General features: G+C 42.6%; 47 protein-coding genes (1 of these 47 running past the window's edge). 26 read left to right on the top strand and 21 right to left on the bottom strand.

The annotated features are described in order from the left end of the window. Positions 1–1,489 carry the 5' portion of an outer membrane beta-barrel family protein gene (locus L990_RS08465; protein WP_047447650.1) on the bottom strand. It extends 971 nt beyond the left edge of the window, so the window shows 1,489 of its 2,460 coding nt (coding positions 1–1,489); its start codon is at positions 1,487–1,489; its stop codon lies beyond the left edge, outside the window. Between the two features lie 302 nt (positions 1,490–1,791). Between L990_RS08465 and L990_RS08460 the strand changes: the two genes are divergently transcribed. Then, positions 1,792–2,778, top strand: coding sequence for an aldo/keto reductase (locus L990_RS08460; RefSeq protein WP_047447648.1), 987 nt, complete (start codon positions 1,792–1,794; stop codon positions 2,776–2,778). Positions 2,779–2,880: 102 nt separating this feature from the next. Here L990_RS08460 and L990_RS08455 read toward each other — a convergent pair whose 3' ends face one another. After that, a complete protein-coding gene (locus tag L990_RS08455) occupies positions 2,881–5,793 on the bottom strand; it encodes a GH92 family glycosyl hydrolase (RefSeq protein ID WP_047447646.1) in 2,913 nt (970 codons plus the stop codon). 1,101 nt (positions 5,794–6,894) lie between these two features. Between L990_RS08455 and L990_RS08445 the strand changes: the two genes are divergently transcribed. The 4 genes from L990_RS08445 (at position 6,895) to L990_RS08430 (ending at position 10,007) form a co-directional block, all read left to right on the top strand. Next, positions 6,895–7,308: a hypothetical protein gene (locus L990_RS08445; protein ID WP_047447642.1), complete on the top strand. Its 414-nt coding sequence runs from the start codon at positions 6,895–6,897 to the stop codon at positions 7,306–7,308. Positions 7,309–7,656: 348 nt separating this feature from the next. Further along, positions 7,657–8,391: a subclass B1 metallo-beta-lactamase gene (bla, locus tag L990_RS08440; protein WP_047447699.1), complete on the top strand. Its 735-nt coding sequence runs from the start codon at positions 7,657–7,659 to the stop codon at positions 8,389–8,391. Between the two features lie 398 nt (positions 8,392–8,789). Next, a complete protein-coding gene (locus L990_RS08435; RefSeq protein WP_047447641.1) occupies positions 8,790–9,263 on the top strand; it encodes a DUF4348 domain-containing protein in 474 nt (157 codons plus the stop codon). 78 nt (positions 9,264–9,341) lie between these two features. Then, the gene (locus tag L990_RS08430; RefSeq protein WP_047447639.1) at positions 9,342–10,007 is read left to right on the top strand and encodes a hypothetical protein; all 666 of its coding nucleotides are present in this window, start codon (positions 9,342–9,344) and stop codon (positions 10,005–10,007) included. Between the two features lie 177 nt (positions 10,008–10,184). Here the strand turns inward: L990_RS08430 and L990_RS19200 are convergent, their stop codons facing one another. Continuing rightward, positions 10,185–10,817, bottom strand: coding sequence for a GIN domain-containing protein (locus L990_RS19200; protein ID WP_052180856.1), 633 nt, complete (start codon positions 10,815–10,817; stop codon positions 10,185–10,187). A 175-nt stretch (positions 10,818–10,992) separates the two neighbouring features. Further along, the gene (locus L990_RS08420) at positions 10,993–11,901 is read right to left on the bottom strand and encodes a DUF6263 family protein (RefSeq protein ID WP_156121456.1); all 909 of its coding nucleotides are present in this window, start codon (positions 11,899–11,901) and stop codon (positions 10,993–10,995) included. Between the two features lie 249 nt (positions 11,902–12,150). Between L990_RS08420 and L990_RS19955 the strand changes: the two genes are divergently transcribed. Beyond that, positions 12,151–12,399 carry a hypothetical protein gene (locus L990_RS19955; RefSeq protein WP_156121454.1) on the top strand — a complete coding sequence of 83 codons (249 nt, stop codon included), beginning with the start codon at positions 12,151–12,153 and terminating at the stop codon, positions 12,397–12,399. Between the two features lie 40 nt (positions 12,400–12,439). On the opposite strand, the gene kdsA is transcribed toward L990_RS19955, so the two are convergent. Then, positions 12,440–13,258 (bottom strand): 3-deoxy-8-phosphooctulonate synthase, encoded by an 819-nt coding sequence (gene kdsA, locus L990_RS08415; RefSeq protein WP_047447635.1) that lies wholly within the window; start codon positions 13,256–13,258, stop codon positions 12,440–12,442. A 10-nt stretch (positions 13,259–13,268) separates the two neighbouring features. Further along, positions 13,269–14,543, bottom strand: a complete 1,275-nt coding sequence (locus tag L990_RS08410; protein ID WP_047447633.1) for a replication-associated recombination protein A — start codon at positions 14,541–14,543, stop codon at positions 13,269–13,271. Between the two features lie 140 nt (positions 14,544–14,683). Between L990_RS08410 and L990_RS08405 the strand changes: the two genes are divergently transcribed. The 8 genes from L990_RS08405 (at position 14,684) to L990_RS08365 (ending at position 25,826) form a co-directional block, all read left to right on the top strand. Beyond that, positions 14,684–15,712 carry a DUF6588 family protein gene (locus L990_RS08405; protein ID WP_047447631.1) on the top strand — a complete coding sequence of 343 codons (1,029 nt, stop codon included), beginning with the start codon at positions 14,684–14,686 and terminating at the stop codon, positions 15,710–15,712. A gap of 716 nt (positions 15,713–16,428) precedes the next feature. Then, on the top strand, positions 16,429–17,688 hold the full coding sequence (locus tag L990_RS08395) for a TolC family protein (protein ID WP_047447627.1): 1,260 nt from the start codon (positions 16,429–16,431) through the stop codon (positions 17,686–17,688). Between the two features lie 19 nt (positions 17,689–17,707). Continuing rightward, a complete protein-coding gene (locus tag L990_RS08390) occupies positions 17,708–18,814 on the top strand; it encodes an efflux RND transporter periplasmic adaptor subunit (protein ID WP_047447625.1) in 1,107 nt (368 codons plus the stop codon). Between the two features lie 46 nt (positions 18,815–18,860). Further along, the gene (locus L990_RS08385; protein ID WP_047447623.1) at positions 18,861–21,980 is read left to right on the top strand and encodes an efflux RND transporter permease subunit; all 3,120 of its coding nucleotides are present in this window, start codon (positions 18,861–18,863) and stop codon (positions 21,978–21,980) included. Between the two features lie 474 nt (positions 21,981–22,454). Next, complete coding sequence (locus L990_RS08380) at positions 22,455–22,994, top strand: hypothetical protein (protein ID WP_052180855.1); 540 nt, start codon at positions 22,455–22,457, stop codon at positions 22,992–22,994. A 9-nt stretch (positions 22,995–23,003) separates the two neighbouring features. Beyond that, positions 23,004–23,954: a DUF4407 domain-containing protein gene (locus L990_RS08375; RefSeq protein ID WP_047447621.1), complete on the top strand. Its 951-nt coding sequence runs from the start codon at positions 23,004–23,006 to the stop codon at positions 23,952–23,954. Between the two features lie 497 nt (positions 23,955–24,451). After that, a complete protein-coding gene (locus L990_RS08370; protein WP_047447619.1) occupies positions 24,452–24,814 on the top strand; it encodes a hypothetical protein in 363 nt (120 codons plus the stop codon). A 259-nt stretch (positions 24,815–25,073) separates the two neighbouring features. Further along, positions 25,074–25,826 (top strand): DUF3667 domain-containing protein, encoded by a 753-nt coding sequence (locus L990_RS08365; RefSeq protein ID WP_047447617.1) that lies wholly within the window; start codon positions 25,074–25,076, stop codon positions 25,824–25,826. 37 nt (positions 25,827–25,863) lie between these two features. Here the strand turns inward: L990_RS08365 and L990_RS08360 are convergent, their stop codons facing one another. From L990_RS08360 to L990_RS08350, 3 genes are all read right to left on the bottom strand, one after another. Beyond that, complete coding sequence (locus L990_RS08360) at positions 25,864–26,406, bottom strand: GNAT family N-acetyltransferase (RefSeq protein ID WP_047447615.1); 543 nt, start codon at positions 26,404–26,406, stop codon at positions 25,864–25,866. Positions 26,407–26,437: 31 nt separating this feature from the next. Continuing rightward, on the bottom strand, positions 26,438–26,839 hold the full coding sequence (locus L990_RS08355; protein ID WP_047447613.1) for a VOC family protein: 402 nt from the start codon (positions 26,837–26,839) through the stop codon (positions 26,438–26,440). A gap of 118 nt (positions 26,840–26,957) precedes the next feature. Beyond that, complete coding sequence (locus L990_RS08350) at positions 26,958–27,644, bottom strand: response regulator transcription factor (protein ID WP_047447610.1); 687 nt, start codon at positions 27,642–27,644, stop codon at positions 26,958–26,960. 343 nt (positions 27,645–27,987) lie between these two features. Between L990_RS08350 and rocD the strand changes: the two genes are divergently transcribed. Together rocD and L990_RS08340 are read left to right on the top strand one after the other, a co-directional pair. After that, positions 27,988–29,223, top strand: coding sequence for an ornithine--oxo-acid transaminase (gene rocD / locus L990_RS08345; protein WP_047447607.1), 1,236 nt, complete (start codon positions 27,988–27,990; stop codon positions 29,221–29,223). A 207-nt stretch (positions 29,224–29,430) separates the two neighbouring features. Continuing rightward, a complete protein-coding gene (locus L990_RS08340; protein WP_047447605.1) occupies positions 29,431–31,470 on the top strand; it encodes a M13 family metallopeptidase in 2,040 nt (679 codons plus the stop codon). Between the two features lie 64 nt (positions 31,471–31,534). Here L990_RS08340 and L990_RS08335 read toward each other — a convergent pair whose 3' ends face one another. From L990_RS08335 to L990_RS08315, 5 genes are all read right to left on the bottom strand, one after another. After that, positions 31,535–32,656, bottom strand: a complete 1,122-nt coding sequence (locus L990_RS08335; protein WP_047447603.1) for a transglutaminase domain-containing protein — start codon at positions 32,654–32,656, stop codon at positions 31,535–31,537. A 144-nt stretch (positions 32,657–32,800) separates the two neighbouring features. Next, positions 32,801–34,312 (bottom strand): hypothetical protein, encoded by a 1,512-nt coding sequence (locus L990_RS08330; RefSeq protein WP_081981653.1) that lies wholly within the window; start codon positions 34,310–34,312, stop codon positions 32,801–32,803. Positions 34,313–34,356: 44 nt separating this feature from the next. After that, a complete protein-coding gene (locus L990_RS08325) occupies positions 34,357–37,185 on the bottom strand; it encodes a TonB-dependent receptor (protein ID WP_047447601.1) in 2,829 nt (942 codons plus the stop codon). A 525-nt stretch (positions 37,186–37,710) separates the two neighbouring features. Then, positions 37,711–38,124, bottom strand: a complete 414-nt coding sequence (locus L990_RS08320) for an RrF2 family transcriptional regulator (protein ID WP_047447599.1) — start codon at positions 38,122–38,124, stop codon at positions 37,711–37,713. A 1-nt stretch (position 38,125) separates the two neighbouring features. Next, positions 38,126–38,824: a Crp/Fnr family transcriptional regulator gene (locus L990_RS08315; RefSeq protein ID WP_047447596.1), complete on the bottom strand. Its 699-nt coding sequence runs from the start codon at positions 38,822–38,824 to the stop codon at positions 38,126–38,128. Between the two features lie 221 nt (positions 38,825–39,045). Here L990_RS08315 and L990_RS19950 point away from each other — a divergent pair, with 221 nt between their 5' ends. The 6 genes from L990_RS19950 (at position 39,046) to L990_RS08285 (ending at position 44,883) form a co-directional block, all read left to right on the top strand. Beyond that, positions 39,046–39,990: a PstS family phosphate ABC transporter substrate-binding protein gene (locus L990_RS19950; RefSeq protein WP_047447594.1), complete on the top strand. Its 945-nt coding sequence runs from the start codon at positions 39,046–39,048 to the stop codon at positions 39,988–39,990. A 3-nt stretch (positions 39,991–39,993) separates the two neighbouring features. Further along, the gene (pstC, locus tag L990_RS19945) at positions 39,994–40,887 is read left to right on the top strand and encodes a phosphate ABC transporter permease subunit PstC (protein ID WP_047447592.1); all 894 of its coding nucleotides are present in this window, start codon (positions 39,994–39,996) and stop codon (positions 40,885–40,887) included. 22 nt (positions 40,888–40,909) lie between these two features. Beyond that, positions 40,910–41,749 carry a PstA family ABC transporter permease gene (locus L990_RS08300; protein WP_047447590.1) on the top strand — a complete coding sequence of 280 codons (840 nt, stop codon included), beginning with the start codon at positions 40,910–40,912 and terminating at the stop codon, positions 41,747–41,749. Beyond that, a complete protein-coding gene (locus L990_RS08295) occupies positions 41,749–42,585 on the top strand; it encodes a phosphate ABC transporter ATP-binding protein (protein WP_081981652.1) in 837 nt (278 codons plus the stop codon). The genes L990_RS08300 and L990_RS08295 overlap by 1 nt, the downstream gene beginning before the upstream one ends. A gap of 538 nt (positions 42,586–43,123) precedes the next feature. Next, positions 43,124–43,846 carry a GIN domain-containing protein gene (locus tag L990_RS08290; RefSeq protein WP_047447589.1) on the top strand — a complete coding sequence of 241 codons (723 nt, stop codon included), beginning with the start codon at positions 43,124–43,126 and terminating at the stop codon, positions 43,844–43,846. A gap of 140 nt (positions 43,847–43,986) precedes the next feature. After that, entirely contained in the window at positions 43,987–44,883 is an 897-nt protein-coding gene (locus L990_RS08285; protein ID WP_047447586.1) for a CorA family divalent cation transporter, read from the top strand. Positions 44,884–44,990: 107 nt separating this feature from the next. On the opposite strand, the gene L990_RS08280 is transcribed toward L990_RS08285, so the two are convergent. Then, positions 44,991–45,731 (bottom strand): class I SAM-dependent methyltransferase, encoded by a 741-nt coding sequence (locus L990_RS08280; protein WP_047447584.1) that lies wholly within the window; start codon positions 45,729–45,731, stop codon positions 44,991–44,993. 220 nt (positions 45,732–45,951) lie between these two features. Here L990_RS08280 and argS point away from each other — a divergent pair, with 220 nt between their 5' ends. The 3 genes from argS (at position 45,952) to folD (ending at position 50,072) form a co-directional block, all read left to right on the top strand. Further along, the gene (argS, locus tag L990_RS08275; RefSeq protein WP_047447582.1) at positions 45,952–47,742 is read left to right on the top strand and encodes an arginine--tRNA ligase; all 1,791 of its coding nucleotides are present in this window, start codon (positions 45,952–45,954) and stop codon (positions 47,740–47,742) included. An 89-nt stretch (positions 47,743–47,831) separates the two neighbouring features. Beyond that, positions 47,832–49,169, top strand: a complete 1,338-nt coding sequence (gene ffh / locus L990_RS08270) for a signal recognition particle protein (protein ID WP_047447580.1) — start codon at positions 47,832–47,834, stop codon at positions 49,167–49,169. A gap of 21 nt (positions 49,170–49,190) precedes the next feature. Next, entirely contained in the window at positions 49,191–50,072 is an 882-nt protein-coding gene (gene folD, locus L990_RS08265) for a bifunctional methylenetetrahydrofolate dehydrogenase/methenyltetrahydrofolate cyclohydrolase FolD (protein WP_047447578.1), read from the top strand. 37 nt (positions 50,073–50,109) lie between these two features. Here folD and L990_RS08260 read toward each other — a convergent pair whose 3' ends face one another. From L990_RS08260 to ligA, 5 genes are all read right to left on the bottom strand, one after another. After that, positions 50,110–50,847, bottom strand: coding sequence for a hypothetical protein (locus L990_RS08260; RefSeq protein ID WP_047447576.1), 738 nt, complete (start codon positions 50,845–50,847; stop codon positions 50,110–50,112). A 61-nt stretch (positions 50,848–50,908) separates the two neighbouring features. Further along, positions 50,909–51,505 carry a plasmid pRiA4b ORF-3 family protein gene (locus L990_RS08255; RefSeq protein WP_052180854.1) on the bottom strand — a complete coding sequence of 199 codons (597 nt, stop codon included), beginning with the start codon at positions 51,503–51,505 and terminating at the stop codon, positions 50,909–50,911. A 275-nt stretch (positions 51,506–51,780) separates the two neighbouring features. Continuing rightward, positions 51,781–52,656, bottom strand: coding sequence for a 4-hydroxy-tetrahydrodipicolinate synthase (dapA, locus tag L990_RS08250; protein ID WP_052180853.1), 876 nt, complete (start codon positions 52,654–52,656; stop codon positions 51,781–51,783). Positions 52,657–52,673: 17 nt separating this feature from the next. Continuing rightward, positions 52,674–53,213 (bottom strand): DUF6913 domain-containing protein, encoded by a 540-nt coding sequence (locus L990_RS08245; RefSeq protein ID WP_047447573.1) that lies wholly within the window; start codon positions 53,211–53,213, stop codon positions 52,674–52,676. A 3-nt stretch (positions 53,214–53,216) separates the two neighbouring features. Beyond that, positions 53,217–55,214: an NAD-dependent DNA ligase LigA gene (gene ligA / locus L990_RS08240; RefSeq protein WP_047447571.1), complete on the bottom strand. Its 1,998-nt coding sequence runs from the start codon at positions 55,212–55,214 to the stop codon at positions 53,217–53,219. A gap of 116 nt (positions 55,215–55,330) precedes the next feature. Here ligA and L990_RS08235 point away from each other — a divergent pair, with 116 nt between their 5' ends. Next, entirely contained in the window at positions 55,331–57,526 is a 2,196-nt protein-coding gene (locus tag L990_RS08235; protein ID WP_047447569.1) for a RelA/SpoT family protein, read from the top strand. On the opposite strand, the gene L990_RS20370 is transcribed toward L990_RS08235, so the two are convergent. Next, on the bottom strand, positions 57,492–57,671 hold a 180-nt coding region (locus tag L990_RS20370), incomplete at its 5' end, for a hypothetical protein (protein ID WP_231562265.1). The two genes, L990_RS08235 and L990_RS20370, sit on opposite strands and share 35 nt — an antisense overlap.

Genomic DNA, 57,671 nt, shown 5'->3' with positions numbered 1-57,671 from the left:
ATCCTGCCAAAATACTTTCTTCGTACTTGAAGTGGTTAGAACGGCCTAGATCATTTATGTAGTCAGTCATAGGAAAGACCATCTTCTCTGACTTCAGATTGTTATCGCTATTTACCAAGCTTCCCTTTACTCCTGTTTCAAGGGTTACAATTTTAGAAAAAGGATGTACATAATCAGCCCTGAACGATTTTATATAAATGTCAGAAGGTTTTGTGTCTTTTATATATACTGGATGAGAAATTTCAGCTCCAGCGCCATTATAGTAGTAGGTATCGCCATTTTGGTATCCCCTATTTCTATACTGCACGTAATCTGCATCAACATTTAATGACCTTCCGCTGGTATCAATGGTAAACTTATAGTTTAGGTTATAGGAAAAGTTTTTATTATGCTCGCCATCCTCATTTTTGCTGATTAGCCTCTTTCCCAAATCGCCATTTCTGAGGATCAGGTTGGTTAATGTTGTTTGGTCACCATCCTCCTCCGAAAAGTTAGAACGAGCCATTACGCCAATTGTATGTCTTTTGTTGATATCATAGTCTGCACCTACCCTAAAGTTAAGGCTACCCCAATCGCCAAGCGATTTTACTTTTTGATATATCTGAGCAGTATCTCCATTTATCCTCTTATCAACCATATTTTTGCTTTTGTAAAAGCCTTTATTGCCGCTAATCGAAGCAAAAGTGTTCAGCTTTCCTTGGCGCATATTTAAGTTGATTCCTGCATTTCCTCCAACTTTTCGGGTTATAAGAATCCCTGCATTGGTAGAGCCATTTATACCAATCTTATTATTCTTTTTTAGTTTAATATTGATGATTCCCACGTTACCAGCTGCTTCATAACGAGCAGGAGGAGTTGTTATAAGCTCAACTTTTTCTATTTCTGTTCCATTTAGTGTTTTCAGGTAGTTCGCTAAGTCTTGGCCCGAAAGATAGGTCGACTTATCGTTTATGGTAACCAGTACGCCCTCCTTACCCTTAAGCGATATCTTGTCATCCTTGTCAATATTTACCCCAGGAGCCTTACGTAGCACCTCATAGGCATTCTCGGCAGCTGCTGTAACGGTATTTTCAATATTCATAACCGTTCTGTCTGCCTTCATCTCAATCTCCGGCCTTTTTCCTACAACGGTAACCTCCTTGATAATGGTATTCTCTAGTATAATATCGTCTACCTTAACCGATGTTTGCCTGCATATGATAGGTTTGGAATGCTTACGTACATATCCTACCATGTATGCGCTTACAACATACTTTCCTTCGGCTATCTCTTCGAATTTAAAGTTACCTTGATCATCTGTTAGCACGCTTTTCTTTACGGTACTATCTGGAAGCACCCCCAATGTTACGGCCACATACGGTATTGGCTGATTACTTAGCTTATCAATAACCTTTCCCGAAATAACTCCCCTATTAGCTGCACTTACACGTCCTACAGCAATGAATAGAACTAATGTTAGTAAAAATTTAAATAAATACGATGATTTCATAATTGCCTGTTTGCTTTTGTTTGCACGTATGACGCACCCCCTTCTTAAAAGTTACAGAACAATACAACCAAAAAGGCCATACCAGTATGCTATTCGTGCTTTTCATATATAAAAGGGGCTTTTATTCAGCACAATTTCACTAAGTATAAAAGAAAAGTTAAATCACAGAAAAGGTCTAACAGAATGCTTTCAGAAGGCACGAGTATCGCTTAATCGGATTAGAAATTATCTTAAACTATCAGCGCTTCCGAAATTTTTTCGCTACTTATGCATCTAAAGAGGTAACTAAATATTACAATCACATGAGCTATTTACCAAATCCAGATCGCTACAAAGCCATGCGCTACCGACGTACGGGCAACAGCGGGCTGGTTCTTCCAGAACTTTCGCTGGGTCTATGGCATAACTTTGGCGAACCCGACAACTTTGGTGTATGTCGTAATATGGTTCAATACGCTTTTGACGCGGGGATTACCCATTTTGATCTTGCCAACAACTACGGACCTCCTGCTGGAGCTGCGGAGGAGACTTTTGGCCGGATTCTAAGGAAAGATTTTCAGAACTTACGTCACGAGATGGTCATTTCCACCAAGGCTGGACACGAAATGTGGCCTGGCCCCTACGGCGATGGCAGCTCACGAAAATATCTTATCGAGAGCTGTAACGAAAGCTTGCAGCGTATGGGACTCGAGTATGTCGATATCTTCTATAGCCACCGATACGATCCCAACACGCCGTTGGAGGAGACCGCTTCGGCACTCGAAACCATCTATCGGCAGGGAAAGGCGCTCTATATTGGCATCTCGAAGTATCCTGCAGAAGCGGCTGAGGTTATCCTGCGCTACCTGAGCGAGGCACGGGTACCAGTTATTGTTCATCAGCTGAAATACTCGCTGCTTTTACGCCAACCCGAACAGGAAATTTTAGGCTACAACAAGGAGCACGGCATGGGAACCATCACCTTCTCGCCGCTGGCTCAAGGTTTGCTAACCGATAAGTATATTGATGGAATACCACAGGACTCGCGCGCGGCAAAATCGCATGGCTACCTAAAGACAGAGGAGGTTTCCCCTGCCATGGAGAAGGTGCGTGCGCTACGTGAGATTGCCCTTAAGCGAGGACAAACCATTGCTCAAATGGCCATCAGCTGGCAGCTGCACGACGACAGGGTTACCTCCGTACTAATAGGGGCTAGCAGGGTGGAGCAAATTGCTGAGAACCTGAAGTCGCTTGAAAATATAACCTTCTCGAAGGAGGAGATTGAAGAGATAGACCGTATAACGCTATAAAAGCAGTAAGATCGTTTAGCAAAAGGCAAGCTCCTTTTGAAGCATACAAAAAACCCACCCAGAGCCGAATGCTTGGGTGGGTTTTACTTATTTTAGAACTGGCTACTCTATTACAATTTCGTCAATAAAGATGTAGGCAGGCGAGCCCGCGCCAATATGCCACTGAGGTAGCATACCGTAGCTATGCGCAACCACCTTTACGTAGCGCGCTTTTACGTTTACCGAAGCGGCAAAGTCCTTAAGCGCTGTTTCCTGGTTTTCAGGAATAGTATTAACGACCTTAGCCACCTGCGTAAAGTTCACATTGTCGTTGCTCACGTAAAACTCTACATCGCGTGGCATAAAGATCCAAGAGCGGGTGTCCTGTAGCAGACCTGCTGCAAGCTTGCTAATCTGCTGCTCCGAAAGAAGGTCTACAACAGCGACAAAATCTTGTCCCTGATAGCCCTGCCATCCACCTAAACGAAAATCGCTTTCTCCGCGTACTCCATCAACCAACCCTGATGGACCTCCTGCGGTATACTGATCGCTATACTTGGCAGCAATGGTTATTTTACGATCGTTTCTAACCTTATAGAAGTTGCCTTCTACAACAAAGCTAGTATCCTTACCCGGTACAACCGCCACCAGCTTAACCTGCGTATTGCGGGCTAAGGTAATTGGGTGTCCGTATAGCATTCCATTTGTACGAGGATCGCTACCATTTAGCGTATAGTATATCTTTGCGTCCTTCTCGGTGCTATGCAGGGTAATGGTTGTGCTATCAACAAAGGTTTTGGCCTTTGCCTTTATGTTCGGGATAATTGTTCTGCTGTAGCTCTCAATAGCCGTTACTGGCTCATTGCCTTTGCCTACGCCCCACTGCCTATTTGGCGTTGCGCTCATGGTAAAGCTAAGGTTTCCGCCCTTCATGATATCGGAATGGTCGATATAGCTCTTGGTATACGCCTTGCCGTTTAAGGTGGCACTGGCTATGTAGAAGTTCTTCGAGTCAACCTGGGGTGCTGTAATGGTAAACTTTTTCCCATCCTCCAAGTTGATGGTAGCCTTCGAGAACCAAGGAGTCCCAATAATGTAATCGGTAGTACCTGGCGTCACGGGATAGAATCCTAGCGCGCTCATGACAATCCATGCGCTCATTTGTCCGCAATCTTCGTTACCAATCAGGCCATCAGGCTTGGTAGTATACATCTCGTCCATAATCTGACGCACGCGCTGCTGCGTCTTCCAAGGTTCGCCCACAAAGTTGTAGAGGTACGCCATGTGGTGGCTTGGCTCATTGCCATGCGCATACTGCCCAATAAGTCCGGTAATGTCAGATTGATGTCTTCCGCTAAGATCTTGCTCGGTTGAGAAAAGCTCATCCAGCTTCTTCGAAAACTTAGCAGCACCACCATGCATCCTTACCAATCCAGCAATATCCTGTGGGACGTAGAAGCTGTACTGCCAGCTATTAGCCTCCGTAAAATTAAAATCTACCTCGGTAGGATTGAAAGGTGTCTTAAAGCCACCATTCAAGCGAGGGCGCATAAACCCAGTTTCAGGATCAAAAAGGTTTTGGTAGAACTGTGCGCGGGCAATATACTCGTTGTAAACGGCGGTGTTACCCATTTTTTTTGCCATCTGGGCAATACACCAATCGTCGTAGGCATACTCTAAGGTCTTTGATACGCCCTCCCACTCCTTATCTCCAGGAAGACAGCCCAGCTGACGATACCAGCTTAGCCCATAGTGATCCTGCATGGCGCTATTACGCATCGCCTCCAGAGCAAGCTTCTCGTCAAAGCCCTTAATCCCTTTAATAAAGGCATCAGCAATAACGGGAACAGAGTGGTAACCAATCATGCAGAACGTTTCGTTGCCGGCAAGCTCCCAAACGGGAAGCAAACCGCCATTCTTATAGTGCGAAAGGAAAGTATTAATAAAATCTTTAGTTCGGCGAGTTTCGATTATGGTCATCAGCGGGTGGTATGCTCTGTAGGTATCCCACAACGAGAAAATGGTGTAGGGCGTAAACCCTTCCGCCTTATGAATCTTATGATCGGTACCCAAGTATCTTCCATCTACATCCATAAACAGGTTTGGAACCGACATGCAGTGGTAAAGCGCAGAGTAGAATATGGTTTGCTGATCCTTTGTTCCTCCAGAAACCTCTATTTTGCTCAGCTCGCGATTCCAGCTGGCAAAGGTTTGCTTGCGCACCGAATCAAAGCTAAGCCCCTTCATTTCGGCATCGAGGTTGGCCTTTGCGCCATCCATGTCAACAGCCGATATGCCCACCTTGGCCACCACCTGTTCGCCTTTTTTGGTTTGGAAGCCGAAGTTGCACTTTAGGTACTTGCCAGCCTTGCCTGTAGCCTTCGACTTTGGATCGAAGGTAGCCGCATCAAAGGGCTTTGAGAAACGAATTACGAAGTAGATAACCTGGTTATTAGCCCAAGCCTTCGATCTACGAAAGCCACGAACCTCCGTATTGCTAACCACCTCAATCCACGAGTCGGTAACCTCGTCGCGATGCTCCAAATCGAGAAGGATATTGGCATTTTTGGTCGCCGGGAAGGTATAGCGATGAACCCCTACACGTGGCAGTGCAGTAAGCTCGGCTTTTACCTGAGGCTTATCTAAAAAAACTGTATAGTAGCCAGGTTCTGCCTTTTCGGACGACTTACGGAAGGAAGAGCTGTACTCTGTGTTGCTAAAAACTGCCTTGCCAACGGTGGGCATCAACAGTACATCGCAGTAATCGGAGACTCCGGTACCACTTAGGTGGGTATGCGAAAAGCCGTAGACCACCGAGTCGGAGAAATGGTAGCCCGAACAGCCATCCCAACCAGTAAGCCGAGTATCAGGACTTAGTTGAACCATCCCAAAAGGAGCAATTGCACCCGGATAGGTATGACCGTGCCCCCCTGTTCCAATAAAGGGATTAACAAAAGAAGCCGGAGAAAACTGCTGGCTAAAAACCCAACCTGGGGCAGCAAGCAATACAGCGACTAGAAAAGAACGTAATTTCATACGATTAAATTATTAAATCTGTCGTATGCTGCCTTTACCCAATGGCCTACCTGCTGGTAGGCTATTTTCGTGTAAAAGCCTCATAAGTGGTTATGTTAAGAATCACAAATCTATACATATTTCAACCATTTACCATCCTATAGAGGTAGGTGCAAGTCCTAAAACATTTTAAAACAGATGGATTAAGTAAAGTTTAAGCGTTGTACTAAAACCCCGTAATCCGTTTGAACTTACCGCTGCATGCATGGCAAATACACAAATAGGAATCCGTACTGGCTCCCCTTTCAGACAACCAGCCTGCTGGTATGCAAAAAAGCACTAATAGCTCCTACATATTCGATATGAGAGCAAGGAATAGAGCTATTTGATTTATGGATTAGCAACCAGAAAAGAGCTGTTTTTGCTCGCACTAAAGCATTTCTACCTTTTGCGACAGCAACGCTAAGGCATCAATAGGCATAGGCAAGATGGGCTATACCTATCCCTTGCTATTATGTATGGTTACTACCAACGCACAATTACATCACCCTAATACTTATAGCAAAATTTTATACTTAGATAGGTGCAAAAGAACTACTGCCATAAAACACTCTACAGCAAAGAGGTGTCCTATTATTTAGAATCATTTCATGAGGTTTTGTTTAAAGGATATATCATTTCGCTTAAAGGATATAAGGTTTTGCTTAAAGGAAATGACGTTTTGTTGAAAGGATATAAGGTTTTGCTGAAGCAAAACCTTATAACGCTTAAGCGAAATGACATTTTGTTAAAGCAAAACCTTATAAAACTTGAACACAATGACCTTTTGCTTAAGCAAAAGGTCCTATTACAATAGCAAAACCTCGTACTTATCCATCCTTTATTGATGAGCAAGAAGCAGTGCCTAAAAATCTACCTTCATATTCCTCTTACAGCCTATCGTTTAAGACAAAACACCCTTAAGTTACACTTGTGCGTTAAAGAGTATAGTAATTGTGTATATCTACGTCTTTAACCCATTGTTTTTAACAAAACAATGCTTCTAAAAAATTGACAAAGAGTATAATTAACCATAAATTTATCAATGTATAGTAAAACAATCAACAATTTAAACTTTGGGCAATGGGCTTTACAACAGCAACATTTCGGATCGTAAGTAAAAATGGAGAAAGCTTATCACTTGATTACGTGCTCACTTATGGAATTGGGGATTCATGGGGAGGAGCATGGCCAAACAACAGTAACAACAATCCAGGTATACAGAATGTAAACGTTTCGAATGCCAACTTCAACGGAGAAGTTAACTGTATTGTTACAATGGATATCAATCCAGAGTATGTAAACCAAGTTCCCTACGCATCTGATAACGCAAGCCTTCTTTTTTCGATAAATGGCAGTAACCTTCATATAAACATCCATAAATCGGGTAGCATGGATACTACAGGTGTTTATGGATCACATCCAGATGCAATTAACTGGGATGCCAACATAGATAGCATATCAGATGTAAATACAATATTTGTAAGAACCAACTAAGCGCTGCAATACCCTGTTATTGAATGGCGCTATTACATTTAAATCAGTTTTTTTTGTTATAAATATGGCTTTTTGCTATTTCCTTTTTTGCTTTCACTAGGCATAAAAAGGGAAAAAAAAGTAAACGTTTTGGTTAACTACAAGCTGAGAGAACGATGCTGATTATCGACTCTCAGCTGTTTTTTTAGTTACAGCGTCAACCGGCCATACTCTAAGCCTACGGATAGCTTTCAACGTTTTTATCTATTAAAATGTACCAATAAGCCAAGAAGTGTGGCTACAACCTATTAGATCGTTTGCTTACTTTGTAAAAAGGATAAAATCAAGCTCATGGTAAAAAAGCTTTTTATGGTACAGGTACTACTTCTATCCTGCGTTATCAGCATGGCGCAAAAGAGTACCGATACCATACGTATTGCAGATGATCTGCAGCTGGTAAAGGTTATGGACAACGTATACGTGCATGTATCCACCTTCAACATTCCTGAGTTCGGCGGCTTGATTCCCGCCAACGGGGTTGTGTACGTAAACGGCAACGAGGCGCTTCTGTTTGATACGCCATGGACTCAACCGCAAACAGTGATGCTGGTGGAGTACCTACAAAAGGTTATGCACCTAAAGCTGGTTGGCTTTGTCCCCAACCATTGGCACGAAGACTGTCTAGCAGGGCTAAGCTACCTCAAGAGCATTAAGGTTCCCTCGTATGCCAACCAAATGACCATCGAGCTGGCAAAGAAGCACCAAAAGCCATTCCCGGTACATGGCTTCAAAGATTCGCTACAGCTGCAGCTGGGCAATAAGAGGGTGATGTGCTACTACCTTGGCGCAGCGCACTCCACCGACAACATTGTGATTTGGATGCCCAGCGAAAGGGTGCTCTTTGCAGGTTGTATGGTAAAGGGCGTTGGCTCCTCAAACCTCGGCAATACGGCCGATGGCGACCTTAAGGCCTACCCCAAAACTATCCAAAAGGTGATGGCCAAGTTCCCCTCGGCCAAGCTGGTAATATCGGGACATGGCAGCTGGGGAGGAATGGAGCAGCTCGAGCACACCCTTAAGCTAGCAAAAAAGCAGCAGCAGTAATTTTGGCTTGTTAGCTTTAATCTTTGCATTTTTTAGTTCGGATTGCTACCAACAATTACCTAATTTCGGCCTATTCATTGGTTTTAGTAAGCCATTAACCCATTCGAGGAGGTTTTATTCCCCGACAATAAAGAGCAACGCTACTGCTAATAAAGGTAACCTTCAGCCCATTACAACAGGTAGATAAAAGCATATAGCCATCAGCGCCAGCGAACCTCTATATCCTAAAAGATATTGTCCACATACCTTGGCAACAAGAGTATAGAAGGTCAGAATCAAGGAGCATCGAGGCAGCGGTATGATAAGTTAAGCCGCACACTACCCGCTATAATCGCTGAATTGACGGCATTAGCTGCAGAAAACCTTTATAGCCTGCGTCGCTGTCTTTTAATTTTATAATGAAACGAATTTTATTTCATGCTATTGGATTAGCACTTGCTATCTCAGTTGCCTGGGGCTGCGGCTCTAAGAGTAGCGGAGAAAGTAATGGCGCTTCGGTAGATGGGGTGGCCGCCCTTAAGAAGAGTGGTCCTGAAAACTTTAGCGAGTTTTTAAAAAGGTTTAGAGAAGACTCTGTTTTTCAAAAGTCGAGAGTCGATTTTCCCTTACCGCAGGATATTCTGGAAAATGTAGACGACGATCGGTACAACACCGAGAAGATCAAGGCAGAGGATTGGCACTACGCCAACTTTAGGTACGACCCCTCGTTTGCAACGCGCGAACTTGACGCCTACACCGAACGAATGGTGAAGGAGCAGAATCGGATAAAGATGATTTACGAAGGAGTGGACAATGGCATTAACATTATCCTCGAATTCGAGCTGCAGAATAACCAGTGGATGCTGGTACGTTGGAGCGACCTTTCTACCTAGAAAGGTCTTTTTTTTTATTCTCTCTCCCTTTTGCCATCTTAAAATTAAGGGTATTTTTATAAAAAATATGCTTAAACAATGAAATGTACCTATTGCATCAACCAGCAGTGGAGAGAAAACGGTGGACGCTACTGCATTCTAACCAATGAAGCACAATTTGATAGGTTTACCTGCGGCAGCTACCAGCTCGACTCTGAGAAAGTTGCTAAAGAGCGAAAACGGTTAGCTCGACAGGATGCTAACACACCCTTTCTTTGGGGTAATTTTATTAAAGGAAAGCGCTACCCAATACCAAGTACATCAACCTCCCCTATTGAAATAAAAAGAAGCCAAAACAGCTGGTTTCTTATTGGTGGATTTTATGCCATTACTGCAGCTATTGGACTCGCACTTTACATTTATGGAAGCATTTCGCTTACCTACGACATAAAGATGGCCGGACTTATGCTAGCTGTCATAACGCTTGGAGGGGCTCCCTTTTTATGGGTTGTGTACAAGCGTAGGGCCGTGGACGGCACCCCTATTCTAACGTTGGACAAGCTAGGCATTGAGGCAAATGGACAAAAGGTGGTTTGGGAGGAGTACCTAGGCTTTACCGTAGAAAATCACGGAAACGGAAATGAGGCTTACTATGTACTACACTTCCATTCCGTAAACCGACTAGAAAATAGCCTTATAGATATCTCCATGCTACCTCTATCTGTAGAGCAACTTAGAATACTGATAGAAAGATTCATTAGGTAACCGGCCTAAAAAAGATGAATATCTGTAGTACTAAAGCATTTTCAAAGCAAGCGCATTTAGGGAATGCTTACATAAAAATAGACGTACAGCAAGTTGCAAAAGGTCATCCTGCCTCTAGCATACAAAAAAGGATACCTACCTACGTAGATATCCTTTTATATCCTAATTCATAAAGTTTTACTCTATGGCTTTTACCGAGCCAATCCCAGCAATATCCTTTTTTAGTACTGGGTTTCCTCGATATTTCACATCGCCAGCACCAGCAATGCTAACTGCAAGATTATCTGTAGCCCAAACCTTACAATCTCCGGCACCTGCAATGGCAACGGTAACATTCTTAACCTCTAAGGCACCTCCATTAAAATCGGCAGCACCAGCCACCTCTATGTTTAGATTCTCCTGAGGTTTTCCGGTAACGTTTACTTCTGCAGCTCCAGCCACAGTATACTTTTCGACAGGTGTTGGAAGAACAACGTTTACAACAATTCCCTTGTTTGTCGAAATACTATAGCCATCTTTTACGCCAATGGTAAGCAGCTTACCGTCCGATTTAACCTCTATAATATCCAGAATACTCTCTTGCGCCTTTAGGGTAATTGTCTGCACATCACCATAGCTAACATTAAGGGTTGCTTGTCCAGTAACAGTTACCTCCTTAAATGCTTGCGTAGTAATAGACTTTTCTTTCATTTCGCCCTCTGCCTTTACCTTTTTACCGCCATCACCCGAAGAGATGGTACATGAGGCTGCAAGCATAACCGTTAGCGCAGCTGCTGCCAACCCTAGCGATTTTTTAATACCAGTTTTCATTAGCTTTTTATTTTACAGGTTACCGATAATCCGCATCATGCCAGCAGCGTTGCTTGCCAACAGGAAGATTATCGTATGAATATTTACTTATCAACTATATAGTACGACATTAATCACCCCTTTCAAATCCCTTTTATACCTATAGGAATTACGAGTAGGCAACGTGTAGGTCGATTTACTTGTTGCTAATTACAGTATTAGCAACTATGGTAATGGGAATTTGTGCTCCATTTGGCATTTGTGCTCCTGGTAGTATATCCATAACCCCTTTGAGCGCCTGCTCTGATGTGTTATTGATAATCCATCCTGTAGACTTATCCAAAATGATAGTTCCTTCCACGCTACCGTTTACAGAATACTTCATTTCCATCCCCGCATTGCTAATTGCAGGAGCATCCAGAGGTGAGGAAACAACCGAATTCATCTTAATACTATAGGTTGTAGGTGTCTCATCAATCACCTCAAACTTAATGTCCGAAATTAAAGGCATTTGCCCAGAGAGCTGACGTTTGGTTTCCCATTTACTTCCCTTCGAAACCTTCGCTGGAGTAAACATGGCTAGCGAGCTGGCGATATTATCTTTTAACGAAGCCTCGCCAAAGGAGTTCTTAATTTGAGCGCTCATTGCTGCCGTTTCAGGATCATTCGGATTTCCCGAAGCATTAACAACAGCCTTTATAAGGCTATCTGCCTCAATTTTATGAACAATACCTCTATTGGAAATGGTTGCCCTAAACGGTTTAGACACCATACTCGCTAGTATGGCAGAAGCCTTATCCTTATTAACATCAGAGCTATACTCCATATTCATTCCTTGAGCGTTAACCGCCATCTTGAGCTTTGTGTAAGCAATTTCGAAGAAGAAAAGGGAATCTTTAACATCCACCACCTTAAAGTTGAGATCCTGGACATTGGTGATGCTCACCTCCATATCCATTCCTCCAAACTGCTGGTTCATCTTCAAATCGACGGAAGTTTTCTGAAGGTAGGTTTCTCCTTTCTTTAGGTTAAGTAGTAGCGGTTTTTGCGCAAAAGCGCCTGTGGCTGCAGCCAGTAGTACAATCGCAAGTAATTTTCTTTTCATGATGCTATTTTTAGTAAAATTCATTTTAAAAACATGCCACATATCTCTGCACGCTGCCCAAATTGGCATACAGCATCGATGAAATGCAGAAATCTTAACGCCCTAAATATGGTAATAGCTACAAAATTGGTTTAAGTTAGTGCCTTTAAGACGCGTATGTAAGCCAAAGGTTACACTGCAATTTTAATAAAAAGCCTTTAAATGTTAATAAAGTTTACACTATTATTTATAAAAAGGTAGCTAGCCACATTGGTTGAAAACATTTCAGGCAAGCAACCTACTAACAATACATTTCTATCAGACAGTTGGGCCCTCTCCGTTTACTTAGCAGGCATGACAACAACCGCTGCTACAAGCAACAGAAAAGTCGTTAGATTTTCTTTAATGGAAATAGATATAGAAGAAGTAAAACCTTTGGCAAGACTTGCCCTCAGAAGCAGAGCTGGATCAACTTACAATATAGAGAAGAGATACAAAAAAGATAGGCGAGCCTCCTAATAACAAGAAGCTCGCCTACGCTATTTTTATCTACTATATGCTAAAACTTATTGATGGTTTGACGGATAGCTACCAGATGTTCTAGTAGGTTTTCCATCAGATCAAGGCGAAGCATGTTGGCTCCGTCCGACAGCGCAACGGCTGGGTTAGGGTGCGTTTCAATAAAGATGCCATCAACCCCAACAGCAATACCAGCGCGAGCAACCGTTTCTATTAGCTCTGGCTTACCACCTGTAACGCCGCTCGATTGGTTGGGCTGCTGTAGCGAATGGGTAATATCCAGCACAACAGGGGCTCCTGTTTTTTGCATTTCGGCTATACCTCTATAGTCTACCACCAAATCGTAGTAGCCAAAGGTAGATCCTCTTTCGGTAAGCATCACGTTGTTGTTCCCCGACTCCTTAATCTTATCGGCTGCAAACTTCATCGCCTCTGGAGCCAAAAATTGTCCCTTCTTGATGTTTACATACTTGCCGGTTTGAGCAGCAGCAATAAGCAAGTCGGTTTGACGGCAAAGGAATGCTGGTATCTGAAGAATATCTACATATTTTGCAGCAAGAACAGCCTCTTCCTTATCATGAATATCGGTAACAACAGGGATGTCAAACCTGTCGCTAATCTTCTTTAATATTTCGAGCGCCTTAACATCACCGATTCCTGTAAAAGAGTCTAAACGAGAGCGGTTAGCCTTACGGTAAGACCCCTTAAATATGTAAGGGATTTGCAGCTTATTGGTAATTTCTACCATCTTTTCTGCCACCTCCATGGCCAGCTCTTCGCTTTCAACTACACAAGGTCCAGCAAGTAGAAAAAAGTTTCCACTCTCCTGATGTTTTAGCTTGTCGAGTTTCAGTTGCATTGTATGTTGTTTAATATTTGTACTTATCTCCCCAGTAAATGTGCATGCGCTGGCGTATTTCCTTCTCCTTGGCATTGGCCTGCGGCTCATAAAACTTGGTATTGCCGGCCTCCTGAGGCAGGTAGCCCTGCTGAACAAAGTTACCCGGATAAACATGCGGGTAAAGGTAATCCTTCCCGTAACCAAGGTTCTTCATGAGCTTGGTAGGCGCATTTCGTAGGTGCAAAGGTACAGGTAAATTTCCTGTTTTTCGAACATAATCCAGCGCTTCGTCTATGGCCGTGTAGGCAGCGTTACTTTTGGGGCTTGTAGCAAGGTAAACCGTTGCCTCCGAAAGCACAATACGCGCCTCTGGCATCCCAATTACATGCACAGACTGGAAGGTGGCATTGGCCAAGAGCAACGCGTTTGGATTGGCTAAACCAACATCCTCGGCTGCCGATATAACCAATCGTCGTGCGATGAACTTGGGATCCTCTCCGCCTTCGAGCATACGGGCAAGCCAGTAAAGCGCCCCGTTGGGATCGCTTCCTCGTATCGACTTAATAAAAGCAGAGATAATATCGTAGTGCTGCTCGCCGTCCTTATCGTAAATGGAGGTTGCCTCCTGCAGCTTATCCACCACCATCTTATTGGTTATAACCACCTCGTCGGCTGTAGAGGCCAGCAGCTCTAGTATATTGAGCAGCTTGCGGGCGTCGCCTCCACTAAAGCGGATAAGGGCATCGTACTCCTCCACCGCTATCTGCTTTTCCTTTAGCTCCACGTCCTGCGCAATTGCCTGATCGACCAAACCAACCAAATCCTTTTCGTCGAGATGCTTAAGCGTGTACACTTGGCAGCGCGAAAGTAGCGGAGAAATCACCTCAAACGAAGGATTCTCGGTGGTTGCACCGATAAGGGTTACCACCCCCTGCTCCACGGCCCCCAGCAGCGAATCCTGCTGCGATTTGCTAAAGCGGTGGATTTCATCTATAAAAAGTACAGGCGATGGCGTATTGAAAAAGCGCTGCGACTTTGCCTTCTCAATCACCTCCCGAACATCCTTCACGCCCGAGTTAACCGCGCTAAGGATGTAGAAAGGCCTGTCCACCTCCTTGGCAATAATGTTGGCAAGTGTTGTTTTACCAACCCCTGGAGGTCCCCAAAATATCATAGAAGGAATATTCTTTGACTCAATAAACCTTCGCAAAACTGCCTTTGGACCAACCAAATGACGCTGGCCTACGTACCCATCTAAGTCGCGGGGACGCATACGTTCTGCTAATGGAATATTACTGCTCATGCTCTTCAATTCTTTGATGTAAATATAGCAGTTCGGCGTTTGTTTAAAAAAGATTATTCCGAATTAATGTGCAAACGATGCGTTGTATGTTAAAATGTTTATAATTATTTCTATCTTAGTCGTGGGAAAAATTAATAGTTATGAGAATACTTAAGAAAGCGAGTTGGTTGGTTGCCTTAGGGCTGATGGTTAGTATTTCAGGCAAAGCCCAAACAGACATCACCGAACTTTTAAAATTGTATCAGCAAGCGTCCAAAGAAGTAAACTCTTTGGCTTACGCCTACATGAAACCTTTTGGAGAGGAGTTTGGAAAAACTCTTAATACGGGTTGGTATACTTCTGCAAAACCTCACAAGCTGGGTGGTTTTGATATAACTTTTTCGGCAACAGTTATTCCAATCTCTTCGAGCATGAAGCAATACGATGCTGGTGAGATATTAAAAGGTAGCTCCGTTCTTCGAATTAAGCAAGGAGATTCGCCTATTACACCAACTGTGCTTGGAAAAGATGTTGAAGGACCAACCGTTGAGCTTATTGAGCCTAACACTAAGATTGTACTATCGTCAATGAAGCTACCTCAAGGAGCAAATCTTCCGATAATCCCAATGGCAAACTACAACATAGGTATAGGCTTACCTTTTCATACAGACGTTGCCTTTAGGTTTGTTCCAAAAATCAACATTAAGGATGACGGTAAATTTGGCATGTGGGGATTTGGCATAAGGAATGAGTTTAAGGAATTTATTCCCGTATTTAAGCTGCTTCCTTTTAGCATGTCAGCATTTTTTGGTATGACCAAGTACAATCTATCTTGGGATATGAAAGACAATAGCTATGCTGATAAAAAGTATAACAATCAAGAATTGTCTACAGATGCGACTTCATATACTGCACGATTGCTGGTATCTAAATCAATTCCTGTTTTGACTGTATATGGAGGTTTAGGTTACAATAGTAATTCGAGCAACTACAAGTTAAAAGGTGCCTACCAATACAACGGTATTGCTATTAATAATAGTCAAGACCCTTTTAACTTAGACTACACCTCTACAGGCTTTGTGGCTAACGCAGGATTCAGGGTAAAGCTGGCTGTATTTATGCTTTTTGCCGACTACACCTACGCCAACACATCGATGTACACCGCTGGTATGGGCTTTACCTTTAGATAGTAAGCAAACAAAATATTTGAAATCCCCTTAAGCAGAAATGTTTTAGGGGATTTTTTTTGAAATTATCCAATCTAGAACCTGAATATAATATGCTTTAAACTTAAAAACCACTTAACACGACTGAAATATTGGGGATCTCAATGGCAAATGAGACAATCCTCAAGATATACCATTCACACAACTTAAACATTACTCCAGCAGTCCTAAAGTTTATTAATACGAGTATCCCAAGATTCTCTGCAAGCCTATAGATAATACCTTTGCAATATATCTACGGGTATCCAAATGGGAAAGATAAAGTACATATTTCAAAGTTTAATGCTTGCCATCGTATTCTATACTATAGGCTTCATATGTATGCCCATATTCCCTTCTGATGAATTTAGAATTCATACACATCAAAAAAAAGTAGAATGTGTAACTTCGCATTTCGTAGCGCAACTGAATATTATCAAAAATCATACAAAGAATAACAAACGATCAGTTGCCCACAAACACTTAATTTCTCTAAAAAAGTTTTCTAACACAGATTCATCTCTCGAAGAAAACATATTATTGGCTCATATTTCCCTCATCCCGAACTATGAGCAGCTGGCCATTTCGGGCTGCTACATCGATATCATAACGCCTCCCCCTTCCTTTTCTTAACTTGAAATTCCAAGTCCTTTTATCTAAGGATTAACAAATCTTTTTTTACTTATTATTAAACTACGTTTATGAGACGTATCGTACTGATACTGTTTTGTGCATTTGCGTGCTATAAAGCCAATGCACAAGATACATTGAGCATTACTATAGCTCAAGTACAAGCTGAATTTTTATCCAAAAATCTCAGCCTAATAGCTCAACGCTATAATATGGATATAAGTGAAGCGTTGGTGAAGCAAGCACAGATTTTTGCAAATCCATCAGTTGGAATTAATAGAGAATTCTACTCTGGTGAAACGCATCGATTTTTAAAATCAGGAAATACAGCCGAATATTCGCTACAAGTTCAGCAGCTGTTTTCGATTGCAGGAAAAAGAAAAAACTTGATTGAAAGCGCAAAGCTAGGTTATAATCTTAGTCAGCTATCCTACCTTGAATTAATGAGGACTCTTAAATATCAAGTTTCTACACTATTCTATCAACTTTACTTTTTACAGCAATCCTTTCCCCTATACCAAATGGAAGAGGCATCTATAGAAAAGGTTGTTAAGGCCTATAAGGAGCAAAGAAGAAAAGGGAATGTTGCCGAAAAAGACTACCTCCGAATGGTTGCCTTACAGGAATCCCTTGAGCATCAAAGACTCGCTGCAGAAGATCAGCAAATAGCTCTTCAGGCAAACATAAATACCCTTCTATGCTCGCACGGCAAATACTATAAGCCTCTATTAGGGCAAAATTGGCAACGCGAATTGGTAGCTGAAAAGTTGCCATCTTTTCAAGCCATAATTGATAGCGCCACCGCGAATCGTCCAGATCTTAAGATGGCACGAACAAACCTTCTTCTGGCCCAACAAAATGTAAGATTGCAACGTTCGCTAGCCTTCCCAGATATTACTATCGGAGGAAACTATGATAGAATTGGGGGACCTACCAAAAATTACATAGGACTCACCGCATCATTTGAGCTCCCGTTATTTAATAGAAACCAAGGAAATATTCGCTCTGCAAAAGCTGCTGAGCTCATGGCTCAAACGCAAAATTTAGAGCAGTATAATAAAGTTAGCCAAGAAATACTGTCAAGCTACGAGCTACTATCCCTTTACCATAAATCTGTTCTAAAAAGTGATCCATCTTACATGGAAAGCTACAAAACGATTCTAAATGCAGCATTGCAACAATACCTTCAACAAAACATGGGTCTGCTGGAGTTTATCGATTTATACGAGAGCTACAAAGACAACTTATTGCAATGGAACGATAGGTGGATGAAGTATTTCATAGCCAAGGAAGACCTTAACTACAAAGTAGGATATTCACTCGTAAAATAATTTATATAAACGATCAACAATGAAAGCACAAATTCTATCTATAACAGCATTCGTAGTGCTATTTGCAGCTTCATGCACTAGCAGAAATGGAGAAGAAAAAAAGGAATCCCACCCAAATATTATCAGCGATACCATGATGAGCATGATAAAGCTAGATACTGTCCGTCTTGTTCCAATAGAAGACGCTTTAAGGTTAACAGGAACGGTTGGTTGCGATGAAAATCACATGGCTAAGGTTTTCTCGGCTAATAGCGGGCAGGTTATTAGGGTAAAGGTTTCTATCGGAGATAAAGTAACCAAAGGACAACCTATTGCAACTATTAAAAGCGCAGATATTGCTGGTGGATATAGCGATTTTTCTTCTGCAAAAGCAGATTGTGCAACCGCAAAACGAAATTTCGAAAATGTAGAAGCGATGTATAAAAGTGGACTCTCGAGCGAAAGAGAGTACTTAGAAGCAAAAAATAATTTTCAAAAAGCGCAAGCACTAGTTTCCAAAGCGGAAGGTATGCTGGCAATAAACGGAGGAGGAAGCGCCAAACAAGGAGGTTTTTATACAATCAAATCACCTCTTAATGGCTATATCGTCGATAAAAACATTACGGAGGGAAGTTTTATCCGTAATGATAATGGAAGCGAATTATTTACGGTAGCATCGCTTGACAATGTATGGATTTGGGCAAACGTATTTGAGCGTGATATTGCCAATGTTGCTATTGGATTTAATGCAAAAGTCAGAACATTAAGCTATCCAGATAAAATATTTACAGGAAAGGTAGATAAAGCAACAAGTGTATTAGACCCTGTAAGTAAGGTTATGAAAGTTCGAGTTGTTATTCCGAACCCCAACTTATTGCTGAAACCGGGGATGTATGCCGATGTTTTCGTTTCTAAAAAAGAGTCCAAAATGGGCCTAGAGATTAATTCATCATCTGTATTAAGCGAAAACGGGGAAGCCTTTGTCGTCGTTTTCAAAGATCGATCCCACTATGAAATCCGACCTATTAAGATATCAAAAAGCGTTGGAGACAAATGCTACATCAGCGAGGGGCTCGCAGCAGGAGAACAAGTTATTTGCCAAAATCAGCTACTTGTTTACAACCAAATTAAAGAAAAAGTTGAGTAGCAATATATGTCAATTGAAAGATTTACAGCTTTTAAACTAGATGTTTATGAATGGACTAATTAAAAGAATCATTATATTTTCGTTGCACCACCGCTACTTTGTCTTCTTTATCACAGGCATTCTGGCGATTATAGGCTTCATAACCTACCAACACACTCCTATTGAAACATTTCCAGATGTTACCAATACGCAAATAATCATAATTGCTCAGTGGCCAGGACGCAGTGCCGAAGAGATGGAAAAATTTGTTAGTATTCCACTCGAGGCAGGTCTTGCTTCGGTACAAAAAAAGGCGACACTTCGTTCTATTAATACGTTTGGATTAACATACATCTGCATCATATTCGACGATGGCATCGACGATGCGTTTGCTCGGCAACAGGTAATGAGCAGACTTGCAAATGTAGACCTCCCAAATGATGTAAAGCCAGAAGTACAACCGCCTTACGGACCAACAGGAGAAATTTACCGTTACACGCTTCGAAGCCAAACTGCAAATATCAGAGAACTTACCACAATTCAAGATTGGCTTCTGGATCGAGAATTTAGGCAGGTGCCTGGCGTTGCAGAAGTCAACAGTTTTGGAGGCGAAGAGAAAAGCTTTGAGATAGACACCTATCCTGAATTGCTATCTCAATATGGGCTTACAGCATTAGATGTTTATCGAGCTGTTCAGAAAAGCAACATCAATGTAGGTGGAGATGTAATTGAAAAAAATGGACAATACTATGTTGTGCGAGGTATCGGTATTCTGAAGAATATCCCCGATATCGAGAACGTCATTGTTAAGAAAGAAAACGACGTTCCCATTCTTGTAAGGGACGTAGCACAAGTTCGAGAAACTGGGTTACCCCGTTTAGGCTGGGTTACGCGCGACAAAGAAAACGATGTAGTTGAAGGAATTCTTGTTATGCGAAAAGGAGAGAATCCTTCTATGGTTCTAAAAGGTATTAACGATAAGGTTAAAGAGCTAAATACCAAACTTAAATCACAGAATGTCGAGCTAGTTCCATTTTACGATAGAACTAACCTGATGAGCTATGCAACGCATACCGTTATCCACAATTTAATTGAGGGAATAATTTTAGTTACCATCATTGTATTCCTTTTTATGGCAGATTGGCGTACAACCTTGACGGTTGGCTTAGTTATTCCTCTTGCATTGCTTTTTGCCTTCATTTGTATGAAGACAAAAGGTATGTCTGCCAATTTAATGTCAATGGGAGCCGTCGATTTTGGAATTATTATCGATGGATCAGTCGTCATGGTAGAGGGAATGTTTGTGGCTCTGGATAAGCTGGCTAAAGAGGTTGGAATGGATCGTTACAATAGGCTAACCAAACTTGGCCTAATAAAAAATGTTGGCACCGAAATGGGGAAAGCTATCTTTTTTAGTAAAATAATTATCCTAACCTGCCTAGTTCCCATTTTTGCATTTGAGAAGGTAGAAGGAAAGATGTTTTCTCCCCTAGCATGGACATTAGGGTTCGCTCTTCTTGGTGCTCTTATTTTAACGCTCACATTTGTTCCTGCGCTAAGCAGCGTCTTGTTAAAGAAAAATGTTAACGAGAAGAACAATCCAATAGTCAGCTTCTTTGAGAAACATATTATGAGAGCATTCAACTGGGTTTCTCGAAATGCTCGGCTATCAGTTTTCGTTGCTTTAGGATTACTATTTATCACATTTTTATCAGTCAAATTATTAGGTACAGAGTTTATTCCGCCACTTAATGAAGGAGCACTTTGGGTAGAGGCCGAGCTCCCCATGAGTATAAGCTTACAAAGTGCTAAGCAAATTAGCGATAAGATGGTAAAAACGCTTGACGAATTTCCTGAAGTACGGCAAACCCTTAGCCAAATAGGCAGAACAAACGACGGAACTGATCCTAAAGGTTTTTTCAATGTTCAAATTCAAGTAGACCTAAAAGCCAAGGAAGAATGGAAAAGAAACATTACAGAAGACCAGCTGATACAGGAAATAGACAAGAAGCTCAAGGTCATTCCTGGAATTGTATTTAACTACTCGCAACCAATTAGAGACAATGTAGAAGAAGCTGTAGCAGGAGTAAATGGAGCCCTGGCAATTAAACTTTATGGTCCAGACTTTAAGGTGCTAGACACTTTAGCCCGTAAAGCAAAAGATGCAATAAAGGATATTCGAGGAATCGATGATTTGGGCATCTTACGAAACTTAGGGCAACCAGAATTTCGGGTAGAGCTAGATCAACAGAAAATGGCCCTGTATGGAGTAAACACAGAAGATGCCAACTCCGTAATAGAAACTGCACTTGGAGGCAAATCAGCCACTCAACTATATGAAGGAGAGCGTAGATTTGACATTAGAGTTAGATATCCTTTAGCATATAGAGATACTTACGAAAAAATAGGAAACCTGATGGTTCCAACAATGAATGGATCAATGGTTCCCGTAAAAGAGATTTCGAAAATCTACACCCTTACGGGCCCTGCATTTATTTATAGAGATAACAATAAACGTTATATCGCAGTAAAGTTCTCGGTAAGAGAAAGAGACCTAGGGAGTACCATAAAAGAAGCACAACAAAAAGTTGCAAAAGCGATTACCCTGCCTGCTGGCTACGAAATGACATGGAATGGCGAGTTCGAAAATCAACAAAGAGCCTCTTCAACATTGGCCAATGTCGTTCCAATGTGTCTTCTCGCCATCTTCCTGCTTCTATTTATGACATTTGGCAATGTAAAGGATGCAATACTAACCCTACTCAATGTTCCTTTTGCTTTAATTGGGGGAATTTTAGCCTTACATGTAACAGGATTAAACTTCAGTATTAGCGCAGGTATTGGATTCATTGCCCTTTTTGGGGTATGCATCCAAAATGGGGTCATTCTTATCAGCGTATTCCGAAATAACCTTTCGGCTGGTAATAGACTAGCATATTCGGTAAAAGAAGGAGTTCGAAGTCGCATCCGTCCGGTGGTAATGACGGCCTTAATGGGAGCAATTGGCCTACTACCTGCTGCAATTTCAACAGGAATTGGATCTGAAAGTCAGAAACCTCTTGCAATTGTTGTAATTGGAGGGCTGATTACATCAACTATCTTAACATTGCTTATTTTACCTATCATTTATTCTTGGACATATAAATTTATCCACAATCGAGAACGGATTGCTAAGTACAAAAAATAGAACTTGAAAAACTCGCGTTAGCAATTTAGATATTGACAACGCGAGTTTTTTTCGAAGATAAATGAGTAATTTAATCTTTAATTATTTTATTGAAGACAAAACCTGTCATTTGCAATCAAAAGAAAAATACAACACCTCCCAACAACACCAATTAAATACATATTAATCAGCCGTATGAGCAGATATCATGCTAGAAGTAAGATAAAATTGGACACCAAGGGCAAACCCGAACATGTCGGTTCTAAATTTTCCTGATATTTGAAATCTTACAAGTCTTTTATAAAAAAGCCAAATCATAGTCAATCCTAAAACCCGCTAAAAGCGAAGTCTCCTAACATCGCCTAGGCCTAATATCAAATATTCTCAATTATTTCACACTTTTTACTGCAACATTATTGTGGGATAGACGTCTTATTAAGGCAGCTTACTGCAATCTATATTAGTTAATACATACAATTATAAAACTTACCAGCAATGGGTCTATTCAACTTTAACCGCAAAAAGGAGCAGTCTAGCCAACCTGAGGGGGCAGACCGTCCCATGCTCGAACGCAGCATGGCTCCTCAGCCTATTGATGCGGATGCCATTCAATCCGACGTACCTGTACTAGGTATTGATGCAATTTATGCCTTTTTACAGGCAGACTACGAGACCAAAGGCTACAACGATGCGCTCACCAACCCCGACGAGAGCTACAAGGCAGACAACATCAAACTTTTTCAGTACGACCTGCAAATTCTTATCCAGCGCTCCTTTATGTACTACGATGATAAAATCAAGGAGATCGACTTTCATATTGGGTCGCGTACAAGGGCTGGGTTAATCGACTTGGTGGAGGAGCTAAAGATAAAGCGTAACCTGGTAATTGAGCATATCGAAAAGGTGAAGCAGCTTCAGCACGACACCGCCTCGAACACCGGGATGAGCGAGCGCATAACCCTCTCCTACCAGCGTGGCTTTATGCGTGGGTTGGCGGCCATAACCCAAACAAAAGTAATGAACATCACCCTTTAAACCAGAGCAATGAAAGATTGGTGGATTAAGTTAGGCTGCTACCTCACAGGATACAACTATAACATTGTAAAAAGTTCGAGCGAGGCTAGCGCAAAAGCCGTTAAGAAGTTTGCATCTGCACTGCTTATCATCAGCATGGTTTGGTGCTTCATTGGATATGAATTTACCAGCCGCTACCTGCATGGAAGCGTACTCACCTCGGTTATTGGAGCCTTAATAATGGTTGTGATGGTAATTCAAATAGAACGCCAAATCATATTAACCATCGGCAAAAGCCAGTCGGTAAAGAGATTCCGTATAATCATAGGTATTGTAATGGCAATTATTGGCTCGGTGATTATTGACCAGGTGATGTTTAAGGACGACATAGAGCGGGAACGCATTACCATCGACCAAGAGAAGGTAAATAAGGCGATGGCCATAAAAACCAAGGAGATAAACGATCAGGTAGCGCAGCTCGATTCATCGATTGCCCGTAAGGAGCGCGAGCGAATGAAGACCATCTCTGAAATTACCAAAAACCCAACCATCACTGCCTATAATACCCAAACCCAAACCAAGGCAGATACCAACGGACGAATGGTAACCGTAGGCCGAACAATGACCAGCCAGTCGATGCCGAATCCGAAGATAGAGATACTCGCACAGCTCGATTCCCAAATCAAAACGCTTCGCGAAAACAAGCTGGCCAAAGAAAATAGCCTTCTTACAATTAGGGCAACAGTAGAAACGGAGATAAAAAATAACAAGCCCTTCCTAGAGGAGCTCTCCATTCTATTTAAGATACTAATGTCGAGTCCTATCGCATTTGTGGTTTGGGCGCTAATTTTCACCTTCTTTTTCTCGATAGAGCTATTTGTCCTCTACTGTAAGTTTGGTGACGACAAGAACGACTACGATCGTACCATTATGCACCAGATGCAAATAAGAATGCAGATGATAGATAAGCTAAACGAATAAACGTCGGAATACGTAGTTTTGCGGGCTGTACTAAGTAGCCTGCTTAGAAAGCCGAGAAATCTCGGCTTTCCTTATTTTGAAAAATGAAAAGTTTACTAAATCATATTCCGTTCCTTAGTCTAAAGGTAAAACGGACAGGAATCGTCCTGCCTAATGGCATAATACTATCCCTCTTTTAAGGACAACCCGCCATTCCTAAAAAAGCAAAAAACGACACCGACACATTATGTTTTACAGCATAAAATCAATCGTTTTTCAAAACGTAAGCACATAGCAAATTGGCAGCAGAACCTGCTGTAGCCGCAAAAAATCCTCTATGGCAATAGCAGCAAAGGACTCATAAGACAAATATCGGGTCTTGAAATGAAAACGCCTTTGATCGTAACTTTTGCACAGCATTGCCACCACATATCCTCATAAATCAATTTGATTATGACCTATTGGCTGGTAGTGCTAAAAATTAACTTAATTATTAACAACTCTAAAGTCATAAGACTATGGCAAGACGAGAAAAAGGCTCTGCTGCTTTTGATAAGCTAGACCAACGTCTGTCGGGTTTAAAGGCTATTGATGAGAATCTTGATCTAGGTGGAGGAATTTCGGTATCCGAAGTTGCCACCAAGCTCAGCAGCTACGACAAGGAGCTCGAAGAGTATAATATTATGCTCAAAAATCTCGATGTTAAGCTGCACAAGATTAACGATCTTGAGGATGAAGCAAACTCCTTGAGCGAAAAGATTCTCATTGCCGTTGCGTCTAAGTTTGGCAAGGATAGCGACGAGTATGCAATGGCTGGTGGCACCCGCAAAAGCGATATCAAGCGCAAAGCTGCAGGAAAACCATCAACAAAACAAAATTAGAGAAGGCTCTGCATTAGGTATTCGGGGATGTATTCCGGCATACCTTAAAAGGACTAAAGGAGGAGGGTTACGAAAATAGCCGTCCTCTTTTTTTGCTTGTCGACAACCATCAACATCACATTATACGCATGAATTTTAGCCCATAAAACAAGATATGCTTACCCCTAAACATCAACCAATATTTCTTTGCTCCGATCTTGATTTTTAATCATCAACAAGGTAACTTGTAGCAATTACTGGTTAACCCAATTGCAAGCTTATGAAGATTACTTGTAAAAACTGCGGAACTCACTTTGAGGGAAACTACTGCTACAACTGCGGACAAAGTGCCGACACGCACAAACTTAACTCTGGATATCTCCGGCAAAATCTTCATGGATTACTATTCAAGTACTTTCACAAGGGAATTTTATATACCTCCAAGCAGCTGCTAACAAAGCCAGGCCATAGCGTACGAGACTATCTGGCAGGGAAAAGGGTTGGCCACTTTGATCCGATTTCGCTGCTAATTACGTTTGCGGCATTGTACGGTTTACTGTACCATGCGCTTGGAATAAACATAATAGATTCAAGCACAGTTAAAGATGCGAAGGAAGCGGCAGAGAATAGCGCCGTCAACACTTGGATTATTGGACATTACGCGTTAGTTACATGTACAACGCTACCATTTCTTGCTCTTGGATCCTACCTGTGCTTTCGCAAACAAGGGTATAACTTTGTAGAGCACATCGTTTTTAATGCCTTTTTTGCAAGCCAACGTATGCTAGTACATCTAGCAACGATTCCTATACAGGTAATGCTAAACAACACGCACGATCTGCACAAATTTTTAAATGGGATGCTAATTATAGATCTGGGATTACTCATCTGGAGCTACCACCAGCTATTCAACAAATTAAAAACAGGGAAAGTGGTGGGCTTAACGTTGCTAACCTACCTTATATTTACAATCAGCTACATGAGTGTAGTCGGGCTCATTCTCATTCTACTTCCAATATTGGGGCTTTTATAGCTTGATCTTACTTGTTGTATGTAGCACCTCTAGATTATTAGGTCGATTTATACTCGTCTCGTAAAAGCGAATATAAATAGTGATCGATAAGGTGGCCCCGTATATTTTCCACTTGACGAAGCGTTCCCTCTTTGGTAAATCCCAACCTTTCAGGAACTCTTTGGCTTCGAACATTCTCAACACCACACCTAATTTCTATTCGATTTAGCATTAGCACTTCAAAGCCATACTGCAGCAGCCTCCGGCATGAAGATGTTATAATCCCATTTCCTTCATGCTCCTTCCCTATCCAATAGCCCAATTCCCCAACATGATTGTATGTATCAACCTTATATATTCCAATCCGCCCAACTACCATCTCGTCACATAAAATGACAAAGGCATAATCAGTTCCCATTGCATGCCGTTGCTCTGAAACGCTGATAAAGTCTCTGATAAAACTAACCCCATGCATGCTATCAATCCAAGGAAGCCACTGCCTCAAATGCTCTCTATTATCATTTGCAATATCAAATATTGGCTGCACATGCTTTGAGCTAACAAGTTCAAGTTTAATTCTACCATCAACCTTTAAAATCATAAATATGCATTTTTATATGAATGATGTCGGCTTAATGCGATGCTTTCTCGGCAAAAGCAATAATGTGCCCATCAGGATCTGCTACGTAACCAACCTTATCTCCCCAGTTTCGAATTTCGATAGGGCTAACAAGTAAAGCACCTCCATCGAGCGCATTATAAAATTCGTTTTCTAAATCGGAAACATACAGGTAGAGTTCACAACGAGGTATACCTATTCCTCTATCGGGATGAGGCATTTTATCAGCCAGTATTTTGGCAATACCATCATTGGGCATAAGCCCCAACTTACAGTTTTTGGTAACCAAAAATTCAGTCATTCCAGGTACATCTAACTCGGGTTGCCTCCTTAGCAATTTCTGGTAAAAATTTCGGCTAATAGCCTGATCTTTTACATACAACACTACCTCGAAATATTTAATACTGTCTACCATAAGAGTATCAGTTAAAAACTAACGTACTTCACCAAGCTGCTGTCAACACCTGTATTGATCCTATTTTTATATAAAAAAAGACCGAAAGCTATACTCAACGGTCTTCTTCAATAAATATCTAGTCTACAAACTTATATCCAACACCTTTTATGGTTTTAATAAAGTCATCACCAATTTTCTCTCGCAGCTTGCGGATATGCACATCAATAGTTCTATCCCCTACAATTACGTTATCGCCCCAAATGGCGTTAAATATTTCCTCTCTGGTAAACACCTTCTTAGGCTTAGAATAAAGCAAAGCAAGCAGCTCAAACTCCTTCTTAGGAAGCTCCAGTTCCTGCCCTTCCTTAATAACCACATACCTATTCTTGTCAATAATAATGGCAGCGTCATCAGAAATAACCGTTGTATTTGCTCCCGTATGTTCGGCCCGTCTAAGAAGTGCCTTTACACGGCTAACAAGCACCTTTGGCTTTATTGGCTTGGCAATATAGTCGTCAGCCCCAGCCTCAAACCCTGCAATTTGAGAATAATCTTCCCCTCTGGCAGTTAAAAAGGCAATAATGGCGGTAGATAGTTCTGGAATTTTACGCATCTCCTCGCAGGTCTCGATCCCGTCCATCTCCGGCATCATCACATCTAGGATGATCAGCTGAGGTCGAACGTCCATGGCAACAGAAATGGCATCCCTACCATTGGTAGCGGTATGCACTTCGTATCCTTCCTTTTTTAGATTGTAGCTTACAAACTCTAAAATATCATTTTCGTCGTCTACAAGCAGAATTTTGTGGAGCCCTGTGTCCATAAGCGTTTTAAGGTAATGTTTATTTACTCTACAAGTTTACTTACCTAACATTAGGTTAAAGTTAAGCATTAGCTAATTAATTACAACATAAAAGGCCAATACATTTTCACTTTCTTTTACAAGAAAACATCGAAGAGCGATTAATGTTAAACAAAACATCATTATTTTACATTTATTAAAAGTAAATAATTGTAAGCCATATTAACAATATTAGTTCACATCCTTAATATATTAGCCAAACATCGCTTACATATAGATAAAAAAGAGAAAAAAAATATTACAAGAAACAGAATCACTTATTGCTTAAATTTATAGATTGCGAAAAAATCAAACACATCATATTATGGAAACCAAGACTAAGCTAACAAGTCACGATTACATCGAAAGAGAAGAGAAGTATGGCGCCCACAACTATCATCCACTACCCGTAGTCCTTGAGCGCGGAGAAGGAATCTACATGTGGGATGTTGATGGTAAAAGATATTTTGACTTTTTATCAGCATACTCAGCTGTAAATCAAGGACACTGCCATCCTAAAATTGTAAACGCCATGGTAGAGCAAGCCATGAAGCTGACTCTAACATCGCGCGCATTTTTCAACAATGTACTTGGCGAATTCGAGCAATATATTACTAGCTACTTTGGTTACGACAAGGTTCTACCGATGAATACCGGAGCAGAAGCCGATGAAACGGCTCTTAAGCTTTGTCGTAAGTGGGCTTACATGAAAAAGGGAATCGCCGAAAATCAGGCAAAAATCATAGTTTGTGATGGAAACTTCCACGGACGTACTATAACCATTGTTTCCATGTCTAACGATCCAGAATCCTACGGAGGATACGGACCGTTTACCCCTGGATTTATTCGCATTCCGTATAACGACATCAACGCTTTAGCAAAAGAGCTCGAAGATCCAACCGTTGCTGGCTTTATTTTGGAGCCAATACAGGGAGAGGCTGGCGTTTTTGTTCCAGATGAAGGCTACCTAAAGCAAGCATACGAGCTTTGCAAAAAGAATAACGTGCTATTTATCGCCGACGAGGTGCAAACAGGTATCGCCCGCACAGGCAAGCTGCTAGCCTGCGATCACGAAGAGGTTAGACCAGACATCCTTATTCTTGGAAAGGCTGTTTCTGGTGGCGTTATGCCCGTATCTTGCGTTCTCGCAGACGATGACATCATGCTCTGCATCAAGCCAGGCGAACATGGCTCTACCTTCGGCGGCAACCCTGTTGCATGTAAGGTTGCTATAGCCGCGCTACAGGTGGTAAAAGACGAAAAGTTGGCAGAAAATGCAAATCGACTAGGTGAAATATTCCGCTCAGAAATGCGCTCATTCGACTCGCCTATGATCGAATTGGTAAGAGGAAAAGGCCTTCTGAACGCCATCGTTATCAAGAATATGAACGGGAAAACGGCTTGGGACGTTTGCCTTGCCATGCGCGATAGAGGCGTTTTAGCCAAACCAACCCACGGAAATATAATCCGTTTCGCACCACCATTGGTTATTAACGAAGAGCAGCTTCGCGAAGCAATCGGGCTAATAAAGCAAGCGTTCGAAGATATCCGCAATAGCTAAAAAAGAAACTACAAACTGCTAAACAATCTATCTATTGAATCAACTAAAAAGCTGCCCTTAGGGGTGGCTTTTTTCCTTTAAGTGGCATTTCACATTAAAATGGGCTTAAAAAGAGAGCAAAGCGTGTAACTTTTTAATTGCTTCGACGTCTTTAAATACCTTTGTAATTTTAATTGATTATTCACCAGTAAAACTTAAATCATAAGGATGAAAAACAGGTATCTTCTCATGGTACTAGCAATGGCACCTGCCACCGTTACCTTTGGTGGCACGAATCCAGATGCTAAAAAGAAAGCACTTGATGCTGCAGACATGAATAAGGATGTGAAACCCGGCGTAAATTTTGTTGAATTTGCGGGAGGAACATGGCTAAAAAAGACCAACATTCCCGACGACAAAACTTCGTATGGCGTTTTCGACATTCTCAGAGAAAAATCCATCAAGGATGTACAGGAGATTCTTAAGGAAGCCTCCGCAACTACAGGTGCTCCAAAGGGTAGTGCTGCACAAAAAATTGGCGACTTTTATGCTTCTGGAATGGATAGCACCAGAATAGAAAAGTTAGGAGCCGCTCCGCTTCTTAAGTACATCAACCAAATCAATCAAATTCAAACAATGGGTGATGTACAGCAAGCCATTACCCAAATGCATCTTTACGGGATTCCCGCATTGTTTGGCGCTGGCATTGAGCAAGACTTTATGAACAGCCGCATCTACAAAATGTACCTGGCGGAGTCTGGTTTAGGAATGCCAGACAGAGACTACTACGTTAAGGATACCCCTCACAACAAGGAACTTCAGGCAGCCTACAAAAAGTTAATCACAAAGATGCTAACCTTAGTTGGCTACACCCAGAGCGCTGCAGAAGAGGCTACAAAAAACATTTACGCACTCGAAAGCAAGCTTGCTGAGGCTTCTAACACGCGCCTAGAAAACCGCGATAATCAAGCGTTGTACAACCCAGTCAACACTTCGGATCTTGCAACTAAATATCCTTCATTCCCTTGGAATAGCTACTTTACAACCCTTGGTCTTAACCTTACCAACGATCAGGTTATTGTAATGCAGCCAAAATTTTTCAAAGCAGCCGATAGCCTACTTAAGGTTACTCCGGTTAACGTGTGGAAGCAATACCTCGTGTGGACAGCAACTCGCAGTACAGCTTCGTCGCTAAGCAGCGATTTCGTTAACGCTAACTTCGAGTTTTACGGTAAAACCTTGTCAGGACAGAAAGTTATTTCTCCTAGATGGAAACGTGTATCTAACGAGGTTGATGGCAACCTAGGAGAAGCAATTGGACAGCTATACGTTCAAAAGCACTTCCCTCCTGCTGCAAAACAACGAATGATAGCCCTTATTGAAAACCTTCGTACAGCATATCGCGCTAGAATTCAAAAGTTGGAGTGGATGAGCGATGCAACCAAAGCAAAGGCAGCTGAAAAGCTCAACAAGGTAATGGTAAAAGTAGGATACCCCGACAAATGGAAAGACTACTCCTCAATGGAGGTAAATCGTGATTCCTACTTCGAAAATGTGCTACAAGCAAGCAAATTCCAAATTAGAGAAAACCTTAATAAGTACGGAAAACCGGTAGACATTACCGAATGGGGAATGTACCCTCAAACTGTAAACGCCTACTACAACCCATTAAACAACGAAATCGTATTCCCTGCCGCCATCCTGCAACCTCCATTCTTTAATATGGATGCAGACGATGCTGTAAATTACGGTGCAATAGGTATGGTTATCGGTCACGAAATGACCCACGGATTTGACGATCAAGGAAAGCAGTTTGACGCTAACGGAAATATGGTTAACTGGTGGACCGAAGATGATACCAAAAAATTTGCAGAACGTACCAAGGTTATTATAGACCAATACAACAACTTCAAAATCCTAGATAGCCTTCATGTTGATGGAGAGCTTACACAAGGCGAAAACATTGCCGATAATGGCGGATTAAACATCTCATGGGATGCCTACATGCTTTCATTAAATGGCAAGAAACCGGCCGCTATTGATGGATTTACCTACGACCAACGCTTCTTCCTTGGCTATGCTAAGGTTTGGAGACAAAAGATGCGCGATAAAGAGCTTATGCGACGCCTAAAAGAAGACGTACACGCTCCTGCTATTTCACGCGTAAACAAAGCAATTTTCAACATTGATCCACTTTACAAAGCTTTTGATATTAAACCATCCGATCCGCTTTATATTGCACCTGCAGATAGAGCCAAAGTTTGGTAAGTAATATAGGTCAGCAACAGAAACGCACCTTCAAGCAATTGGGGGTGCGTTTTTATTTACTCAACTACTTTCCTAACCGTCTTACCGACATATTTTGATTTTTAACAAGATCAAAGATATTTTCAACCTTATCTTTCAACCCATCTAATAGTTCAACATCAGCATACTTATCCGTTCTAAGCTTACTAAGAGCAGCTAAGCAATCATCGGTGTGCCTTATCAAAACGGTTGAACTATAAATAAGCTGTTCGACAGAAACTCCTCGCTGTTTATAATCCCCGAGCAACCCTTTCAGCTGCTCGTACATTTCCAAACTTGTCCGATAATTTTTCGTTTGCTGATCAAACGCATAGAGCCACAAATCTCGTTGCGCTTGCTCTTCACTCTGTAAAGCCAGATGGTAATACTTCTCCGTCATCGAAAAATATCGCTTTGCAGCCTCATTTTTAATGCCAGCCCACTCCATCCGTCTCATCAAATTGCTAAACATTCTTGATTCTGAGAGTACCTGATAATCGCGAATGGTATCGTTGTAGTTAAAAAGATAGTCATCATCTTTAGACAATTTTTGTCCGTAGAATTCGTCGGTTTTAATAGGCTGATAGAGCAGCTGCCACATCGGATCAAAGGGCATGTGCGTTTTTATAAATTCCACTGGCTCTACCATAAAGTAGTCGTACGAAACCCGTTTTACAAGTTCGCCATTAACCCATTCGCTAGCGCCCCATGTTGGATCAAATAATTTCCATTGCCCATTAGCGAGCCGAGCGGCAACCCATGCATGCTCCAAATCTACAACCACACCATTCTGCTTGGTATATCCAGAGATGTAGTGTGCCTTTATACCCAACTCCCGGCTGATAGCAATAAACAAATCAACATAGCCAGAACAAATTGCCTTACGCTTGCTTAAAGTCCCACGAACAGCAGAATCGCTACTATAACTTAGCGGATTGGCCATTCGATCTATATCGTAGGTGATGTTGCTACAAATCCATCCATATATGGCCCTTAACCGATCTGGCTCGCGGCTAAAATTATTCTCTATAAGCATTCGTAACGTATCGACACTAACGATATCCTTTTTCGAAATTTGATGAACAAACCTATCAACCTTTCGGAAATTTTGAGAAAATCCCGAAATAGTCCAAATCACCAAACCAAGTATGATCGCCGCTTGCCTCATACTATCAAATATAGCTTTTTTGAAGGAGGATAAGGCACAAATGCGAAACAATTACTACCAAGCCAGAAGCGAAAAAAGGTAGGATGAACACCATCCTACCTCCGATTATTCCTGAACAAACATCAGGAATACCTATAAACAAAACTAGTAGATCGTATTCTGAGGATCAAAGTTTGTCCATCCTTTCATCCAGTTGTCGGCATCTGCATCGCTCTTAAATGCGCCAATGTAGTCTACCTTATCAAAAAACGTATTTTGAAGTAATGCAGGAGTAAATAAATTGCTCTTTCCTACAAGCGGACTTCCTGTCGAAGGTCCATAGTTTGGAGTGCTAGCAACGCTACTTGGTTGCTTTAACTTAAGATCAGCAATATTTGTAAGGTTGCTGTTTCCTCCATTTGCACGAGAAAAATAGCCATTAGAAAATGATGGTTTTGTCTCGTCAATAGCTGTTCCATCTGTCGAAAGCGCATCCTTCCATGTTTTGTTCTTATCACTACCAAGAATGCTCATTCCTGCAAAAACAACATTTTGTACGGTTAAGTTACCTGCAGTTGCTGCCGCTTGCGTGGCACTTCCCTTATCATTTTCGACCATGATGCCCACAGGATAGCCGGTCGCAACGGTGTTAAACACATTTAGATGGGAATTGCGACGAATCTGCATTGCTGCTTGATACTGTCCTAAGCGTGAACCATTATTTGGATTCAAACCTCCTCCATCAATGTATGCCGTAGTATTCACAAAATTGCCATCTTGACCAATTGGTCCAATAAATGTAACGTTACTAAATACGGCTGATGTAAATGGTTCGGCTGACGATCCGCTCGCATTGTTATCTGATTCAAAACCGTTAGAAACAGACTGGTCTGCAATTTTAGGATTACGAACTCCCAATAAAAACTGCATTTTACCAGAAAATCCGTTATCTGTATCAAAGTCATCATCCCAACCATGGTATGCAACGAGGTATTTACCGTTAACCGAACCACCAAACCATTCGTAAGAATCGTCGTTGCTATAGGAAACCTGAACGTGATCGAAAGTAGTACCGCTACCAACAGAACCTAACGTAATGCCATTGATTTCTTGATCTGTAGCAAATGGGTATCCTGCAAATTCCACACGCACGTAACGGATTATTCCTGAGTTATCGTTATCGTTGGTTCCACCATGCTTACTCCTCAAGCCACCTTCAATACTCATGTCTCCCATGTTATTTTTGGCCTTACCTAAAATTACTAATCCACCCCAATCGCCAGGCTTACGACTTCCGGGAGCCTGTGCTGATGTAAATACGATTGGCTGCGTTGAAGTTCCTTCTGCAAAAAGTTTAGCGCCACGCTCAACTATAAGAGCAGCTTTGGTTGCTTTATCTCCCTTAATAATGGTTCCTGGTTCGATGTAAAGTTCCGAGCCATCGGTGATGTAAACCCATCCCTTAAGTGAATAAACACCTTTTTTTATTACATACTTTCCTTTTATCTCGAACTCAGCAGAGCCATCGCCAATACTTGTTCCTGACCAAACTTTTGCATCGCCTGGTACTACAGGGCCAACAGGAGAAGGATCGTCATTCTTATTACAGCCACTTATCACTGATATTAGCGCAAATGCAGCTGCTAAAAGTTTCATTTTCGTAAGCATCTTTTTCATTGCTTTTAGTTTTGAAAATTTGGTTTTTTATAGTTGAAATTCGTTTAAAACTTTACAGATATACCCAGCGAATAGCTTCTCCCTGGCGTATATTTTTGCTTTACCTGATTGCGAGTTTGCTCGCCTTTTGCAGATGAAAACTTTGCCGTTTGCTGAAGCAGCACATCCTCGTTTAGAATATTCTTAGCGGCACCATTCAGAGTTATATACCTGCTCAACTTCACATTAAAAGTCACATCGACAAGGTTACGAGGTTGCTCGTAGATATCTGGTACCGAGATGTTGCTATTCCCATTAACTTTACGACCTACACCCACAATACGCTCACCAATCACGTTATACAGCAAACCCACATTTAACTTATACCTTTCGTTCTGATAAAATAGGCCTGTATTTATAAGATATGGGGATTGTCCCTGCATTGGACGACTATGCTCTAAAGAGTTGTTACCATCAAATTGAACACGGCTGTAGATGTAAGCTGCGTTTAGCGAAAGCGAGAAGTTGGCTAGCCCAATGGCATCTAGGTTCTTTTTAGCATCAACCTCTACCCCTACGTTATTGGCGCTTTTTGCATTGGTAAACGAGTAAGTGTAACCTCCTGCATTTTCATAGTAGGTAGATTCGATAGGATTCTTAAAGTTTTTGTAGAAAAGGGCTACCGAGAACATTTCTCCTGACTTAGGGTATACTTCATACCTAAAGTCAACATTCTGAATATATGCGTTCTTGAGTTTATCGTTACCAATAACAAAGCTGAAAATATCAAAATCGTAGTATGAGGAGGTTGATAGCTCCCTAAATTCAGGACGATTGACCGTTGCGCCGTAAGCCAAACGTAGGAGCTGCTTATCGCTTATGTTGTACGATGCATTTAGCGATGGGAAGAAATCAGTGCTGCTATACTTAGAATCCTTGGTTGAAAAATCTGTTGGATCCATTGATAGGTACTTCGTTACGGTCATTTGGTTTTGCTCATACCTTACGCCACCGTATAAGTTCAGCTTATTTATAGGAAGGTTAATACCTACATATCCAGCCCCCAATGTATTACTTGCCTTATAATTATCGGTATTACGTGTTTCGTCGTAGATGTAAACCCCATTTGTTCCTAAATTTTGGGAAGTAAAAATGTCTGAGGCAGGCTGGTACTTTAAAGAGGCATTTGCTGGCGTTTCGTTGAATATGTAGTAAAACGAACGAGTATCGTAATCGCGTTTTTTATATTCGCCATATACCCCAGCCTTTAACGTTGGCTTTATAAGATCCCATCCGCTCAACTTGTACTCGTAGTTTACCCCGCCCGACATTACATGCTCACTTAGATCGGTAAAGCGACGCTTGGTATCGTTAAAATCCATCTCAAAAGGATCGTTGCTGCTATTTATATTCCTATCGTAGGAGATGGTACGTCGATCTGGTTGGTTTTTATTGGAGTATGAGTAGCCAGCACTCCACGTTAGCTTTCCCTTCTCGTCGAAGTTATGCGAACCTGCCAGCTGACCATTGTAGGTTAATCGGCTAGAGTAGATATACTCCTCCTTCTTTTGATGGTAACCGCTGTTAAACTGATCTCCTTCTCTTTCTGTCAGCCTATTTTTGCCCGACTGATTTATCAAATTACGGAATTGAATTGAATTCTTTTCGTTGGCAGCATACGAAAGGTTGAGCATTGCCCCAAACTTCGACTCCGCATTAAACTGGTTATCCACATACTTAAAAAAGTAGTTTGGACGGTCGTTAACAATATCGTACGAGCCTATAAGCGCATTCTCCATGTTATGAATGGCTTTACTGCTATTGCTATAGTTGGCTGCAACATTAACTCCAAGGCTACGACTGCTTGTTATCGAAAATTTTCTGTTCCACATCCCCGAAAAACGTTGATCGGGACGAGAAAAAGACTTGTCGTCTGATGTAGCCCAATCATTATTGAAACCTTTTTTTGATACCGCATTGATTTGAGCACCATTAGACGACAGCTCATTACTCATACGATAAGGCACAATTGAGGAGAGTTTACGTGTACCATCATCAAAACCAAGAAAATCAAGTTTCCCTTTAGGTGCCATCCTAAACTCTTTAAATTGGGTTTGATCGTTTAACCCAAGGCCATAGCTAATCTCTAAGCCTCCATTCTCGGCTACATCCTTCGTATTAATCTGGACGAAACCTCCTGAAAAATCGGCAGGATACTCTGGCGCAGGAGATTTAACAATGGTAATATTATCGAGCTGCGAGCTGGGAATCATGTCGAAAGAAAAAGCACGTGAATCGGCCTCGGAGCTAGGCACTGCTGCCCCATTCATCCATACATTATTGTAACGCTGAGATAATCCCCGAACAACAATGAACCGATCATCAATTATAGAAATACCCGGAATACGTCTAACAACTTCGGATGCATCTCGATCTTGCGTCTTTGCTATTTGCTGGCTTGAAACGCCGCTTGTAACCAGCTGCGAAGATTTTATGGAGGTAATCATCGACATCTCGGTATTCATTTTTCGGCGACGGCTAACCACAACCGCATCTAACTTTTTGGATGATTCTTCGAGATCAACGTTTAGCTCTACGATTTTTCCGGCGGCAACCTTTACCTTTTCAATTTCTATCTTCTCGTAGGAAATGAAGCTAACAACGATTGTGTAGGTTCCTGGCACAACGGCCAGCTGGTAGTCTCCGTTTATTCCGGTTGAAGTTCCAACGGGTAACCCTTTTATGGAGATGGTTGCTCCAACTAAAGTTTCCGCATTCGACTTATCCTTTACAATACCTTTTATTATTCCTTTTCCTCCTTGCTGAGCAAATGAAGAAAAACCCGCAACGCTAATCAGAAATAATAGAGTAATTCTTAAGTTCAAAGTTCTCATCTAAAGACTTCTTTTTGTGTTTCTTATTGACACTACAAAAGAAGGCCTTCAATAAGAAGTGAACTTTAAAGCGCTTTTATCAAATAATTAATTAAACTGATGTAAATATTCAATTAGGTTAACACTTTGAATAGCAAAGTACGTAACATTAACTTAAACTTAAAAAACACAAAATTCACCATATTCAATATCAGCCACATGTGCAAACAACGAATAAGGAGTCGGCAAGCTATATATTAAAATAATGCTAACAACAAGTTCGATTAGCCTATCAGCGGCTAAATAAAAGAGGACGATTTAGCGAGAAATTTCAGATTTTAGATAGGCAGTAAAACAATCAAGCAACTTTGCCCTACCTAAAATAACGATCAATTAAAGGGTAATGAATCTTCAAGAAACATAGGCCTGCTACCTTTGCCAATAAATAATCTTCGTCTATCTTCAAACGGATTAAGTAAGTTTTTCAGAATAATATGAGTTATTGATATGCACTCCTGCCGCGACGGTTCGGGTGCATTTTTTTTGCTACATCAACGAGGCAATGGTAGTACGCTTAAGAATTTCGTACGACGTATCGCGTATCTCCTTAAAGGTTTTACGGATTTTACAGCTTTGCTCGTCCTTACAAAATTCGCATGGCTGGTACGACTTCTCCGACACGCAGGGCATCATAGCAATAGGGCCTTCGAATGCCCTAAAAACATCGCTTAGCGTAATATCGTTGGCATCTACAATAAGGCAATAACCTCCCGACTTCCCCAAGCGGCTATTTACGTAGCCTAATTTTTTGAGTTCTTGTAAAATATTCTCAAGAAATCGTTTAGGAATCATTTCGCTCTCGGCAACATCGGCAATAAACGTAAACTCGTGCCCCAAAGCCTTTTCCCTGGCCAGCTTGGTAAGCGCCATGATGGCGTATCTCGTTTTTTTCGATAGCATTTTACCCCTTTTTGCTTATTTCGGTCAACTTAGCCTTATCCACAATAGATATCTTTTTCCCTTCGAGCCTAACAATTCCCTCCTTATTAAATCTCGATAGGGTATTAATTACATTCTCGTGCGAGCAGGCCGCAAACTCTGCGATCTCCTTCCTGCTTAAGGTAAATTCGAATTCGGAGTTAGCGTAAACATTATCGTTTAGATATAAAAGAATGTCGGCAATACGGCCGTTAACCTGCTTGTGAGCTAAGCTGATAAAGTTGAATATTGATGCCTGAAACATTTCTAACGAGCGCTCGAAAAGTACCATCATATAGCTGCTATGCTTCATTATGGCATTTCTAAACTCCTTACCATCAATAAGGCAGATATCGCAATCCTCTACGGCGATTATAGAAAAGATATTGGTCTCCTTAAAGAAGAGATTGGCCCCTCCCAATAGCTTGGGCCCCGAAACCACGGTCATTATAAAGTTTTTGCCGTTGTCGTTTTGGAAGTTAAACTTAACCACCCCCCGATGCATAAAAATGATGTGGGTAGAATTTCCACCCTGCTTAAATATGGTTTCGCCCTTTTTAAACTTAAGTTGGGTAGAATGCCTTCGAATTAGCTCAAAATCATCTTCCCCTAAAAAATGGCAGCTTAACCGCCTAAAAGTGCACTGATTACAGCTGAATAATGAATATCTATCTTCGCTCATATTTCATTGCTTTACGTTAATATGAAATATTTCATACAAGAATAGTAATTCTTTCATACAAATGTACACCAAACTAGTAGATATTAAACGTATTTTTACAAACAAGAGCCAATATTCGATTTTTTCGTTAACATACGCCGCCTGTAAAAAGCCGATTATCGGATTATGGCTCCCTAAATGCCGAAAGGCAACAACCACGAAGAAAGACAACTAATATAATAATGAGAAAAATTGTACTAAATGTATCGCTAGCCTGCCTACTATTGGGAAGTGCTGGTAGTGGCGTGGCACAAAAACCACTTGAAGGGCATATTACCTTATCTGGTGCATTCGCCCTCTATCCACTGGCCGTTCAATGGGCAGGAGAGTTTAAAAAGGAAAACCCTAAAGTTCGTATCGACATTTCAGCGGGAGGTGCCGGAAAAGGAATGACTGATGCCCTGAGCGGAATGGTTGATATCGGAATGGTTTCGCGTGATGTTTACCCCGAAGAGACCTCCAAGGGAGCCTATGCAATTGCGGTTGCAAAAGATGCCGTAGTGGCTGTAATGAATGCATCTAATCCTATTGCCAAAGAAATCCTCGCCAAAGGGCTAAAGCCAAGCGTTGGTAGCGCCATTTGGATTACTGGCAGCGCAAAAACATGGGGCCAAGCTTTTGGCATCAACAAAAATATACCATTGCACGTGTACACCCGCTCCGATGCATGCGGAGCCTCCGAAATATGGGCTAAGTTTTTTGGAAAAAAGCAGGAAGATCTTCTTGGTAGCGGCGTTTTTGGCGATCCAGGATTAGCCCTAGCCGTAAAGAAAGATCCGGTAGGTATTGGGTACAACAACATTGCCTATGCCTACGACTTTAAAACCAAAAGGCAGCTTGCAGGCATTCGAGTAATCCCCGTTGATGTAAATAACAACGGAAAGATTGATGCCAACGAAAACTTCTACAATACAATGGGCGAATTGGTAAAGGCCATATCGGAAGGCAAATACCCTTCGCCACCTGCCAGAGAGCTCTTTTTTGTAACCAAAGGGAAGCCCAACAGCAAGCTCGCTAAAGAGTTTATAAAGTGGGTGCTAACAAAAGGCCAAAAGTATGTAACAGCAACCGGGTATGTTGGATTGCCCAAAGCCAAAATAGATAAACAGCTAAAGGCTTTAAAGTAAAAGATGTACACAAAGCGACATATTAAAGATACCATTGCCCAGTACTACATGCTGGGCATTACCCTTTTATGCATAATGATACTTTTCATTATCGGTTGGGTAATATTTCAGAAAGCGCTGCCTGTCATACAGGAGAAAAACTTTTGGTCTCTTATTACAACCAGCAGCTGGCGTCCTTTTAAGGGGGAGTTTGGTTTTGGAGCTTACATCATAAGCACCCTTTACATTACCGCAATTGCCATCATACTAGCATTGCCTCTCTCCATCCTAGCCAGTATCTACCTAAATGAATATGCGTCCAAGCGCATACAAAGGTTTTTCTTTCCGGTTGTAGACCTACTCTCTGGTATTCCTCCTGTTATTTATGGGGTATGGGGCACGCTAACCATTGTTCCCTACATTTCGGAAAAGCTGGCTCCTAAGTTTGTTGACTTCTCTACTGGCTACAGCGTGCTGGCTGGCGGAATTGTTCTTGCCATTATGATTGTCCCGCTAATTATTAGCATCCTTACCGAGGTTTTTAAATCTATCCCCCAGGAGATGAGGGAGGCCTCGTGGTCGTTGGGGGCAACCAAGTGGCAAACGGTTAAGAAGGTGGTGCTACGTAAGTCGATGCCGGGGGTGGTTGCCGCCACGGTGCTGGCCATTTCGCGTGCATTTGGAGAAACGATGGCCGTGCTGATGGTTTGTGGCAACATGGCCATTACGCCCAGCTCGCTATTCGACTCGTGCTACCCGCTACCCGCCCTAATTGCCAACAACTACGGCGAGATGATGTCGATACCGGGCTACGAATCGGCCCTGATGTTTGCGGCTTTCCTGCTGTTTGCCATCATTGTGCTTTTCAACATTGCATCGAGGATTGTGCTCTACCATATTGAAAAGCGATACCATTAATGAAGATTAAACAAGGAGATAAATGAAGCATATCGAAGAAAAAATAGCCAAGATAGCGATGCAGCTAGCCAGCCTTGCCATTTTGGCCATGCTGCTCTACATCCTATTTGTGATTATTCGTCGGGGACTTCCCTCCCTATCGTGGGAGATGATCTCGCAGGTACCATCGGGAGGCTTTTACCTCGGAAAGGAAGGCGGCGTGCTAAACGCCATTGCCGGATCGGTGTACCTTATACTGGGGGCTGTTCTGCTAAGTATGCTTATTAGCATTCCGGCAGCCATGTACATCAACTTCTACCTCTCCAAGAAGTCGAGATTTGCCTTGGTAGCCCGCTTTACAATGGATATTCTCTTCGGAATCCCCTCCATCGTTTACGGAGCATTCGGCTTTATGCTGATGATTGCCCTAGGCATTAAGGCATCACTGCTGGGCGGTATAATAACAATGGCCTTTCTCATTACCCCTATAATGATACGGTCGATAGATGAGGTGGCCGTTATGGTGCCTCGCGACTTAATTGAGGCACCAAAGGTTTTGGGCGCCACCCGATACGAAACCATCAAGGTGGTAGTTAGGCAGCTGCTCCCCGGAATATCCACCGCCATACTGCTAGCCATAGGCCGCGGAATTGGCGATGCGGCAACCGTTTTATTTACCGCAGGCTACACCGATAACGTTCCGCATGGCGTAATGGAACCGGCCGCCTCGCTTCCCCTAGCCATTTTCTTTCAGCTAGGAAGCCCCATAGAGGAGGTACAAAACAGGGCCTACGCCTCGGCACTCATCTTAACCATCATTATTCTTGCACTTAGCTTTACGGCTCGTTTTTTTAGCCGTAAGTTTTCTAAAAACAGCCAGTAATGAACCTAAAAACCCTACATAAAAGCTTTACAAAAGAGGAGCCTAGCAAGCAGGCCCAGCAGCCTAGCGAGCCCCTCGAGTTTGGACACCTTACGGCCCACAACCTTAATGTGTACATACAAAAAAAGCACATTGTTCGAGATGTAAACCTCTCCATTCCAAAAAACAGCATTACCTGCATTATAGGTCCCTCGGGATGCGGAAAGACAACCCTGCTGCGCACCCTAAACCGCATGCACGACGAAAACGACGACATCCATGTGGAGGGGGAGCTTTACCTTAACGGAACGGATATCTACGCGGCCACCGAACGCGAAATCATCGGCATTAGAAAGAAGATGGGCCTTTTGGCGCAGCGCCCCTGCCCGCTTCCCATGTCGATCTACGAAAATATAGCCTACGGCCCTCGCATCCACGGGATGAAGGGTAAGAAGGAAATCCACCAGGTGGTAAAAAACCAGCTCTCGGCTGTTGGGCTGTGGGAGGAGGTTAAAGATCGGCTTAAATCGCCTGCCGTTCGCCTATCCATCGGTCAGCAGCAGCGGCTTTGCCTTGCCCGTGGACTAGCCGTGGAGCCCGAAATAATACTCGGGGATGAGGCTACATCGGCCCTCGATCCCATTTCGACCAAAAAGATTGAGGAGCTATTCCTCGAGCTTAAGAAGGACTATACCATCGTTTTGGTTACGCATACCCTGCGTCAGGCAAAACGAATTGCCGACTATGTGGCATTTATGTACATGGGCACGCTGGTGGAGTTCGGAACCGCCGAGCAAATCTTTAACAACCCGCAAAAACCCCTCACCAAGGAGTATATAGACGGAAGCATCAGCTAGCAAAATCCCCCTCGAAAAACTGAACAAGGGCAAAAACTACTTACTATCTAATAGTATGATAGTTAACCGCCATAAAATGGCGTATCGGCACAAGACGATACGCCATTTGGCTATTCTTTTGTTCCATTTCCCTAATAAAATGGAGCATTTCCCTAATCTTTTGTAACAAAAGACTATTCTTTTGTTACAGGAAAATAGTCTGCTGTTTCACCAACCAATTTCGTTGTTACACCAACCTATTTCCGCAAAACAAAGATCAAAGTTGGTGAAACAAAAACTTTGGTTACTCTTTCACCAACCAAATAAAGTGAAACAACAACCAATTTTTTTGCCACAAAAACTTAGTAAGATGGAACATTAGGCAAGCTTTTTGTATCATCTTCGCTAACCAAATGGCCGTACGACGGAAGGCCTAAGCCTAAAATCGAGCTTTATTTTGGCAAAAACAGCTATTTTCGGATGCCGTTGTAACTTTACGGCCATCCAAACGTCATAAAGACGTAGTAAAACAACCAGCAAATTAACTCAACCAGCGCATATGAAGAACATACTAAGAACAATACTCCTACTTACGCTAGTAGCATCGCTCCACTCCTGCGTTATAGACAACGATATTATCCCCGAAGATGTAACCAGCACCACCCGCCCAACGCCGCCTTTTGATGGGGTTGATATTAGAGATGGATTTAAGGCAAACATTTCGTGGGGACCACGCGAGCGTGTTATTGTGGAGGTGCCGGATGAGATTCAGCGATACGTTTATACCGATGTGTACAACGGGGAGCTAAGGGTCACCTTAGATAAAGGGATTAACCCCGGAAGCGTAAGGGTTAAGCAGGTGTACATCGAGCTTCCGTACCTTAACTCCATTTTGGCATCGAACAACGCAGAGGTTTACTCGCCTAGCCGTTTTAGCACCAACATTTTTAATATTGATGTTACGAGCGGGGCTTACGTTAAAGCACAAATTGATAGCGACAGGCTCGAAGCCATTGCCACCGACGCTTCCGACATAGAGGTGTACGGCGATGCTGGAACCATTTTTACAAAGGAAATTTCGGGGAATAGCCAATTCCTAGGATTTAAGCTACACGCCAATAATGCCGACCTTTTTCTACTGGGCCAAAGCCTTGCCGAGGTTTACACCACCAACAACCTTAAAGTTGAGGCATCAGGACAAAGTACGGTTCGCTTTATAGGATTTCCATCAATAATACATAAGCTTTCGGGCGGCTCGCAGATTGTTGACTACAACCGGTAGCATGGTAGCCCTAAATAATACAAGCGCGAATTGGTAGCAGAACCGATTCGCGCTTTTTTACGGATAACAATTGGGGCGTAACGTTTGGCAAATCATCTTTTTTACCTACTTTAGATGTACCTTAACTTAGAAATAACGCTATGAGCAAAAGCCAAGTACACGAGCTCGATTTCGATACTTTTAAGTGGATAGACCTGATATCTCCCTCTACAGAGCAGATCGAAAAGATAACCAAGGCGCATAACCTCGATTTCTTTTTGGTAAGCGATAGCCTAGAGCCGGGTCACCTTCCCAAAATTGAGCAGTTCGAGGAGTTTACCTTCATCATTCTAAGAGCCTACTCGGCCAAAAAGGAGGTAAACGTAACTACCGTGCAGGAGCTCTCGGATAAGGTGGCTTTTTTCATTAAAAAGGATACGCTAATCACGGTTCATCGCCCAGATTTTCCGTTTCTTACCAACATAAAGGATTCTTTAGAGCCAACCGTCACGCTTCACCAGCATATTATCCATATTTTTAGCCATATAGTCGATTCCTACACCGAGCCAGCCAGCTGGCAATCTAGCCTAATCGACGAAATGGAAAGCATCATTTTTCTGAAAGATTTAAAAAAGATTTCGCTCGAAGATCTGTACTACCAAAAAACGGAAACGCGTATCAGCAAGAAGCTGCTGCTGCTTACCCAAAACGTGCTAAACCAGTACCGCATACCGGTAGAGAACCAAACTGCGCTGCAGGATGTGAAAGATTCGGTTATAAAGCTCATTTTGGAGTACGAAGAGGCCCTCGAAGATGCAAGCAACATCATGAACACCTACCTCTCCGTGGCTGCCCAAAAAAGCAACGACGTTATGAAGCTGCTAACCATCTACTCCGCCTTCTTTTTGCCGTTAAGCTTCATTGCAGGTTTCTACGGAATGAACTTTGCCTATATGCCCGAGCTGCAATGGAAGTACGGATACGCATTTGTTATCACCATTATGGCGGCATTTGCCATCTTCCTTATTCTTTGGTTTAAAAAGAAAAGAATACTATAGCAAAAGGGGCTAGCAATCTGCTAGCCCCTAACATAATGGCCTGTCCTTACGGACATATTAGTTACATTCATGAGTTTTCCATACCATTTTCAGCCATCGCTAAAGATTTACGATCTTAACTTGGCTACAAAAAATCCGTAGTTGTAGTACTCCCTATACTCCTCAAAAAGCTGCATCTCCTCACGTATGGCTTCAAAAAGTTCGCTTGCGCTAACTCCTTCAACCTCCTCCTCTACAGCCTTAACCTTCTGCTCCAAATGGTCGTAGTAGTTTTCGGTCCATGCAGATTGCGAAAGGGTAAAGCTGGTAATCAAGTCGTATCCACAACGGTCAACTATCATTTCAATATCATCGAAACTTTTCATTTTTGGATAGTTGGATTTCCAGTAGTTCAGAATCCGTTTAGGAGGATTAGGCCTAACCCAGCATAAATCGGTAAAAGCAAAGTAGCCTTGAGGCTTAAGCAGGCGCTTCCACTTCATCAATCCCTGCTCTGGAGTAATGTGGTAAATGGCACCTTCGCACCAAATTATATCAATACTAGCAGTTGGCAGATGGATGGAGTGCATCGACTCTTCAATTCCCCTTATTCGGCTGTCAAAACCCTCGTTACGGGCTTTGGTAAGAAGCGTTTGGATAAACTCCTTGTTGCTATCCAGCGCAATAACGTTGGCATTTGTATTCTCGAGCAGCAGCATGGTTTGCGCACCTGTGCCAGCGCCAATATCTAAAATGGTTCCCTCCTTAAGATCGGTTGGAATTGCCTCTAGCGCCTTTAGTGTAGCGTTACGCTCACCAGGACCTTGTCGAGGTAAGCTGCCAAAAATCGAGTTAATCAGCTTATCCATAGCAGTAGTGTTTGCATATATAACAAAGTTAACCCAAAACAAGGCGCTTTTCAAGCGTGATATTTCCTTAAAAGCATTTAATTAAGGGTACTCCTCTAAAGTTAAATAATGGCATATGCCCTTCAATAAGCTTAATAAATTAGGTAATCTTTCCATTATTTATTTTAATTGTTAGCTTGGCTTTTTATCTTTGCATCCTATATTTAATATGCATAGTTAGATGAACGTAGAATCAATCATCTCGGATTGGTGTCTTGAAGGAGCACAAGCAATTTATGGAAAAGAGGTTACAACATCTCAGATTCAGATCCAACAGACAAAAAAGGACTTCGAAGGCGACTACACCCTAATTGTATTCCCTTTTGTAAAACTCGCTAGAAAATCTCCCGAAGCTATCGGACAAGAGATTGGCGAATACCTTTTGGCTAACGTTCGGGAAGTATCAGCATACAACGTAATTAAGGGATTCCTAAATATTAGCCTTAAGCCAGAATTTTGGGCTTCACGCCTAAATATCGCCTTGGGCACCAAAAACTTCGGTTTTGCTGAACCCAACAGCGGCAAAAGCATTATGGTCGAATACTCTTCGCCAAATACCAATAAGCCCCTACATTTAGGACACGTTCGCAACAATCTACTGGGTAATGCGGTTTCGAAAATCTTAAAAGCTAGCGGAAAAAAGGTGTACATGGTAAACCTCGTGAACGATCGTGGAATCCACATCTGCAAATCGATGGTTGCCTGGTTGCGTTTTGGTAATGGAGAAACACCTCAGTCATCGGGTAAAAAGGGTGACCATCTGGTTGGCGAATACTACGTTCGCTTCGACAAAGCTTTCCGACAGGAGGTAAAAGAGATGGTTGCTACCGGAATGGAAGAGGAAGAGGCTAAGAAAAAGGCTCCTATTATTCTTGAAGCTCAGGATATGCTCCGCAAGTGGGAAGCTAAAGATGAGGCAACCATTAGCCTTTGGAGCCAAATGAATGGCTGGGTTTACGAAGGTTTCGAAAAGACCTATAAGGATCTTGGCATCACATTCGACCGTACCTACTACGAATCTCAAACCTACCTTTTAGGAAAAGAGTTGGTTACAAAAGGTTTGGAGCAAGGCGTATTCTTCAAGAAGGAGGATGGCTCTGTTTGGATCGATCTTACTTCTGAAGGTTTAGATCAAAAGCTGCTGCTTCGCTCTGACGGAACATCGGTGTACATGACCCAAGATTTGGGCACCGCTCACCAACGTTTTGACGAGTACACCCTCGACGAACATATTTACGTAGTTGGAAATGAGCAAAACTACCACTTCCAAGTACTCCGTTTGGTACTAAAGAAGCTTGGATTTAGCTGGGCAGAGAATATCACCCACCTATCTTACGGAATGGTTGAGCTGCCAGAAGGAAAAATGAAGTCGCGCGAGGGTACTGTTGTTGATGCTGATGATTTGGTTAACGAAATGGTATCAACTGCTCGACAAATGTCTGAAGAGTTAGGCAAGCTAGAAGGGCTAACTGAAGAGCAGGCAAATGAAGTTAACAGCATGGTTGGACTAGGCGCTCTTAAATACTTTATTCTTAAGGTAGATCCTAAAAAGACAATGCTATTCGATCCTAAGGAATCTATTGACTTTAACGGAAATACAGGACCGTTTATTCAGTATACACATGCCCGCATCAAATCGGTACTACGAAAGGCAAACAGCGCAGGAATGGAGATTCCTCAAGCAATAAATACCAACCTACCATTCTCTCAAAAAGAAATCGATCTAATTAAGATGATCGACCTATACACCGAGACCGTTGAGGTTGCTGCAGAACAGCTTTCTCCTGCTATTATTGCCAACTATGTTTACGATTTGGCAAAGGAGTTCAACCAGTTCTACCACGATTCTCCAATCTTGAAGGAAGAAAACGCAGAGCTTCGCTCGATGCGCTTAGCCCTATCGATGCAGATTGCAGATATCATAAAGAGTTCTACTGGACTATTAGGAATTAGCGTACCAGAACAAATGTAGTTTTTTCGATGGGCGATGTGCGATGTGAGATATGCTTCACGAGTCGCAGCTCGCAAATCACAAATCGCAATCTAAAAAAGTAAAGATATATGTTCGAGAATTTATCCGACAGGTTAGACAGAGCGTTTAAGCTGCTGAAAGGTGAGGGCAAAATCACCGATATCAACATTGCCGAAACGGTAAAAGATATTCGTAAGGCTCTACTTGATGCCGACGTGAGCTACAAGGTGGCAAAAAACTTTACCGATGATATCAAGAAAAAAGCCCTAGGACAAGACGTGCTAACAGCCGTGAAACCAGGTCAAATGATGACCAAAATTGTTCACGACGAGCTGGTTGCTCTTATGGGTGGAGAAATGGAGGATATCGACCTTAAAGGCTCTCCTGCAGTAATTCTTATTGCAGGTCTTCAGGGATCTGGTAAAACTACCTTCTCAGGGAAGTTAGCCTCGTTTATAAAAAGCAAGAAAGGTCGCCAACCGCTACTTGTTGCAGGAGACGTTTACCGTCCTGCTGCTATACAGCAGCTTAAAATTCTGGGAGAACAAATTGGCGTTGAAGTATACACCGAAGAGGGAAGCAAGAATCCTGTAGAGATTGCTAAAAATGCCATTAAGTACGCAAAAGATAAAGGCAACAACGTCGTAATCATCGATACCGCAGGCCGTTTGGCCGTTGACGAGGCGATGATGCAGGAAGTAGAGAATATTAAAAAGGCTGTTAGTCCAAACGAAATCCTTTTTGTTGTCGACTCGATGACTGGACAAGATGCCGTAAATACTGCAAAAGAGTTCAACGATCGATTAGATTTTAATGGAGTTGTACTAACTAAGCTCGATGGTGATACCCGAGGTGGTGCTGCGCTATCTATCCGATCGGTAGTTAACAAGCCGATTAAGTTTATGAGCATGGGTGAAAAGATGGATGCGCTGCAACCATTCCACCCTGCACGTATGGCCGACCGTATCTTAGGCATGGGTGATATTGTAACCCTTGTTGAAAAAGCTCAAGAACAGTACGACGCCGAACAAGCTAGAAATCTTCAAAAAAAGATTGCCAAAGATCAGTTCAACTTCAACGACTTCCTTACCCAAATTGCGCAAATCAAGAAGATGGGTAACCTGAAGGACTTGGCAAGCATGATTCCTGGTCTAGGAAAGGCAATGAAAAATATAGACATCGATGATAATGCTTTCAAAGGTATAGAAGCAATCATTAAATCGATGACCCCACTCGAAAGAGAAAACCCTGCCGTAATTAACGGAAGCCGCCGCAAGCGTATTGCCGATGGTAGCGGAACCACCATTCAAGAGGTAAATCGTCTGCTTAAGCAGTTCGAAGATACCCGAAAGATGATGAAAATGATGGCTGGTGGACCGAGAGCTATGGGCGGCATGATGAAAGGCATGAAGGGATTAAAGCACTAACCTACGAGTAAAAACTAACCTATGAACCTAATTGACGGTAAAAAAATTGCTGCCGAAATTAAGGCTGAAATTGCAGAAGAGGTAAAAGCATTGGTGGCTAATGGCCATAAGGTGCCACACCTTGCTGCTATTATTGTTGGACATAATGGTGCTAGCGAAACCTATGTTGGCCATAAAGAAAAGGGATGTGCAGAGGTTGGCTTCAAGTCAAGCATCTTCCGTTTCGAAGAAAGCGCAACAGAGGCAGAGCTGCTAGCAACCATTAAACAGCTAAATGAAAATCCTGAAATAGATGGTTTTATTGTTCAGCTACCTCTTCCAAAGCATATAGACGAAAACAAGGTTATCGAAGCAATAGATCCAAAGAAAGATGTTGACGGATTTCATCCAATCAACGTTGGACGCATGATGATTGGACTTCCAGCCTACATCTCGGCTACACCTTACGGTATAATGGAGCTGCTTAAGCGCTATAAGATTGAAACTGCAGGAAAACATGCGGTAGTAATTGGCAGAAGCAACATCGTCGGAAGGCCAATGGCCAATCTTCTTTCACAAAAAGGATATCCAGGCGATTGTACCGTAACCATGTGCCACAGCCGGACCAAAAATCTGAACGAGGTTTGTAAGTCAGCCGATATTTTAATTGCGGCCTTAGGAGCACCTGAGTTTGTAACCAAAGAGATGGTAAAGGAGGGCGCTGTCGTAATAGACGTTGGAATTACTCGCGTTAAGTCAGAAACCTCCAAGTCTGGATGGAAGCTACTTGGCGATGTTAAATTCGACGAAGTTTCCCCTAAATGCGGCTACATCACCCCTGTTCCTGGAGGTGTCGGAGCAATGACTATTGTCGCGTTGCTAACCAACACGTTAAAAGCTTGCAAAAAGGAAATTTACCAATAAATAAAAAAGGGGTTCGAAATTCGAGCCCCTTTTTTATTTAGAACCTAAGCCCTAAAGTAAATCCTGTATTTATATAGGAAATTGTTTTAGAATGGCTCCCTAAATCAGAGTAAGTAGGCTCTGCCTTAGGTTGATCTTGTGCTCTTGCCGTCTTTTCAATATCAAACGAAACTTTCGATAAACCATACTCGACCTTTATTCCAAGATCTATGGTTTCTCCGATTGGGTAGCGAAGACGAGTACCTAGCAGTAAAGCAGGAGCATATCCCCGCTTAGCATTGATAGTTATATTTTCAAACGTTGGACTGCTTGGATTGAATGCCTTTACTTGTAAAAGATACTCCTGCTTAGCAAATTCGGTCATATTCATACCTGCGCTTCCCTTTAGATCCAGCTTAAACTTCCCGAAAGGAAAAAATTTAACCGCTCCTACTCCAAAAAAAGTTGAGTTATACCCGTTAAGATTGACTTGAGATGGCTTCGAATCGGTAAAGAAGTTCTGAAGATCACTACTATTTACCTTAAAAGCAGCAGAAAGCACCTCAATTTGAACACCCCAATCGTCTCCTACTTTGCGAGCAAAGGAGAAGGACATGCTACCTCCATTATGAGGTTTTAGCATGGTTACGCTATTCCCCGAACTGGTAAACGGAGGTAAAGCGAAGTTGTATCCCACCGAAATATCCAAATAGTACAGCCTATCCTCCACCTTATCCTGCGACAAAGCAACTGCTGATATAGCTGAAAATGCGGCAACCAATAAAGCCTTTCTCATACGATCTTATATTAAACGCAGCTCTCACATTTTTCAATGCAAGAGCTGCGATTTTTGCTATTTAGTTCTTTTCACTAACGTCCCAATCCATATCCATATCGTTCTGGAACATTTCTTCTGTCTCCTTAAACGAATCGTTGATGATTTGCATATCGAAGAACTCGGGATCATACTTCTCGCCTAGCCATTCAACCATCTCCTCGTACTCCTTGCCTTCTGGAGTTTTCATAATCTCTACAATTTCGAGATACGCAGAAATTCCTCCACAATCTTCAGGTGGACAATTACGCTTGCCTCCAACACAAAGCATGTGCTCCAACGGCTTCTTTGCATCTATAATCTTTTCTAGCGTGATGGTATGCTTCCAATCATCGGTAAAATCGTAGGTGTAAAGAATAGAATCCTTTTCATTCTTGAAAATATCTACAATATCTACCTCACTATCATCGATGATGTTGGTATCATCCAGAGCTTCTGGATCGCCGTAGTGCTTACCATCCATATGAAAATCGTAGAGGTGAGAATCGTACCACCCCATGGCAATTTGCGCGGCATAGTGAAGGTCTAGCAGCTGATTATCATCATTAAGCTGTACGCTACGCCAAATTGCAGGCTCTATGCCATTCAGCTCAATCCTAAATTGATAAATTTTACTCATAGTAATAAGATTTGGTTAATGGCTCTAACCCTTTAGGAAATTGCCTCTATACAAACTTACACTATTCCGCCAATTAAAGAAGTGTTTAGTGAAGTTCTTTTACCTAAAAACGCAGATAATTTCAAATTATTACTCGAACAGATATCTTTTAATCTACGTGCAAGAATATCGTTCTGAAACCTTGTTTTATCTACTGAATAATATAAAGATCGCCAAAGAATTGGATACCCTCTTCCCTGGCGATCAACAAATCTGATTTAATATAACAGTTTTTTCTACATATTACTATTAACAAACTGCTCGGTTTGCTGATAAAGCTTATCCGAAGCTGGAACCAGCGGTAATCTTAGCACGTTCTTACATATCCCCAACTTACTTAGCGCAGCCTTTACTCCCGTTGGATTACCTTCCGCAAAAAGCAAGTCTATTGCATCCGCCAACTTATAGACGATTGGAGTCGCTTCAGCGAATTTTCCATTCAACGCCAAATGAACCATACTGCAAAAATCTTTCGGATAGGAGTTGGCTGCTACAGAAATTACGCCATCAGCTCCTACTGCTATCTGAGGAACAACATGCGCATCATCAGCAGAAAGCACTAGGAATCCTTCAGGACGCCCTTTTAGCACCTTAATTAGCTGGTTGAAGTCGGTATTTGCCTCCTTAATAGCCACTATATTTTCAAAGTCGTTTGCCAAACGAATTATCGTTTCCGCAGTTAAATTAACCCCCGTACGACCAGGCACGTTATAAAGAATTACAGGCTTTTTAGAGGCCAACGCAATAGCTTTGTAATGCTCGTAAAGCCCTGTTTGATTAGGCTTGTTATAGTATGGCGTTACCGATAATATAGCATCGGCATGCTTATACATTTCATCATTTAAAAGGGCTATAACATCGGCAGTACAGTTTCCTCCACAGCCAACTACGATCGGTAATTTTGCCTTGTTGTTATCGTAAACATGCTTAACTACGGCCCGTTTTTCTTCTTTTGTTAAAACTGGAGTTTCTCCAGTTGTACCATGAACAACTAAATAATCGACATCGTTGGCCGATACGTAATCTACTAAGCGAGTCAACGACTCAAAATCTACACTTCCATCTTCGTTAAATGGCGTAACTAACGCTACCCCAACACCTCTTAAGTTCATAGCAATTATTTTTTCGTCTACCCAATCTTTTGAAGGTAAACCATCATCTGTTCTTCAAAAAAGCCCAAATCAACGTCACTACTAACGTCGATTATTAAATCGTAAGGAGAGTTCGGGTAGTTAATTCCACCTATCTTAAACTTAGCCATTGATGCGTTGGCTAGGTAGGTGCAAATGCCCCGCTCCATCATGGTCAAATCTATGAAATAATCATGATTTTTTTGAAGTACTTCCAAAATCTTATCGCTTTTGGGCACCCCATACCACTTAATATCCTGATGACCTATGTAGTAAAAATTTTCCTTATCGTCTAACTTTTCTTGAGCATCTGTACGCTTACTAACCAGCACCACGTCAACCGCAGCACCCCGACGCTCAAACTGCCCTATAAAATTGTATAAATCGGTAGATATGGTAGCACCATCAACCCGATAAAGCAGCACAACGCTCTTTACCTGATTGAGAGGCGTAAATCGTCGTATTCGGCTTGCAGAAACTTTGGAACGAATAGACTCTAAAGCTCGTTTTTCTAACTTTTTCTTTAATGTAGCAAACATATACTAGCTATTAATCAAATCTTTTAATTCTGATAGGCTGATCATTTTAGTTCCCAGCTTATTTGCCTTTTCCAATTTTGCTGGACCCATATTCTCGCCAACAACCAGATAGCTTAAGTTTCCCGAGATGCTACTCACCACCTTACCTCCATTCTCCTCTATAAGACTTTTTATCTCGTCTCTAGCAATCTCAAATGTACCACTAATTACAAATGTAAAATTATTTAGCTTATCAGATGCTCTTGCCACCTCTTTTATAACCATTTGTACGCCATTAGCCCGTAAACGTTCCAGCTGCTCTACATTTTTCGGCTCCTTAAAATGGTGAATGATGCTTTCGGCTATTTTTTCTCCAACCTCTTCGACCTGCAGCAGCTCTTCGTAAGGCGCCGCCATTAGGCTATCTATGCTTTTGAAATGGGCTGCCAGCTTTTTCGCTGTAACCTCTCCTACATAACGAATGCCAAGCGCATATAGTACCCGTTCAAAAGGTACCTGCTTCGAATTTTCAATACTTTTAATGATATTGCTAGCGGACTTGGCTCCCATCCGCTCTAGGTTCTTCAGCTGTTCAACCTCTAGATTATATAAGTCCGCGATATCCCTTATTAGCCCTTCGCGGTACACCAGCTCCGCCGTTTCGCTCCCCAGACCATCTATATTCATGGCCTTTCGGCTGATAAAATGCTCCAACCTACCAACTATTTGAGGGGGACACTCGGCGTCATTAGGGCAAAAATGCTTGGCCTCCCCTTCTTCACGTACAAGCAAAGTACCGCACTCTGGGCAATGCGTTATGTACTTAAAAGGCACAAGTCCACTACCTCTTCGATCCATATCAACACCAACCACCTTAGGTATAATTTCTCCCCCTTTTTCCACCAGCACATAGTCGTTGATGCGCAGATCTAGCAGCTCTATCTGATCTGCATTATGAAGGGAAGCTCGCTTTACCGTTGTTCCGGCCAGCTGAACAGGCTCCAGGTTTGCCACCGGTGTAATTGCCCCTGTACGCCCCACTTGAAAGTCGACGCTAAGCAGCTTTGTTGACGCCTGCTCGGCTTTAAACTTATAGGCGACAGCCCAACGCGGGGATTTTGCCGTAAAGCCCAACTCTACTTGATGAGCCAAGCTATCAACCTTAATAACCACACCATCGGTATCGTAAGGAAGGTTATGACGCTCCTCATCCCATCTTTCTATGAAAGCAACCACCTCTTCGATTGTTGTACATAGCATAGCATGCTCCGACACCTTAAAGCCCCAGCTACGCATCGACAGCAAATTGCAGTAATGGCTCTCTGTGGGAAGCTGATCACCGTTCAGGAAATACAGATAACAGTCGAGACCACGCTTAGCAACAACCGATGAGTTTTGCATTTTCAGAGTTCCTGCGGCTGCATTACGAGGGTTAGCAAATGGCTGTTCGCCTATTTCCTCACGTTCTGCATTAAGCCTATTAAAAGAAGCATGAGGCAGAATTATTTCTCCGCGAACTTCAAAATCCGCAGGAAAATCGTTACCCCTAAGCTTTAGAGGAATACTACGAATCGTACGAACGTTTGCAGTAACATCATCCCCTTTAACTCCGTCGCCACGAGTAACGGCACGAACCATCTCGCCGTTTTGATAGGTAATACCAATGGCTGTACCATCAAACTTAAGCTCGCAAACATAGGAAACATCGCTCACTACCTTACGAATGCGAGTGTCAAAATCACGAAGTTCCTCCACCGAATAAACGTTGGATAGAGAAAGCATAGGATAGCGGTGCTGCACCTGGGTAAAAGCTTGATTGAGGTCGCTACCGACACGCTGCGAAGGCGAGTTTACATCAGCCAACTCGGGATACTGCACCTCAAGCGCCTGCAGCTCCTTCATATGCATGTCGTACTCGTAGTCTGTTATGGATGGATTATTGAGCACATAGTACTCGTAGTTGGCTTGCTCTAGCAGTTTTTTAAGCTTCTCGGCCTTTGCAAGTATATCATTGGTTATCATTTGTGGCAATTTTGAGCAAAAGTACTTTTGAAATTTGAGAAAAAACAACACTATATTCCCTGTTAAGTTAAATTATTTCTTTCAATAATTGATATTTTTACGAAAAAGTGTGTCGCATGGAAGTGATGGATTGGGATATTGATGAAAGGAAAGAGCTTCTGGACAGATTCAGAAGCCTATACAAAGCCTGCAGGAAGAGCAGCTCGGCTGAAGAGCTAACCTTTTTGAAGAGGTCGTTCCGCATTGCGGCGCATGCCCACCGCGAAAAACGTCGCGAGAATGGCGACCCCTTTATTTTTCATGCCTTGGCGGTTGCCAGCATTGTGGTAGAAGAAATGGGGCTTAACGGCACTGCAGCCGTTTCCGTACTGCTACACGAGACCTTTAGAATCGGGCAGCTAACCGACGAAACCGTTCAGAAAGAGTACAACGGGGAGATTGCCAACATTGTAAAGGGGCTCAATAAGATTTCTGAAATTGATCCGAAGGCCAACGCCGCCGAGGCCGAAAACTACCGGCAGCTGGTAATATCCTACTCGGCCGATCCGCGCGTTATCCTCATTAAGCTTGCCGATAGGCTCGACGTGATGCGCCACCTCTACTTCTTCACGCCCGAAAAGCAGCTGAAGAAGGCCAAGGAGACGCTCAACTTGTACGCCCCCCTAGCCCATAGGCTAGGTCTTTACTCGGTGAAATCGGAGATGGAGGATCTCTCGCTAAAACATACCGACCCTGCCGACTATAAGCACATCGTCACCAAGCTAGAAGAAACCGCCAAAGAGCGTAATACCTACATAGGCAAGTTCATCAAACCAATACTGGACGGGCTACAGCAGCACGGACTACAGTTTGAGGTAAAGAGCCGCACCAAGTCCATCTTCTCCATATGGAGAAAGATGAAGAAACAAGGCATTCCCTTTGAGGAGGTGTTTGATCTATTTGCCATACGCATCATCCTGAATAGCGAGCTGAGCATGGAAAAAGCCGACTGCTGGCGAGCTTACTCCATCGTTACGGAAAAGTATATCCCCAACCCCGAGCGCATGCGCGACTGGATATCGGTACCCAAATCGAACGGGTATGAGAGCCTACACGCCACCGTTATTGGGCCAGAAGGGAAATGGGTAGAGGTGCAAATCCGCACCCAACGCATGGACGACGTGGCCGAGCTCGGTATCGCCGCGCACTGGAAGTACAAGGGAATTAAGCAAGGCCACGGCATAGACGACTGGCTTAGCGACCTACGTACCCTGCTAGAGCAAGCCGAAGATCCAAACGAAATGGTGGAAAGCCTTAAGCAGCTCGAAAGCTACCAAAAAGAAATATTCGTATTTACCCCCAACGGCGATCTAAAGAAGATGCCTGCCGGATCGTCGATACTCGACTTTGCCTTTGAGGTGCACTCCAAGCTGGGCGTATCGTGCGTAGGCGGCCGCATCAACAACAAGCTTGCCTCCATAAAGGATAAGCTCAAGAACGGCGACCAGGTGGAGATCATCATCTCCAAAAACCAGAAACCAACCAAGGATTGGCTATCGTTTGTTATCACCTCTAAGGCTAGAGGAAAGATTAAGCAAAGCCTTAAAGAGGAAGAGCTGAAGGTGGTAAACCTCGGCAAAGAGCTCCTTTCGCGCAGGTTGAAGAACTGGAAGCTGGAGTTTCCTGACGAAATGGCCTCGCAGTTCATCAAAAAGAATAAGATAAAGTCGATTACCGATTTTTACGCCATGCTGGGTAACGGAAAAATCGACGTAGCCGTAATTAAGGACTACATAGAAAATAGCCAAACCGAAGAGAAGAGTGCCAGCCACGAGATACAGCAGTTCCAAACCTCGAAGGAGCCCGAAAGCGGCGACTACCTGGTTATAGACGAAAATCTAGCCAACGTGGAGTACAAGCTGGCAACCTGCTGCAACCCCATATTTGGCGACGACATCTTTGGCTTTGTAACCATCACCCATGGCATAAAGATACACCGCAACACCTGCCCCAATGCCAAAAGCATGCACGAGCGCTACCCCTACCGCATCATCAAGGCTAAGTGGCAGCAAACGCGCGAAACCAACTCGTTCCAAACCACCATCCGCATTATTGGGGAGGATTCGATGGGGCTATTTACCCGAATATCGGAGGTGCTCTCCAAGGAGATGAAGGTGAACCTGCGTTCGGCATCGTTCAACACCCGTGGTGGCCTTTTTGAGGGGAAGGTAAAGGTGTACGTGGAGAATATCAAGCAGCTCGACATGATTATCTACCGCATAAACCGGATAAAGGGAGTTATAAAAGCCAGCCGCGTAGCCACATCGGAGTAACGGCAACCAGAATAGCATCAGCGGCGCATCCACAAGGTGCGCCGCTGATGCTGCTAAATGCCCCTCCTCCGGTTGCTCGTGCACAGGAAAGGCTGGTGGCTACATTTTCATTCGATATTGCCTTTCGCCAACGCCTCCGGGAGCA

The organism is Alistipes sp. ZOR0009 (assembly GCF_000798815.1).
Lineage (GTDB): Bacteria > Bacteroidota > Bacteroidia > Bacteroidales > ZOR0009 > Acetobacteroides.
The sequence above is the reverse complement of the archived record's forward strand: the minus strand, read 5'-3'. Positions and strand labels throughout refer to the sequence as shown.

What these genes read in the sequence shown, in the direction of transcription:
- L990_RS08460 (WP_047447648.1), top strand. Translation starts at nt 1,792, where the DNA reads ATGAGCTATTTACCAAATCCAGATCGCTACAAAGCCATGCGCTACCGA.
- L990_RS08455 (WP_047447646.1), bottom strand. Translation starts at nt 5,793, where the DNA reads ATGAAATTACGTTCTTTTCTAGTCGCTGTATTGCTTGCTGCCCCAGGT.
- L990_RS08445 (WP_047447642.1), top strand. Translation starts at nt 6,895, where the DNA reads ATGGGCTTTACAACAGCAACATTTCGGATCGTAAGTAAAAATGGAGAA.
- bla (WP_047447699.1), top strand. Translation starts at nt 7,657, where the DNA reads ATGGTACAGGTACTACTTCTATCCTGCGTTATCAGCATGGCGCAAAAG.
- L990_RS08435 (WP_047447641.1), top strand. Translation starts at nt 8,790, where the DNA reads ATGAAACGAATTTTATTTCATGCTATTGGATTAGCACTTGCTATCTCA.
- L990_RS08430 (WP_047447639.1), top strand. Translation starts at nt 9,342, where the DNA reads ATGAAATGTACCTATTGCATCAACCAGCAGTGGAGAGAAAACGGTGGA.
- L990_RS19200 (WP_052180856.1), bottom strand. Translation starts at nt 10,817, where the DNA reads ATGAAAACTGGTATTAAAAAATCGCTAGGGTTGGCAGCAGCTGCGCTA.
- L990_RS08420 (WP_156121456.1), bottom strand. Translation starts at nt 11,901, where the DNA reads ATGAAAAGAAAATTACTTGCGATTGTACTACTGGCTGCAGCCACAGGC.
- kdsA (WP_047447635.1), bottom strand. Translation starts at nt 13,258, where the DNA reads ATGCAACTGAAACTCGACAAGCTAAAACATCAGGAGAGTGGAAACTTT.
- L990_RS08410 (WP_047447633.1), bottom strand. Translation starts at nt 14,543, where the DNA reads ATGAGCAGTAATATTCCATTAGCAGAACGTATGCGTCCCCGCGACTTA.
- L990_RS08405 (WP_047447631.1), top strand. Translation starts at nt 14,684, where the DNA reads ATGAGAATACTTAAGAAAGCGAGTTGGTTGGTTGCCTTAGGGCTGATG.
- L990_RS08395 (WP_047447627.1), top strand. Translation starts at nt 16,429, where the DNA reads ATGAGACGTATCGTACTGATACTGTTTTGTGCATTTGCGTGCTATAAA.
- L990_RS08390 (WP_047447625.1), top strand. Translation starts at nt 17,708, where the DNA reads ATGAAAGCACAAATTCTATCTATAACAGCATTCGTAGTGCTATTTGCA.
- L990_RS08385 (WP_047447623.1), top strand. Translation starts at nt 18,861, where the DNA reads ATGAATGGACTAATTAAAAGAATCATTATATTTTCGTTGCACCACCGC.
- L990_RS08380 (WP_052180855.1), top strand. Translation starts at nt 22,455, where the DNA reads ATGGGTCTATTCAACTTTAACCGCAAAAAGGAGCAGTCTAGCCAACCT.
- L990_RS08375 (WP_047447621.1), top strand. Translation starts at nt 23,004, where the DNA reads ATGAAAGATTGGTGGATTAAGTTAGGCTGCTACCTCACAGGATACAAC.
- L990_RS08370 (WP_047447619.1), top strand. Translation starts at nt 24,452, where the DNA reads ATGGCAAGACGAGAAAAAGGCTCTGCTGCTTTTGATAAGCTAGACCAA.
- L990_RS08365 (WP_047447617.1), top strand. Translation starts at nt 25,074, where the DNA reads ATGAAGATTACTTGTAAAAACTGCGGAACTCACTTTGAGGGAAACTAC.
- L990_RS08360 (WP_047447615.1), bottom strand. Translation starts at nt 26,406, where the DNA reads ATGATTTTAAAGGTTGATGGTAGAATTAAACTTGAACTTGTTAGCTCA.
- L990_RS08355 (WP_047447613.1), bottom strand. Translation starts at nt 26,839, where the DNA reads ATGGTAGACAGTATTAAATATTTCGAGGTAGTGTTGTATGTAAAAGAT.
- L990_RS08350 (WP_047447610.1), bottom strand. Translation starts at nt 27,644, where the DNA reads ATGGACACAGGGCTCCACAAAATTCTGCTTGTAGACGACGAAAATGAT.
- rocD (WP_047447607.1), top strand. Translation starts at nt 27,988, where the DNA reads ATGGAAACCAAGACTAAGCTAACAAGTCACGATTACATCGAAAGAGAA.
- L990_RS08340 (WP_047447605.1), top strand. Translation starts at nt 29,431, where the DNA reads ATGAAAAACAGGTATCTTCTCATGGTACTAGCAATGGCACCTGCCACC.
- L990_RS08335 (WP_047447603.1), bottom strand. Translation starts at nt 32,656, where the DNA reads ATGAGGCAAGCGGCGATCATACTTGGTTTGGTGATTTGGACTATTTCG.
- L990_RS08330 (WP_081981653.1), bottom strand. Translation starts at nt 34,312, where the DNA reads ATGAAAAAGATGCTTACGAAAATGAAACTTTTAGCAGCTGCATTTGCG.
- L990_RS08325 (WP_047447601.1), bottom strand. Translation starts at nt 37,185, where the DNA reads ATGAGAACTTTGAACTTAAGAATTACTCTATTATTTCTGATTAGCGTT.
- L990_RS08320 (WP_047447599.1), bottom strand. Translation starts at nt 38,124, where the DNA reads ATGCTATCGAAAAAAACGAGATACGCCATCATGGCGCTTACCAAGCTG.
- L990_RS08315 (WP_047447596.1), bottom strand. Translation starts at nt 38,824, where the DNA reads ATGAGCGAAGATAGATATTCATTATTCAGCTGTAATCAGTGCACTTTT.
- L990_RS19950 (WP_047447594.1), top strand. Translation starts at nt 39,046, where the DNA reads ATGAGAAAAATTGTACTAAATGTATCGCTAGCCTGCCTACTATTGGGA.
- pstC (WP_047447592.1), top strand. Translation starts at nt 39,994, where the DNA reads ATGTACACAAAGCGACATATTAAAGATACCATTGCCCAGTACTACATG.
- L990_RS08300 (WP_047447590.1), top strand. Translation starts at nt 40,910, where the DNA reads ATGAAGCATATCGAAGAAAAAATAGCCAAGATAGCGATGCAGCTAGCC.
- L990_RS08295 (WP_081981652.1), top strand. Translation starts at nt 41,749, where the DNA reads ATGAACCTAAAAACCCTACATAAAAGCTTTACAAAAGAGGAGCCTAGC.
- L990_RS08290 (WP_047447589.1), top strand. Translation starts at nt 43,124, where the DNA reads ATGAAGAACATACTAAGAACAATACTCCTACTTACGCTAGTAGCATCG.
- L990_RS08285 (WP_047447586.1), top strand. Translation starts at nt 43,987, where the DNA reads ATGAGCAAAAGCCAAGTACACGAGCTCGATTTCGATACTTTTAAGTGG.
- L990_RS08280 (WP_047447584.1), bottom strand. Translation starts at nt 45,731, where the DNA reads ATGGATAAGCTGATTAACTCGATTTTTGGCAGCTTACCTCGACAAGGT.
- argS (WP_047447582.1), top strand. Translation starts at nt 45,952, where the DNA reads ATGAACGTAGAATCAATCATCTCGGATTGGTGTCTTGAAGGAGCACAA.
- ffh (WP_047447580.1), top strand. Translation starts at nt 47,832, where the DNA reads ATGTTCGAGAATTTATCCGACAGGTTAGACAGAGCGTTTAAGCTGCTG.
- folD (WP_047447578.1), top strand. Translation starts at nt 49,191, where the DNA reads ATGAACCTAATTGACGGTAAAAAAATTGCTGCCGAAATTAAGGCTGAA.
- L990_RS08260 (WP_047447576.1), bottom strand. Translation starts at nt 50,847, where the DNA reads ATGAGAAAGGCTTTATTGGTTGCCGCATTTTCAGCTATATCAGCAGTT.
- L990_RS08255 (WP_052180854.1), bottom strand. Translation starts at nt 51,505, where the DNA reads ATGAGTAAAATTTATCAATTTAGGATTGAGCTGAATGGCATAGAGCCT.
- dapA (WP_052180853.1), bottom strand. Translation starts at nt 52,656, where the DNA reads ATGAACTTAAGAGGTGTTGGGGTAGCGTTAGTTACGCCATTTAACGAA.
- L990_RS08245 (WP_047447573.1), bottom strand. Translation starts at nt 53,213, where the DNA reads ATGTTTGCTACATTAAAGAAAAAGTTAGAAAAACGAGCTTTAGAGTCT.
- ligA (WP_047447571.1), bottom strand. Translation starts at nt 55,214, where the DNA reads ATGATAACCAATGATATACTTGCAAAGGCCGAGAAGCTTAAAAAACTG.
- L990_RS08235 (WP_047447569.1), top strand. Translation starts at nt 55,331, where the DNA reads ATGGAAGTGATGGATTGGGATATTGATGAAAGGAAAGAGCTTCTGGAC.